Source organism: Dactylosporangium sp. NPDC005572, from assembly GCF_040605515.1.
GTDB lineage: Bacteria > Actinomycetota > Actinomycetes > Mycobacteriales > Micromonosporaceae > Dactylosporangium.
This window is the reverse complement of record NZ_JBEXCY010000063.1, coordinates 1-54,210: the sequence shown is the minus strand read 5'-3', so window position 1 is coordinate 54,210 and position 54,210 is coordinate 1. Positions and strand designations below refer to the sequence as shown.

At 73.5% G+C, this 54,210-nt stretch carries 60 protein-coding genes (1 of these 60 only partly in view); 26 read left to right on the top strand and 34 right to left on the bottom strand.

The features are described from left to right. Positions 1-280: the final stretch of a sigma-70 family RNA polymerase sigma factor gene (locus ABZS66_RS27690; RefSeq protein WP_354762531.1), read on the top strand. It extends 680 nt beyond the left edge of the window; the window shows 280 of its 960 coding nt (coding positions 681-960); its start codon lies beyond the left edge, outside the window; it ends in the stop codon at positions 278-280. Here ABZS66_RS27690 and ABZS66_RS27685 read toward each other — a convergent pair. The 9 genes from ABZS66_RS27685 to ABZS66_RS27645 form a co-directional block, all read right to left on the bottom strand. Next, positions 277-1,443 carry a hypothetical protein gene (locus tag ABZS66_RS27685; protein WP_354762529.1) on the bottom strand — a complete coding sequence of 389 codons (1,167 nt, stop codon included), beginning with the start codon at positions 1,441-1,443 and terminating at the stop codon, positions 277-279. The genes ABZS66_RS27690 and ABZS66_RS27685 overlap by 4 nt on opposite strands. A gap of 2 nt (positions 1,444-1,445) precedes the next feature. Then, positions 1,446-1,970 carry a SigE family RNA polymerase sigma factor gene (locus tag ABZS66_RS27680; protein ID WP_354762527.1) on the bottom strand — a complete coding sequence of 175 codons (525 nt, stop codon included), beginning with the start codon at positions 1,968-1,970 and terminating at the stop codon, positions 1,446-1,448. Between the two features lie 93 nt (positions 1,971-2,063). After that, positions 2,064-2,291, bottom strand: a complete 228-nt coding sequence (locus ABZS66_RS27675; RefSeq protein WP_354762525.1) for a helix-turn-helix transcriptional regulator — start codon at positions 2,289-2,291, stop codon at positions 2,064-2,066. Next, on the bottom strand, positions 2,291-2,884 hold the full coding sequence (locus ABZS66_RS27670; protein WP_354762523.1) for a DUF2975 domain-containing protein: 594 nt from the start codon (positions 2,882-2,884) through the stop codon (positions 2,291-2,293). The genes ABZS66_RS27675 and ABZS66_RS27670 overlap by 1 nt, the downstream gene beginning before the upstream one ends. Positions 2,885-2,949: 65 nt before the next feature. Beyond that, positions 2,950-4,098 carry an MFS transporter gene (locus ABZS66_RS27665; RefSeq protein WP_354762521.1) on the bottom strand — a complete coding sequence of 383 codons (1,149 nt, stop codon included), beginning with the start codon at positions 4,096-4,098 and terminating at the stop codon, positions 2,950-2,952. Positions 4,099-4,227: 129 nt separating this feature from the next. Continuing rightward, on the bottom strand, positions 4,228-4,725 hold the full coding sequence (locus ABZS66_RS27660) for a hypothetical protein (protein ID WP_354762519.1): 498 nt from the start codon (positions 4,723-4,725) through the stop codon (positions 4,228-4,230). After that, positions 4,722-6,143 (bottom strand): ATP-binding protein, encoded by a 1,422-nt coding sequence (locus ABZS66_RS27655; protein ID WP_354762517.1) that lies wholly within the window; start codon positions 6,141-6,143, stop codon positions 4,722-4,724. Before ABZS66_RS27655 ends, ABZS66_RS27660 begins: the two co-directional genes overlap by 4 nt. Positions 6,144-6,262: 119 nt before the next feature. Further along, positions 6,263-6,943: a response regulator transcription factor gene (locus ABZS66_RS27650; protein ID WP_354762515.1), complete on the bottom strand. Its 681-nt coding sequence runs from the start codon at positions 6,941-6,943 to the stop codon at positions 6,263-6,265. An 8-nt stretch (positions 6,944-6,951) separates the two neighbouring features. Continuing rightward, positions 6,952-7,869, bottom strand: coding sequence for a phosphatase PAP2 family protein (locus ABZS66_RS27645; protein ID WP_354762513.1), 918 nt, complete (start codon positions 7,867-7,869; stop codon positions 6,952-6,954). Positions 7,870-7,956: 87 nt separating this feature from the next. Here ABZS66_RS27645 and ABZS66_RS27640 point away from each other — a divergent pair, with 87 nt between their 5' ends. Beyond that, a complete protein-coding gene (locus ABZS66_RS27640; RefSeq protein ID WP_354762511.1) occupies positions 7,957-8,370 on the top strand; it encodes a DUF1801 domain-containing protein in 414 nt (137 codons plus the stop codon). A 226-nt stretch (positions 8,371-8,596) separates the two neighbouring features. Here the strand turns inward: ABZS66_RS27640 and ABZS66_RS27635 are convergent, their stop codons facing one another. The 3 genes from ABZS66_RS27635 to ABZS66_RS27625 all read right to left on the bottom strand — a co-directional run bounded on the left by ABZS66_RS27635 (position 8,597) and on the right by ABZS66_RS27625 (position 9,949). Next, positions 8,597-9,067, bottom strand: a complete 471-nt coding sequence (locus ABZS66_RS27635) for a macro domain-containing protein (RefSeq protein ID WP_354762509.1) — start codon at positions 9,065-9,067, stop codon at positions 8,597-8,599. A gap of 33 nt (positions 9,068-9,100) precedes the next feature. Continuing rightward, positions 9,101-9,589, bottom strand: a complete 489-nt coding sequence (locus ABZS66_RS27630) for a hypothetical protein (RefSeq protein ID WP_354762507.1) — start codon at positions 9,587-9,589, stop codon at positions 9,101-9,103. Between the two features lie 66 nt (positions 9,590-9,655). Further along, positions 9,656-9,949: a metal-sensitive transcriptional regulator gene (locus tag ABZS66_RS27625; protein WP_354762505.1), complete on the bottom strand. Its 294-nt coding sequence runs from the start codon at positions 9,947-9,949 to the stop codon at positions 9,656-9,658. Between the two features lie 158 nt (positions 9,950-10,107). On the opposite strand from ABZS66_RS27625, the gene ABZS66_RS27620 reads away from it, so the two are divergent. Continuing rightward, entirely contained in the window at positions 10,108-11,583 is a 1,476-nt protein-coding gene (locus ABZS66_RS27620; protein ID WP_354762503.1) for an SMI1/KNR4 family protein, read from the top strand. On the opposite strand, the gene ABZS66_RS27615 is transcribed toward ABZS66_RS27620, so the two are convergent. Further along, positions 11,525-12,136 carry a thymidine kinase gene (locus ABZS66_RS27615; protein ID WP_354762501.1) on the bottom strand — a complete coding sequence of 204 codons (612 nt, stop codon included), beginning with the start codon at positions 12,134-12,136 and terminating at the stop codon, positions 11,525-11,527. The genes ABZS66_RS27620 and ABZS66_RS27615 overlap by 59 nt on opposite strands. Before the next feature lie 103 nt (positions 12,137-12,239). On the opposite strand from ABZS66_RS27615, the gene ABZS66_RS27610 reads away from it, so the two are divergent. The 6 genes from ABZS66_RS27610 (at position 12,240) to ABZS66_RS27585 (ending at position 15,865) form a co-directional block, all read left to right on the top strand. Then, complete coding sequence (locus tag ABZS66_RS27610; protein ID WP_354762499.1) at positions 12,240-12,533, top strand: hypothetical protein; 294 nt, start codon at positions 12,240-12,242, stop codon at positions 12,531-12,533. Between the two features lie 43 nt (positions 12,534-12,576). Further along, positions 12,577-13,323 (top strand): hypothetical protein, encoded by a 747-nt coding sequence (locus ABZS66_RS27605; RefSeq protein ID WP_354762498.1) that lies wholly within the window; start codon positions 12,577-12,579, stop codon positions 13,321-13,323. Positions 13,324-13,364: 41 nt separating this feature from the next. Next, complete coding sequence (locus ABZS66_RS27600) at positions 13,365-13,973, top strand: response regulator transcription factor (protein WP_354762496.1); 609 nt, start codon at positions 13,365-13,367, stop codon at positions 13,971-13,973. Positions 13,974-14,009: 36 nt separating this feature from the next. Next, positions 14,010-14,672, top strand: coding sequence for a phosphotransferase (locus tag ABZS66_RS27595; protein WP_354762494.1), 663 nt, complete (start codon positions 14,010-14,012; stop codon positions 14,670-14,672). Between the two features lie 62 nt (positions 14,673-14,734). Continuing rightward, on the top strand, positions 14,735-14,959 hold the full coding sequence (locus ABZS66_RS27590) for a hypothetical protein (RefSeq protein ID WP_354762492.1): 225 nt from the start codon (positions 14,735-14,737) through the stop codon (positions 14,957-14,959). A gap of 42 nt (positions 14,960-15,001) precedes the next feature. Beyond that, on the top strand, positions 15,002-15,865 hold the full coding sequence (locus ABZS66_RS27585; protein ID WP_354762490.1) for a class III extradiol ring-cleavage dioxygenase: 864 nt from the start codon (positions 15,002-15,004) through the stop codon (positions 15,863-15,865). On the opposite strand, the gene ABZS66_RS27580 is transcribed toward ABZS66_RS27585, so the two are convergent. From ABZS66_RS27580 to ABZS66_RS27555, 6 genes are all read right to left on the bottom strand, one after another. After that, positions 15,828-16,499, bottom strand: coding sequence for an MOSC domain-containing protein (locus ABZS66_RS27580; protein ID WP_354762541.1), 672 nt, complete (start codon positions 16,497-16,499; stop codon positions 15,828-15,830). The genes ABZS66_RS27585 and ABZS66_RS27580 overlap by 38 nt on opposite strands. A 73-nt stretch (positions 16,500-16,572) precedes the next feature. Then, positions 16,573-17,352, bottom strand: a complete 780-nt coding sequence (locus ABZS66_RS27575) for a hypothetical protein (RefSeq protein WP_354762488.1) — start codon at positions 17,350-17,352, stop codon at positions 16,573-16,575. A 505-nt stretch (positions 17,353-17,857) separates the two neighbouring features. After that, complete coding sequence (locus ABZS66_RS27570) at positions 17,858-19,228, bottom strand: cation:dicarboxylase symporter family transporter (protein ID WP_354762486.1); 1,371 nt, start codon at positions 19,226-19,228, stop codon at positions 17,858-17,860. A 31-nt stretch (positions 19,229-19,259) separates the two neighbouring features. After that, positions 19,260-20,090 carry a M20/M25/M40 family metallo-hydrolase gene (locus tag ABZS66_RS27565; RefSeq protein WP_354762484.1) on the bottom strand — a complete coding sequence of 277 codons (831 nt, stop codon included), beginning with the start codon at positions 20,088-20,090 and terminating at the stop codon, positions 19,260-19,262. A gap of 225 nt (positions 20,091-20,315) precedes the next feature. Beyond that, positions 20,316-20,822, bottom strand: a complete 507-nt coding sequence (locus ABZS66_RS27560) for a hypothetical protein (RefSeq protein WP_354762482.1) — start codon at positions 20,820-20,822, stop codon at positions 20,316-20,318. 111 nt (positions 20,823-20,933) lie between these two features. Further along, on the bottom strand, positions 20,934-21,479 hold the full coding sequence (locus tag ABZS66_RS27555; protein WP_354762480.1) for a hypothetical protein: 546 nt from the start codon (positions 21,477-21,479) through the stop codon (positions 20,934-20,936). A 92-nt stretch (positions 21,480-21,571) separates the two neighbouring features. Here ABZS66_RS27555 and ABZS66_RS27550 point away from each other — a divergent pair, with 92 nt between their 5' ends. Beyond that, positions 21,572-21,967 (top strand): ankyrin repeat domain-containing protein, encoded by a 396-nt coding sequence (locus tag ABZS66_RS27550; protein ID WP_354762478.1) that lies wholly within the window; start codon positions 21,572-21,574, stop codon positions 21,965-21,967. Then, positions 21,964-22,170 (top strand): RNA-binding S4 domain-containing protein, encoded by a 207-nt coding sequence (locus ABZS66_RS27545; RefSeq protein ID WP_354762476.1) that lies wholly within the window; start codon positions 21,964-21,966, stop codon positions 22,168-22,170. Before ABZS66_RS27550 ends, ABZS66_RS27545 begins: the two co-directional genes overlap by 4 nt. Here ABZS66_RS27545 and ABZS66_RS27540 read toward each other — a convergent pair. The 5 genes from ABZS66_RS27540 to ABZS66_RS27520 form a co-directional block, all read right to left on the bottom strand. Then, the gene (locus ABZS66_RS27540) at positions 22,157-23,113 is read right to left on the bottom strand and encodes an acetylxylan esterase (RefSeq protein ID WP_354762474.1); all 957 of its coding nucleotides are present in this window, start codon (positions 23,111-23,113) and stop codon (positions 22,157-22,159) included. The two genes, ABZS66_RS27545 and ABZS66_RS27540, sit on opposite strands and share 14 nt — an antisense overlap. Before the next feature lie 170 nt (positions 23,114-23,283). Next, positions 23,284-24,078, bottom strand: coding sequence for a hypothetical protein (locus ABZS66_RS27535; protein WP_354762472.1), 795 nt, complete (start codon positions 24,076-24,078; stop codon positions 23,284-23,286). Between the two features lie 67 nt (positions 24,079-24,145). Further along, positions 24,146-25,006 (bottom strand): NADP-dependent oxidoreductase, encoded by an 861-nt coding sequence (locus tag ABZS66_RS27530; protein WP_354762470.1) that lies wholly within the window; start codon positions 25,004-25,006, stop codon positions 24,146-24,148. After that, a complete protein-coding gene (locus ABZS66_RS27525) occupies positions 25,003-25,602 on the bottom strand; it encodes a transcriptional regulator (RefSeq protein WP_354762468.1) in 600 nt (199 codons plus the stop codon). The genes ABZS66_RS27530 and ABZS66_RS27525 overlap by 4 nt, the downstream gene beginning before the upstream one ends. A gap of 40 nt (positions 25,603-25,642) precedes the next feature. Next, complete coding sequence (locus ABZS66_RS27520) at positions 25,643-26,668, bottom strand: LacI family DNA-binding transcriptional regulator (RefSeq protein ID WP_354762466.1); 1,026 nt, start codon at positions 26,666-26,668, stop codon at positions 25,643-25,645. 209 nt (positions 26,669-26,877) lie between these two features. On the opposite strand from ABZS66_RS27520, the gene ABZS66_RS27515 reads away from it, so the two are divergent. Next, positions 26,878-27,204, top strand: coding sequence for a hypothetical protein (locus ABZS66_RS27515; RefSeq protein ID WP_354762464.1), 327 nt, complete (start codon positions 26,878-26,880; stop codon positions 27,202-27,204). Positions 27,205-27,355: 151 nt separating this feature from the next. Beyond that, positions 27,356-29,092: a cytochrome c oxidase subunit I gene (ctaD, locus tag ABZS66_RS27510; protein WP_354762462.1), complete on the top strand. Its 1,737-nt coding sequence runs from the start codon at positions 27,356-27,358 to the stop codon at positions 29,090-29,092. Between the two features lie 735 nt (positions 29,093-29,827). Here ctaD and ABZS66_RS27505 read toward each other — a convergent pair. The 4 genes from ABZS66_RS27505 to ABZS66_RS27490 all read right to left on the bottom strand — a co-directional run bounded on the left by ABZS66_RS27505 (position 29,828) and on the right by ABZS66_RS27490 (position 34,933). Further along, entirely contained in the window at positions 29,828-30,205 is a 378-nt protein-coding gene (locus ABZS66_RS27505; RefSeq protein ID WP_354762460.1) for an STAS domain-containing protein, read from the bottom strand. A gap of 215 nt (positions 30,206-30,420) precedes the next feature. Next, entirely contained in the window at positions 30,421-30,993 is a 573-nt protein-coding gene (locus tag ABZS66_RS27500) for an isochorismatase family protein (RefSeq protein ID WP_354762458.1), read from the bottom strand. Continuing rightward, positions 30,990-32,273: a nicotinate phosphoribosyltransferase gene (locus tag ABZS66_RS27495; RefSeq protein ID WP_354762456.1), complete on the bottom strand. Its 1,284-nt coding sequence runs from the start codon at positions 32,271-32,273 to the stop codon at positions 30,990-30,992. The genes ABZS66_RS27500 and ABZS66_RS27495 overlap by 4 nt, the downstream gene beginning before the upstream one ends. A 35-nt stretch (positions 32,274-32,308) precedes the next feature. Then, complete coding sequence (locus tag ABZS66_RS27490) at positions 32,309-34,933, bottom strand: LuxR C-terminal-related transcriptional regulator (RefSeq protein ID WP_354762454.1); 2,625 nt, start codon at positions 34,931-34,933, stop codon at positions 32,309-32,311. A gap of 193 nt (positions 34,934-35,126) precedes the next feature. Between ABZS66_RS27490 and ABZS66_RS27485 the strand changes: the two genes are divergently transcribed. From ABZS66_RS27485 to rdgB, 12 genes are all read left to right on the top strand, one after another. Beyond that, complete coding sequence (locus ABZS66_RS27485; RefSeq protein ID WP_354762452.1) at positions 35,127-36,614, top strand: hypothetical protein; 1,488 nt, start codon at positions 35,127-35,129, stop codon at positions 36,612-36,614. Between the two features lie 15 nt (positions 36,615-36,629). Then, entirely contained in the window at positions 36,630-36,926 is a 297-nt protein-coding gene (gene clpS, locus ABZS66_RS27480; protein ID WP_238012050.1) for an ATP-dependent Clp protease adapter ClpS, read from the top strand. After that, the gene (locus tag ABZS66_RS27475; protein ID WP_354762539.1) at positions 36,902-37,423 is read left to right on the top strand and encodes a DUF2017 domain-containing protein; all 522 of its coding nucleotides are present in this window, start codon (positions 36,902-36,904) and stop codon (positions 37,421-37,423) included. Before clpS ends, ABZS66_RS27475 begins: the two co-directional genes overlap by 25 nt. A 131-nt stretch (positions 37,424-37,554) precedes the next feature. After that, entirely contained in the window at positions 37,555-38,046 is a 492-nt protein-coding gene (locus tag ABZS66_RS27470; RefSeq protein ID WP_354762449.1) for a M67 family metallopeptidase, read from the top strand. Between the two features lie 63 nt (positions 38,047-38,109). Next, complete coding sequence (locus ABZS66_RS27465) at positions 38,110-38,421, top strand: MoaD family protein (protein ID WP_354762447.1); 312 nt, start codon at positions 38,110-38,112, stop codon at positions 38,419-38,421. A 5-nt stretch (positions 38,422-38,426) separates the two neighbouring features. After that, positions 38,427-39,377, top strand: coding sequence for a cysteine synthase (locus ABZS66_RS27460; protein WP_354762445.1), 951 nt, complete (start codon positions 38,427-38,429; stop codon positions 39,375-39,377). 356 nt (positions 39,378-39,733) lie between these two features. After that, complete coding sequence (locus tag ABZS66_RS27455; RefSeq protein WP_238012055.1) at positions 39,734-40,486, top strand: MBL fold metallo-hydrolase; 753 nt, start codon at positions 39,734-39,736, stop codon at positions 40,484-40,486. Positions 40,487-40,553: 67 nt separating this feature from the next. Next, a complete protein-coding gene (locus ABZS66_RS27450) occupies positions 40,554-41,702 on the top strand; it encodes a glycosyltransferase family 1 protein (RefSeq protein ID WP_354762442.1) in 1,149 nt (382 codons plus the stop codon). Further along, on the top strand, positions 41,699-42,844 hold the full coding sequence (locus ABZS66_RS27445; RefSeq protein WP_354762440.1) for a glycosyltransferase: 1,146 nt from the start codon (positions 41,699-41,701) through the stop codon (positions 42,842-42,844). The genes ABZS66_RS27450 and ABZS66_RS27445 overlap by 4 nt, the downstream gene beginning before the upstream one ends. A 79-nt stretch (positions 42,845-42,923) precedes the next feature. Beyond that, positions 42,924-43,745, top strand: coding sequence for an SGNH/GDSL hydrolase family protein (locus ABZS66_RS27440; RefSeq protein ID WP_354762438.1), 822 nt, complete (start codon positions 42,924-42,926; stop codon positions 43,743-43,745). A gap of 33 nt (positions 43,746-43,778) precedes the next feature. Then, positions 43,779-44,507: a ribonuclease PH gene (gene rph, locus ABZS66_RS27435; RefSeq protein ID WP_354762436.1), complete on the top strand. Its 729-nt coding sequence runs from the start codon at positions 43,779-43,781 to the stop codon at positions 44,505-44,507. Next, a complete protein-coding gene (gene rdgB, locus ABZS66_RS27430; protein WP_354762434.1) occupies positions 44,504-45,100 on the top strand; it encodes an RdgB/HAM1 family non-canonical purine NTP pyrophosphatase in 597 nt (198 codons plus the stop codon). Before rph ends, rdgB begins: the two co-directional genes overlap by 4 nt. Before the next feature lie 348 nt (positions 45,101-45,448). On the opposite strand, the gene hutH is transcribed toward rdgB, so the two are convergent. The 6 genes from hutH to ABZS66_RS27400 are packed head-to-tail and all read right to left on the bottom strand — an operon-like array spanning position 45,449 to position 53,231. Then, a complete protein-coding gene (gene hutH, locus ABZS66_RS27425; protein ID WP_354762432.1) occupies positions 45,449-46,969 on the bottom strand; it encodes a histidine ammonia-lyase in 1,521 nt (506 codons plus the stop codon). Beyond that, entirely contained in the window at positions 46,966-48,135 is a 1,170-nt protein-coding gene (hutI, locus tag ABZS66_RS27420) for an imidazolonepropionase (RefSeq protein WP_354762430.1), read from the bottom strand. Before hutI ends, hutH begins: the two co-directional genes overlap by 4 nt. A gap of 49 nt (positions 48,136-48,184) precedes the next feature. Next, the gene (locus tag ABZS66_RS27415) at positions 48,185-49,510 is read right to left on the bottom strand and encodes a formimidoylglutamate deiminase (protein ID WP_354762428.1); all 1,326 of its coding nucleotides are present in this window, start codon (positions 49,508-49,510) and stop codon (positions 48,185-48,187) included. Next, positions 49,501-50,706, bottom strand: a complete 1,206-nt coding sequence (locus tag ABZS66_RS27410; protein WP_354762537.1) for an allantoate amidohydrolase — start codon at positions 50,704-50,706, stop codon at positions 49,501-49,503. The genes ABZS66_RS27415 and ABZS66_RS27410 overlap by 10 nt, the downstream gene beginning before the upstream one ends. Further along, the gene (gene hutU / locus ABZS66_RS27405; protein WP_354762426.1) at positions 50,706-52,355 is read right to left on the bottom strand and encodes a urocanate hydratase; all 1,650 of its coding nucleotides are present in this window, start codon (positions 52,353-52,355) and stop codon (positions 50,706-50,708) included. The genes ABZS66_RS27410 and hutU overlap by 1 nt, the downstream gene beginning before the upstream one ends. Positions 52,356-52,367: 12 nt before the next feature. After that, complete coding sequence (locus ABZS66_RS27400; protein ID WP_238012065.1) at positions 52,368-53,231, bottom strand: MurR/RpiR family transcriptional regulator; 864 nt, start codon at positions 53,229-53,231, stop codon at positions 52,368-52,370. A 95-nt stretch (positions 53,232-53,326) separates the two neighbouring features. Here ABZS66_RS27400 and ABZS66_RS27395 point away from each other — a divergent pair, with 95 nt between their 5' ends. Next, on the top strand, positions 53,327-54,130 hold the full coding sequence (locus ABZS66_RS27395) for an MOSC N-terminal beta barrel domain-containing protein (protein ID WP_354762423.1): 804 nt from the start codon (positions 53,327-53,329) through the stop codon (positions 54,128-54,130). Positions 54,131-54,210: the final 80 nt, after the last annotated feature.

The window sequence follows — 54,210 nt, the reverse complement described above, 5'->3', positions numbered from 1 at the left end:
GTCGATGCCGCCCCTGCCGCACTGGTACCGCGGGCTGCCCGCCGTGCGCGACTTCGCGGTACGCCTGCCGCTCTCCACCTGTGGCAGCTGGCGGCACCGGCCGGCCGAGGCCAACGGCCAGCCGGCGATCGCCTGCTACCTGTGGGACGAGGCCGCGCGGGCGCACACGCCGTGGTCGATCAACGTCCTGACGCTCCGCGACGACCGCATCGCCGAGATCACGTCGTTCCTCGACCCCGCCCTGTTCGCCCGCTTCGGCCTCCCTCCGGCGGTGTCCTAGCCGCACGTCCACACGATCGGGACCGGCTGGGTCCGGACGTCGCCGTCGCCGCTGACCTGCCCGGCGACCGTGCGGCCGTCGTCGCTCAGCGTGTACGCGTGCACGCTTATGCGCCCGCTGAAGCCGGGCGGCGGCGGCAGCTCGACGGTCTGGTCGCCGGCGTGCAGCGTCGTCGACCCCAGCATCCAGCCGTCGCGGTTGACCGTGGAGAAGAGGCCGTCGAGGCTGGTGACCGTGCCGTCGCGCAGGTTCCACCGCGGCCCGGCGATGTACCGCACCCCTGGCTCGTCACGGGCCGCCCAGCCGGTCACCCAGCCGTCGCGGATGCTCGTCGCGATGAAGGTGTTGGCGGGCTTCCCGCGGACGTCCGGCGCCGGGAGCCGCTCGAGCCGGCCGTCGGGCCGCCACAGCACGGCGACCTCCTGGCCGAGCTTCGGTGCGACCTGACCGACGACCGTGCCGTCCTCGTCGATACCGGTCGCGATCCCGGACCAGCCCGCGCCGGGCAGCGCCAGCATCGTCGGCTGGGCGGTCGGCGACGCCCACAGCGCCGGGCGGTCGCCGACCGACCCGGCGATCGTCCGCGCCTCGTTGATCGCGGACGCCGTGGTGTCGGTGCCGGCCAGCCGGGTGAACTTCCCGCCCTCGTAGGCGTACGCGACCGTCCGCTCGCCGCTGAAGCTGTCCCCGACCGCGACGCCGGTCGACGTCACGTCGCTGAACGTGCCGTCCTCGCCCGGCATGGGCGCGAGCTGCGGCTGCCGGTCGACCCAGATCACCGTGGCCGGGCCGGTTCCCGGGTAGCTGCGGCCGACGAGGTACCGCCCGGTCGGGTCGCCCCCGGAGACCACCGCCTTCGGGCCGTGCCCGGCCGGGGTGGTGAGCTGCTCCGGCACGCAGGCCATGGCCTTGCGCGGCGGTGGCTGCTCGGACGTCGCCGCCGGCAGCACCGGGGCCGGGTCCTGCCGCGCCGGGCGGGCCACCGCCCAGCTCGCGGCCACCACGACCAGGACCGCGGCCGCGGCCGCCGTCGCCCCGGCCAGCCGGGCCCGGCGGTGGTGCCGCTCCCCGTCGGCGACGGCCCGCCGCACGTCGACCGTCGACGGGCCGGGCTCGCCGTCGAGCACCCGGAAGAGCGTCGTTCCGTACCGTTCGTCGTCCATCCTCAACGCCCCTTCCCTGGAAACGCGTCCGCGTTCATGTCGCCCAGCACCCGCCGGATCGCGGCCAGGCCGCGCGAGGTCTGGCTCTTCACGGTGCCCGGCGAGCAGTCGAGCGCCGCCGCGACGTCCTCGACCGGCATGTCGCACAGGAACCGCAGGATGAGTACCGCCTGCTGGCGGGGCGGCACCCGGGTGAGCGCGGCCCGCACGACCACGGCCTCGGCGACCCGGTCGTCGACCGCCCCGAGCGGGTCGGCCCGGTCGGGCGTCTGCGGCACCAGCCCGACCCGCGCCCACGGCCGCCGCTTCTCGTCGACGAACGCGCGCACGAGCATCGTCCGCACGTACTGGTCGACGTGCTCGACGTCGCGGATCCGCTTCCACCGCACGTACAACTTGGTGATCGTCTGCTGCACGAGGTCGTCCGCATGATGGTCGTCCCCGCACAGCACGTACGCGAGCCTGCGCAACGCGGGCAACCGCCCGGTCACGTACTCGACGTACTGCTCCTGTGCCTCGGTCCGCATCGGGATGATGTCCTTTCCGCCCGGCGTCCCGACTGAAACGGGCGCAGCCCTCCGGGAGGTTGCACGCCGGGCGGCCTTCGCCGCCGGTGACCGCTACGAGCGCGGGGTCACCGTGAACAGGTCGCCCGGCTGGCACTGCAGGACGTCGCACAACGCGGTGAGGGTGCTGAAGCGCACCGCCCGGGCGCGGCCGTTCTTGAGCACCGAGAGGTTGGCGAGCGTCAGGCCGACCCGGTCCGCGAGCTCGGTGAGCGTGATGCCGCGCTCGGCCAGGAGCTCGTCCAGGTGTACCTCGACCCGGTGCTCGTCCTCCGGCGGCATCAGACGACGCCGTCGAGCTCGGCGCGCAGCGCCTGGCCCCGCCGCACGACCTCGGCGATCGCGAGCATCCCGAAGCCGGCCAGGAACCACACCGCGGTCGAGCCCAGGTCCAGGCTGGCGTCCGGGCCGCCGGTCTTGACCGTGCCGGCGAGGGCGAACCGGCCGGCGAGCTCGACCATGGCCGAGACGGGGCCGCCGACGACGAGCAGCCAGCCGAGCACCCGCAGCCGGCGGACGGTGCCGGCGGTGAACGGGTCGTCGTGGCGGGCCCGGGCGACCAGCCGCCACAGCAGCACGAGCATGGTGGTGGTCAGCGCGTACCCCGGCAGGGTGGCCATGGTGGCGAGGGCGCTCTGGGCCACCGTCGGGTGCTCGACGCGCAGGTAGACGCTCGCGTCGGGGTCGACGGCCACGCCGGGCCGCGCCCCGGTCAGCGCGTCGGCGCGTAGCACGTCGCCACTGGCCACCCCGACGTCGAACGGCTGGCCGGTCAGGGTCGCGATCCCGCTGGCCAGCCCCACGGCGACACTCAGCCCGACGGCGAGGAGGAGCAGGACGTGCAGCTCTCGTAGCCAGTCCGCGCGGACCTTCATATCCGCCTCCTTATCGATTACCGATATATTGATATTCGATAAGTTAGGCCCCGCTGTCAAGAGGGTCACCGTCTGGTGGCGGCCATCAGTCCGAGGGCCGCCAGGGTGAGCACCGCGCCGGTCAGGGCCAGGGACTGGGCGCCCCACACCGGGAGCATCAGGCCGCCGACGAGCGAGCCCGCCGCGATGCCCACATTGAAGGCCGTGCTCACGCCCGCCGACGCGATGTCGGTGCTGCCCGGGGCCACCTGGAGCATGCGGTGCTGCACGGCGGTGGCGAAGGACGCGTAGGCCGCGCCGATGACTGCCAGCCCGAGCACCGCGACCGCGGGCCGGGCGCCCAGCTGGGCCAGGCTCAGCAGGGCCAGCGTGCCGGCGCCCAGCGGCACCAGCAGCGAGCCGATCGGGTGGCCGTCCAGCGTGCGGGCCACCGCGACCGTGCCGGCCACGCCGGCGGCACCGGAGACGAACAGCAGCGGGGCGAGCGCGGCGGTGCCGAAGCCGCTCACGTCGAGCAGGAACGGCGTCACGTACGTGTTCAGGGTCAGGAAGCCCGTGATGCCGATTGCCGTCACGGCCAGCAGGACGGTGAGGTGGCGGCGGCTGGGCGCGGTGCCGCGGGCGGCGCCGCCATCGTCCGGGTGGTAGTCCGGGATCAGCGCGGCCGCCGCGGCCGCGGTCAGCAGGGCGAGGCCCGCCACCACCCCGAACGCGGTCCGCCAGCCGGCCTGCTGGCCGATCCAGGTGGCCAGCGGCACCCCGAGGACCGGGGCGAGCGCGGCGCCGGTCGAGAACAGCGCGACCACCCGGCCCCGGACGGCGACCGGGAACAGGCCGGACACCGCCGGCGAGACGACCGACCAGAAGAGCGCCTGGGCGAGCGCGGTGGCGAGCCGGGAGCCGGCCAGCACCGCGTAGCTCGGCGCGGCCGCGCCGACGGCGTTCGCGGCGGCGAACAGCACGAGCGTGCCGCTCAGCAGCTGCCGGCGGGGCACGCTGCGGGTCAGCCGGGTCAGCGGTACCGACGCCAGGACGACGACGACGGCGTACCCGCTGACCAGCGCCCCGATCTCCGAGCGCGACCGGCCGAGGTCGGGCGCCATCACGGTCAGCAGGCCGATCGGCAGCAGCTCGGTGGTGACGAAGGCGAACGCGGCCAGCGCGAGCACGCCGAGCGTCGCCCACGCACGGCGTGGGGGGACTGTCGTCGTCATGACCCGGCTGTTCCGCGGCGAGGGAGGAGTGGGGACATCGCGTTGGCAGCTTCGCACAGGTGGATCGAGAAACGAATCGATCATGTCGTACCGGATGCTGCGCGCGCCGGCGGTACCGCCCCGGCACCGTCAGCCGGGCCGCGGGCACCGCTCCGGCCCCCGGGAGCGTCCCGGGCCGGTCAGGGTCACCGTGAACCGGGGCCGGGCCGCCGGGTCGGCGCTCACGGCGTCGACCACCGTGCAGGCGATCTGGCCGGCCGCCGTGGCGGACAGCGCGACCGGGTCGCCGGCCACGGCCACGGTCGCGGCCAGCTCGCCGGCCTGCACCGCGACCGGCCCGAGGCCCGGTGGTACCTCCGTGGTGTAACCGTCGGCGCGCTCGTCCCCGGTCGGGCCGGCCAGCAGCAGTTCCAGGGTCTGGGTGGGCCTGGTGTGCGGGTCGGCCCGGCGCAGCACCGGCGTCAGCGTGCCGTCCTTCACGAGGTACAGCCGGACCCAGCCGCCCGCGGCGCGCGGCGCCGGCCCGCCGGTGATGACGCCGCTGGGCCGCACGCCGCAGCCCGCCGGCAGCAGCACGGCCAGCACGGCCAGCACGGCCAGCGCGGCGACCGCCGCGGCCCGCCTCATCGCGCGTTCCGCGGCAGCCGCAGGGTGAAGACCGCGCCGCCGCCGGGCGCGTTGCCGGCGACCAGCGTGCCGCCGTGCAGGCGGGCGTTCTCCCAGGCGATGGCCAGGCCGAGGCCGCTGCCCGCGGACCGCGCGCGGGCGGTGTCGGCCTTGTAGAAGCGGTCGAACACGCGCGGCAGCACCTCCGGCGCGAGGCCCGGGCCGTGGTCGGCGACCTCCAGCGTCAGCTCGTCCGGCTCGGCGCGCAGCCGCACCGCGACCGGCTCGGCGCCGTGGCGCAGGGCGTTGCCGACGAGGTTGGCCAGGATGACGTCGAGCCGGCGCGGGTCGAGCCGGGCGTGGACGCCGTCCGGCAGGTCGGTCTCGATGTGATCGGACCAGCCGCGGGCCCGCAGCGTGGCGGTGACCGCCGCGGCCACGTCCACCGCGTCGAGGGCGAGCGCCGCGGTACCCGAGTCGAAGCGGCTGACCTCGATGAGGTCGTCGACCAGCCGGGTGAGGCTCTGCGTCTCCTGGCTGACCAGCCGGGCCGCCTTGCCGGCGTCGCCGGTCAGCTGCGGCGCCTCCTCGTCGAGCACGTCGGTGACGGCCGCCATCGCGGCGAGCGGCGTGCGCAGCTCGTGCGAGACGTCGGCGACGAACCGGCGGGCGTCGGCCTCCATCCGGCGCAGGTCGCCGACGTGCTGTTCGAGGGTCTCGGCGGTCGTGTTGAAGGTCCGGGCGAGGTCGGCCAGCTCGTCCGAGCCGCGCACGGTGAGCCGGGTGGTGAGGTCGCCCTCGCCGAGCCGGCGCGCGGCGGTGCCGAGCTCCCGCACCGGGCGCAGCACCCCGCGGGCCGCGAGCAGCGCCAGCAGGACCGCCAGGGCCACCGAGAAGCCGCCGGTCAGCCAGGCCATGGTGGCCAGCCGGGCGATGCTGCGCTGCTCGGCCAGCAGGCTGTGGACCTGGTAGATCTCCAGCCCGGTCGGCTCGACAGCCGCGTCGGGCCGGGCGACGGTCAGCTGGGTGCCGATCACCAGGCCGGGCCGCCCCTCCCAGCTGACCCGCTGCCACGCGACCCGGCCGTCACCCACGTGCGAGCGCAGCCCCTCCGGCAGCACGTCGAGCGTGATGCCACCGGCCGACGTGCGGCCCTGGTACACGACGATCGTGGTGTCGTCGCGGTCCGACAGCAGGGCGGCGACCTCGTCCAGCTCGGCCTGCCCCGCGGGCAGCCCGCGGGTGGCGAACAGGTTGGTGATCCGGTCGGTCAGCGACAGTACCGCGGCGTCCTGCGCCTGCTGGAGGATGACGGTCCGCGCCTGCACATAGCCGCCGCCGGCCACGACGGCGGTGGTGACGGCGCCGAGCGCGGCGAAGGCGAGCAGGAGCCGGACCCGCAGCCCGCCTTTCGCGGCGGCCCGCACCGCGGCTCTCACGGTTCGCTCGTCACGGTTGGCTCGTCACGGTTGGCTCGTCACGGTTGGCTCGTCACGGTTCGCTCGTCACGGTTCGCCTTCACGGTTCGCCTTCACGGTTCGCCTTCACGGTTCGCTCTTCACAGCGGGCCGAAGCGGTATCCGAAACCGCGCACGGTCTGCACGAACACCGGGTTCGCCGGCTCGTCCTCGATCTTGGCCCGCAGCCGCTGCACGCAGGCGTCGACGAGCCGCGAGTCGCCGAGGTACCCGTGCTCCCACACGGACTCGAGCAACTGCTGCCGGCTGAACACCCGCCCGGGCGCCGCGGACAGCTCCAGCAGCAGCCGCAGCTCGGTCGGCGCCAGCCCGACCGGCACGTCCCCCTTGCCGACCACGAGCGAGCCCCGGTCGATGGTGAGGTCGCCGTACCGCTCCGCCGCCTCCACCGCCCGCCCGCCGCCCCCGCGCCGCAGCACTGCCCGGATGCGCGCCTCCAGCACCCGGGCCTGCACGGGCTTCACCACGTAGTCGTCGGCCCCCGCCTCCAGCCCGGCGACCACGTCCATGTCGTCGTTGCGCGCGGTCAGCATGATGATCGGCAGGTCGCCGCCGGCCCGGATCCGCCGCGTGACCTCGAACCCGTCCATCCCCGGCAACATGAGGTCGAGCACGACGACGTCGGCGGCCGAGCTGCGCAGCCGCTCGAGCCCGAGCTCCCCGCTCTCGACCGCGTCGACGGTGTGACCCTGCCGGCTCAACGCCAGCCGCAGTCCCTCACGGACCGTCTGGTGATCCTCGATCAACAGGACTCGGGGCATGCCACCTACTATCGCTCGCCCACACCGGCAGCCACGCGCGCCCCGACCGCTCCAGCCGCCGGGCGTCCAGGCCGCGAGAGGCACACCAGCACCACGACCACCAGCACCACGACACCACTGGCGGCCCCGACCGCCACCGGCCACCCCCCGAGCGCTCCAGGCAGCACGGCACCGCCCCGACCGGCCGCCGCGGCACCGACGACGAGCCCACCTCCGACTCCACCGATCCCGACCACCGCCCCAACCACCCCACGGTCCCCGGCCACCCCACGGTCCCCGGCCACTCCGGGAGCCGCGACCCCTCCGCCGAGCTCGACGAGCGCGGCCGCGCAGCAGTACACCGCCGCGACCAGCAGAACGCTTCCCACGACGTCGCTGAGCCGGTGCCACCCAGCGACCATGGTGGCCCCGGCGACGACCGACACGCCGGCCGCCCCCGGCACCGCGACCAGCCACCGCCCCCGCGGCGGCACGACGAGCAGCCCGGCCGCCAGCACCGCCATCACGGCCGCGACGTGCCCGCTGGGAAAGCTGTTGTGCGTGATGGACCCGCTGACCCCGAGATCGGGCCGCGGCAGCACCGCCTTCGCCGCCCACGCCGCCCCGAGCGCGACCACGACCACGCCGAGCCCCGCACCGGCGGCGGCCGCCCGCCCGGCCAGGACCCCGCCGAGCAGCAGGACTCCGAGCACGCCGGCGAGCAGCACCGGATTCCCGGCGAGCCCGAGCACCCACCGCGCCGGCCCGAGCAGCGCGGTCTCCTGCTCGTACCCGCCCCAGTTCCCGGTCCGCGGCAGCAGCCAGAGGTCGAGCCGCTGCCCGGCACGGGTGCCGACCAGCACGAGGTACACCACCCAGCCCGCCACCGACATCCCGGCCCCGGCGACAACCAGCCGCCGCGCCGCCCCCGGCAACCCCCGATCCATCAGCCCGATGCTCGGCCCCGGATGTCCCCGGCGCGTCCGCGCAATGTCATGGTTGTGTCACAGGCCTCCCGTGGTACGCATGGGTGCATGGATTACGTCGTGGATCCGCGCGTCGACGCGTACATCGACGCCCTCCCGGAGTGGCAGCGGGTCGTCTGCCGCGAGGTGCGCGACCTCGCCCACGCCGCCGACCCGGAGGTCGTCGAGACCATCAAGCGCACCGTCCAGCCCTACTTCGTGCTGAACGGCAACATCTGCGCCCTGCTGGCGGCGAAGACCCACGTGAACGTCTTCCTCTACGACGGCGGCATCGTCCCCGACCCGCAGGGCATCGTCACCGGCGGCCACGACAACCAGACGGCCCGCACGGTGGCCGTATACGAGGGCGCCCAGGTCCCGGCGGAGCCGTTGCTGGCCATGTTCCGCCAGATCGTCGCCGACAACCGGGCGGGCGGCTGGCGCAAGATCAAACAACGCCGCGCCGAGCCCGAGACCACCTGACCGCGCGGTCACGACAGCACGCCAGCGCCGGCTGCACAACTGGCGCCGGGCTGCGGCGGGTCCGGATTCCGCCGCGCGCCGCCCCGCGAAAGCCCGGTTCACCGGTAGCCGGACCTCCGCGGGGCGACGCCAGACGAAACCCAGATGGCCGCCGTCCTCACCACCCACCTCGAGGCACACGAAATCTGGACTTCGCCGCGCGCCGACCGCAGTCATGAACCAGGCCCTAGTCGAAGTCGTAGACAGTGACCGGGACCCCCCGATCGGAGAGCTGCTCGGTGATCAGCGGCTCGATGCGCTCCCAGCGCCCGCCGGCCAGCCCGCATCCGATCCGCGGCATGTGCACCGACGCGCGTAACGCCTCGGCCTCCGGAGCCAGCCGGCCCAGGCAGGTCGCCACCGCCTCGTAGCGGATCGGCGGGCCCGCCGATCCGGTCTTCATGCCGTGCTGGCCGATCATGTTGGCCACCCAGATGTCCCGGCGCACCTGGACCACGCGGACCGCGCCCAGGCCGAAGTCGTTGCCGGCCCGGTGGCGGTGCCAGTCACGGTAGTCGCGCTCCGGCTCGGGCCAGCGGCGGGAGATCGCCAGGACGAAGCCCTTGCCCCAGCCGCCCAGGTCGTTGCAGACGTGAGCGATGATCTTCGGGCCGGCCGCCTGGGGGTTGGTCGCGTCCCCCCGCACATACGAAATCACGCCCGCAGCATCGCACCGGGGTACGACAAAATCTCACGCCGACGGCAGGACCACCGCGAACGGGCGCGGGAAGCCCACCCCGGACAGCCGGTGGGTGCGCAGGTCGGCGACCGGGACCTCGACCACGCGGCCCGGGCCCGGGTTGTAGCAGGACAGCACGCCGTCCGTGTGGCCGACGATGAGCACCCAGTGGCGGGGCACGACCCGGCCGACCAGCAGCGGCACCGGCCAGCCCGACTCGACCGCGGCGATCACGTCGGCAAGGTCGGGGCGGAAGCGGTGCCAGCGGTACCGGGTGTCCAGCGCCGCGGCGTGGCGGTTGATCACCGCGGCCACGCCCCACGGGGTCGTGCCCAGCTTGCGGGGCCAGAGCACGTTGGCCGCCCGGTGGATGCGGTGCTGCTCCTCGGCCGGGTCGGCCAGCGCGGACAAATAGGACGGGTCGAGCGTGGCGGAGGCCACCATCGCCACCGTGGGACCGCAGGTGAAGCCGTCCGTCTGCCGGATCCGGTGCAGGTCCATGCGGCCTTTATCGCACATCGCCGTCCGTGCCGGAAGACGGCGCCGCCGGAGGGCAGGGCGAAGCTGTCAGCCGCGGCGCAGCAGCCGGCCCACGGCCGCCATCATCTCGGCCGTCATCTCGTCGGCCTTGCCGTCCTCCGCGCCGTGCCGCATGCAGTGGCGGGCGTGGTCGTCGAGCAGCCCGAGGGCCACCTTGTCGAGGGCGGCCTGGATCGCGCTGATCTGGGTCAGCACGTCGATGCAGTACCGGTCCTCCTCGACCATCTTCTCCACCCCGCGCACCTGTCCCTCGATACGCTTGAGGCGGCTCTGGAGCTGGTCCTTCGTGGCGGTGTACCCGCGCGGCACGGCGGTCGTCATGCCCACCAGCATACCTTCGGCACGGTAAACCCCCAGGGGGTATGAAGCGCCCGTACCTGTGGGAATGCGCCTGGTGGTTGATCGGTGGCTTGCTGCCGCAGCCCGGTCGCGTCCCCCAGTTCGCGCGGGAGCCCGCGGCCGCGTAGAGTCCGCCGACCGTGGACGAGCTCGAAGCCGCGCTGCGCGACCTGGCCGCCGCCTTCGCTGCGGGCCTGACCGTCGCCGGCACGGAGCGCCTCGAGGTGACCCGCCGCTCGATGTCGGGCCGGTCCTACGACGCGACCGGCGCCGGTGCCCTCCTCGGCCGCTGGGGCCTCGACCTCGGCGAGCGCCGGTCGCGGGTGCAGGCCCTGGCCGGCGACCGGACGCTCGCGGTGGAGCTGACCGGCAGCCCCGGCGGCGAGTGCGTGGTCCGGTGGACCGCGGACCTCCCGTCGCTGCCGGCACGGATCGTGTTCGACGAGGACTACCGCTTCCCCGGCCACCCCGCGCGCGGCATGCCCAGCCCGGCGGCACCGAAGGTCACCGGCCGGCCGACTGACCCGGCGGTCCTCGCTGAGGTCAGCGATCTGGTCGCCGCGTTCGTCGCGCTGGGCCGCCGCGGCGCCGACCGGCTCGCCCCCGGCGTGGGGGAGGTCGAGCTGCGGGCCGCCGAGGAGCGGATCGGCCTGCGCCTGCCGGAGGACCTCCGGGCGCTCTACGGCACGGCCGGCGCAGACCCCGCCGAGTCCGGCCTGCTCGGCGAGTACTCCCTGGCCCCGCTGGCGAAGGTCGTCGAGTGGCACACCCGGGGCGGTTACCCCGGCCCGCTCGGCGGCGCCTTCATGACCGACCCGGTCGTGTTCGAGACCCACCCGCACGGGCGCGTCCGGCGGCTGTCCCGCAACGACTGGTGGGTGACGATCGGGCCCGACCTCGGCATGAACCACGCCGCCGTCGACCTCGACCCGGCGCCGCTGGGCACCTACGGCCAGGTCCTGCGGTTCGGGCGGGACGTCCACGGCCCGATGGAGTACGTCGCCCCGTCGGTCACGCACCTCCTGCGGGCCGCCGTCGCTGCCGGCCGGCAGCGGGCCCGGCGCGCCGCGGCGACGCCGTACCGGTGGGACGGAGGCCGGGTCCGGGACACGGCGGCGATCCAGCGGGTGACGGTCGACGACGCCGGCCTCGCCGGTCTCGCTCGGTTCCGCAACCTCCGCTCGGTCACGGTCCGCCGGGCCGGCGAGGTCGACCTGGCGCTGCCGCCGGGCCTGCCGGTCGAGGAGGTGGCCGTCCGGGCGGAGCGCTTCGAGCCAGGCCGGCTCGCCGGGACGCCGTCGCTGCGGTACATCACCCTCGGCGAGAACCGCGAAGCGGTCCGGATCGCCGGTCTTGCCCGGCTGCCGGAGCTGCTGCGGCTGGACCTCTCCGCGGCCGTGGTCGCCGACACCGAGGCGCTCGCGCGGTTCCCGGCGCTGAAGGTGCTCGTCCTGAGCGCGGTGCAGTGGGGCGAGCTGCTGGCCACCGGCTGGACGCCCGGCCGACTCGCCGCGGCCGGGTGCGGGGCGGCGGACGTCGCCGGGTCCGTCGGGTGGCTCAACCGGATGCGCGGGCCTGGGTGGCCACCCGCGGGGTGGCGGGAGCCGCGGGTGTGATCCCGGGGAGCACGACGCAGGTGCGGCAGCGGGCCTCGTAGGTGTAGGTGCCGTCGTCGGGCAGGGCCGTCGACGGGGCCAGCTCGCGCAGGAACGGCTCGCCGTGCTCCAGGACCTGGGTGTACACGGCGGTGAAGCCGCGGCACCGGTCGCAGACCGCGCGACGGTACGTGACGCTGGCCGGGCCGAGCTCCAGCAGCGCGCGCACCGGCGCGAACAGCTCCCCGCGGTGATCGAGGTCGATGCCGGCCGCGACCACGCGGGTGCCCCGGCCGAGCAGCACGCGCACGACCTCCATGTCGGCGAGCGCGAACATGTGCACCTCGTCGATGCCGACCACGTCGAGCTCCTCGTCGAGGGCGGTGGCCAGCGACGTGGTCTTGACCGTGGCGAGGGCGGCGCCGCTGCGCGACACGACCCCGGCGTCGCGCACGTGCCGGGCGCTCTGGAACACGCGGTGACGCGCGTCGGTGTACCGCAGCGGCGATAGCAGGCTCACCAGCTCCAGCGACTTGCCGCTCTTCATCGGGCCCAGGATGACGGTCAGATCCACGGGCGACACGCTACCGGTTCGCCGCCGCCCGTTCAGCCGTGTGACATCTCACGATGGAGGTCGCCCGGTTGCGACCTTGGCCCGGAGGCGGCATGTTGGAGTCATGTCCGTCGTTCGGCCACGCAGCCCCCTGCGCCGTGGCATCCGGCGGATCGGGCTCGCGATCTGCGCCCTGATCCTCGGCGCCGGGTTCACGCCCGCGCTGCCGTCCACAGTGGAGCCCGCACCGGCCCGGATCGCGTTCAGCCGCCAGTCCACTGTGGATCCGCCAGCCGCGGATCCGCCGGTCGCGGAGGTCCCGCCGCGGCCGCTCCTCGTGCGGCACGAGCGGCTCATCCCCGGCGGGCGCCCGGTCGGCGCCGTCGCCGGTCGCGCACCACCCGGCACCTCGGCGTAGTCGACGAGTCCCCCTCCGGTTCGACCCTCGAAGGTGCGCTGCCATGGACTTCTCCCAGGGAATGGGCCAGGCGCTGGCCATCTGGCTGGCGCTGCTCGCCGCCGTCCTGATCACGTTCCTCATCCTGACCCTCCTGTCCCGCCGCGGCAGCGGCGGCCCGTCCTGGTGGGCGCGGCTGCGCAGGGCCGTGCGCGACCCCGAGGCGGCGAAGGAGCGCCAGGCCAGGGCCGAGCGGAGCGCCGCCGCGATCGCCGAGCTGGAGCGGTACACCGAGGAGATCGCCGTCGCCGCCGGCCGCGCGACGGTGATGGCCGAGCGGCGCCGCGGCGAGTGGGAGGCGGCCCAGCGCACCCAGGAGGCGGCCTGGCGGGCCTTCGAGGAGACCGAGACGGGCGTGCGCCGGCTGCGCCAGGCCAACGCGTTCCCGCTGGTCGAGGACGACCCGGCGATCCGGCGGCGGCACCTGGTGCGGATCGTCAACCAGGCGCACGAGCGCCGCGAGATCTCGGCGGTCCAGCTCGCCGACGCCCTCATGGGCCGGCACGGGTGGGACCCGGCCGCCCACCCGTTCGAGCAGGAGCTCACGCTGCGCAAGATGATCCGCGACCGGAAGTTCCAGGCGTACCAGGAGGCGTCGGAGATCGAGCGGCTGGCCGCCAAGGCCGCCGACCTCGCGATGGCCGCCAAGCGCAGCCTCGACGACGAGGCGTTCGACGCGCAGCTGCGGCTGCGCCGGGCGACCCGGCCGGAGGTGCCGGCCCCGTCGCTGCGCACGGTCCCGGTCCGGTAGCCGGGCGTCGAAAAACGTGTCGGCATGAAAGCATGCCTACCGTGACCATCCGACTCCTCATCGCTGACGACCAGGCCCTCGTGCGCGGGGCCCTCGCGGCGCTGCTCGACCTGGAGCCCGACCTCGCGGTCGTGGCCGAGGTCGGCCGCGGTGACGAGGTCGTGGCCGCGGCGAAGGAGGCGCGGCCCGACGTGGCGCTGCTCGACGTCGAGATGCCCGGAATGGACGGCATCGCCGCCGCCGCGGCGCTGCGCAAGGCGATGCCCGGCTGCAGGGTGCTCATGGTGACCACGTTCGGCCGCCCCGGCTACCTGCGCCGGGCCATGGCGGCCGGCGCCTCCGGCTTCGTGGTGAAGGACACGCCGGCCCGCCAGCTCGCCGACGCGGTCCGGCGGATCGCGTCCGGGCTGCGCGTCGTCGACCCGGCGCTCGCCGCCGAGACCCTCGCGAGCGGCGAGAGCCCGCTGACCCCGCGCGAGGCCGACGCGCTGCGGTCCGCGCGCACCGGCGGCACCGTGGCCGACATCGCCGGTCAGCTGGGCCTGTCCGAGGGCACGGTGCGCAACCATCTGTCCTCGGCGATCGGCAAGACGGGGGCCCGGACCAGGGCCGAGGCGGTCCGCCTGGCGGACGAGAACGGCTGGCTCTAGATGTCACAGCCTCGATCTCAGACGTACAGTCACGGCATGACCGCACTGCTGGCCAGCGGGCGCGACGCTGACGTCTACGCGCTCGACGAGCGGCGGGTGCTGCGGCGGTATCGCAAGGGCGGCGACGTGGCGGCCGAGGCGGCCGTGATGCGCTACGTCGCCGACCACGGCTTCCCGGTGCCGCGGATCTACGAGGCGTCCGGCGCCGACCTCGTGCTGGAACGGCTCGACGGCCCGACGATGCTCGAGGCCCTCGCCGACGGCACGATGCACCTGCGCGACGGCGGGGTCGTGCTGGCCGACCTGCTCGACCGGCTGCACAAGATCCGGGCGCGCACCGCGACCGACCCGGGCACCCGCATCCTGCACCTCGACCTGCACCCCGAGAACGTGGTGCTGACCGAGGGCGGCCCGGTCGTCATCGACTGGCGCAACACCACCGAGGGCCCGCCCGAGCTCGACGTGGCGATGACCGCGCTCATCGTGGCGCAGGTGGCGGTCGACCCCGGGCACCCGTTCACCGGGCAGGCCGAGGCGTTCCTCGACGTGCTGCTCGGCTGCACCCGGGACAACCCGCTGTCGCAGCTGGAGGCGGCCGTGCGCCGCCGGGCGGCGGATCCGAGCCTGACCGGCGACGAGCAGGCACATCTCCACGAGGCAAAACTGCTGGTCACGACGTTTGCGCGGGCCCATCACTAGGCAGCGCTGATAACCCGATCGGGGCGGGGCGAGGGGCCACGGGCTCGGTCACGCTTTGTGCCATGGAAGAACTCTTCGTTCGCCAGGTGGACATCGGGATCGCCGACATGGACATCGCCGTCGACGACCAGCTGACCACCACCCGCGTGGTGATCGAGCGTGCCACCGCCACCGACCGCAAGGGCGGCGCCGACCGGGAACTCCTGCTCGTCTACGGCGCGGCCGAGACGAAGGCCGTCGCCGAGGCGCTGCACCGTGCCTCCGAGATGGCGATGGAGGAGTCGTAGGCAACACTTGTTGAAGTCTCAACTACTGGCTACATTGGGTGCATGAGTGCGCTGCCCCTGCTGGACCGTCACCTCGACCACGCCGTCCCGGCCAGCCGGGCGCAGCGCACCTGGACCCCGTCCGACGGGCCGCTGCCGAGCATCTACCTCAGCCACGGCGCGCCGCCGCTGCTGGAGGACGCCGCCTGGATGCGCCAGTTGTCCGACTGGTCGCTCGCGCTGCCCAAGCCCACCGCGATCCTCATCGTCAGCGCGCACTGGGAGTCGGCGCCGCTGAGCGTCTCCGGCACGGCGGCGGGGACGCCGCTGGTGTACGACTTCGGCGGCTTCGCCCCGCACTTCTACCGCCTCCAGTACGCCACCCCGGACGCCTCCGCCCTGGCCAAGCGCGTCGCCGGCCTCATGCCCGACACCGAGCCGGTGCACGAGCACCGCCACCGCGGCCTGGACCACGGCGCGTGGGTGCCGCTCATGGTGATGTACCCGCTGGGCGACGTGCCGGTGCTCCAGCTGAGCCTGCCGACGCACGACCCCGACCGGCTGCTCGACCTGGGCCGCCGCCTGCGCCCGCTGCGCGAGGAGGGCGTGCTCGTCGTCGGCTCCGGCTTCATGACCCACGGCCTGCCGTTCCTGACCCGCGAGCACTGGCTCGGCGCCGGCACCCCGCCCGGCTGGTCGGCCGACTTCGACGCGTGGGCCGGCGAGGCCCTTGCCCGCGGCGACGTCGACACCCTCGCCCGGTTCGCGACGGAGGCGCCGGGCATGCCGTTCGCCCACCCGACGGTGGAGCACTACACGCCGCTGTTCGTGACGCTCGGCGCGGCCGACCGCCCCGACGCGCCGGTGACGACGGTCATCGACGGCTACTTCATGGGGCTGGCGAAGCGCTCGATCCAGGCGGCCTGAGCCGGGCCCGGACCTTCTCCTTCGTCGGCTCGGGCAGCGCGCCGGCGGCCAGCAGCCGGGGCAGCAGGTCCGGCTCGAGCGTGAGCGCGCGGAACGCGACGCCGACCGTCACGTCGTGCGCCGGGCTGTGCACCACCTCGACCGGGTCGCCGGCCCGGATGGTCCCGGGCCGGACGATCCGCAGGTACGCACCCGGCGCCGCCTGGACCGTGAACCGCTTGATCCAGGCGGGCTCGCCCAGCCAGCCGGCGAACGTGCGGCACGGGATCCGCGGCGCGGAGACCTCCAGCACCACCTCGTCGCCGATCCGCCAGCGCTCGCCGATCAGCGCGTCGGTCACCGCGAGGCCCTGGGTGGTGAGGTTCTCGCCGAAGACGCCGCCGGTCAGCTCCCGGCCGAGCTCCGCGGCCCAGCGGTCGAGGTCCTCCCGCGCGTACGCGTAGACGGCCTGGTCCGGCCCGCCGTGGTGCTTGACGTCGCTGATCGAGTCGCCCCGCAGGCCGGTCGGCGTGGTGCCGCGCGGCCCCGGCGCGGCGACCTCGACCGGCCCGGTGACGGGCCGCTTGTCGATGCTCGTGGTGGGGAAGTCGGAGTGCGCGGTCGGCACCGGCGACCCGACGTTGACGGACAGCAGGTAGGCCACGCCTCGACCGTAGCCGCTGCGGCCCGCCAGGGTGAGGGCCGATCCGATGCTCGCGGCCCGCTGCTCAGGCACCGGTCAGCGCCAGGTCGGCGCCGGCCCGGAGGCCCGGCCCGCCCACGGTGGTCGGCTCGCGGCCGGGCCCGGCGTGGACGACGCGGGCGCTGGCGAGGTACCGGATGCTGACATTCTCCGCGAAATGCCGCCCGTTGAGCAGCCCGGCCGCGGCGAGCACGGTGCCGACGTCGACGCCCCGGAATCGATGCCCTTCGTGGCCTTCGCGGTAGTGGACCGCGACCTCGCCGCTGAGATGTGCGGCGTAGATCACGCGTACCCCGAGCGCCATCCGCAGCCCGACGAGCTCGTCCCCGGCCCCGCCGGCCGGCAGCTCGAGCGTGCACGACTCGACCGTCTCCGCGCCCCACCCGTGGGCATAGTCGAGCCTGCCCCCGGCCGGGAGTTCGACGGTGTACCGCAGGTGCTCCGCCGGGCTGATCCCGTCGACCGGCGACCACAGGCTGGCCGCGGTGCACGCGAGCTGCGCGGCGCCCGCGCCGCCGAGGCGCACCGAGACCGGCTCGGACCCGACCCCGGTGACGGAGGCGCTGGCGACCCGCAGCGTCGTGGTGACGGGTTCCCACCCGTGCGACCGGTGGAGGAACCCGTCGAGCTGCACGAGCTCGGGCGCCCGCCCGAGACAGGCGGCGACGGCGTCGACGAGCCCCGGCCCGTCGAGCCCGAACGCGTCCCGCTCGGCGGCGCTGACGGGGTGCCGATCGCACCCGGTGGCGTTGACGCTGGACGACCCGTAGCAGGTCCCAGCCACGATGGACAGCGCGACACCCATGGCCAACCCCACCTCCGGGACGCCCCGTAACGTTCCGCAACCAAGCGTCCCACCCGCGTGGCCCGCCGCCGCGGAATTCGGCGAAACCGCACCCCTCCGCCGACCCGCACACCCGCCGAGCCCCGGCCCGCCCATGATCATGGGAAGAGTCTGGCTGTGATAGCGACCAGAAGTTTCCCTTGATCATGGGGAGGCTCGGCCAACCGAGCCGGGCCGGCAGGGACGGGCGGTGACGGGCGAGGCCGGCCGGGTTCGGGGAGCGGCGGTCACCCGCGGTGGGCGCGCGGGTCAAGGGTGGTGGCGGCGCATCGTAGGTGGGCCGGCTTCAGGAACGCCTGGTTGCCGCAGCCGGGAGCCAGGCTCGGGGGCGCGTGGTCGCGGCGGCCCGGGAGCCGAGGTCAGGAGTCCGTGGTCGCGGCAGTCGGGGAGCCGGGGTCAGGGGTGTGGGTTGTAGCGGCCGGGGGCCGGGCTCAGGTGGTTGGTCGCGGCGGCTGGGGAGCCGGGGTTACGGGTGCCGGGTCGTGTCGGCCGGGGAGCCGGGGTCCCGGTGCCGGGCCGGCGCCTCGTCCACGGAGGGCCCGTCGGACGGGGGCTGGTCGGGCGCCGGCTCGGACGGGTCGAGCATGGTGGCCTCGTCGAAGGGGTGCTCGCCGTCCAGGACCGCGTGGGCGCGGCTCCGGTCCAGCTCGCCCGACCAGGCGCCGACCAGCAGCGTGGCCACGGAGTTGCCGGCGAAGTTCGTCAGCGCCCGCGCCTCGGACATGAAGCGGTCGATGCCCACGATCAGGCCCACGCCGTCGGCCAGGGACGGGCGGTGGGCCTGCAGGCCGCCCGCCAGGGTCGCCAGGCCGGCGCCGGCCACGCCCGCGGCGCCCTTCGAGGCCACGATCATGAACAGCAGCAGGGAGACCTGCTGGGAGACCGACAGGGGCTGGTTCAGGGCGTCGGCGATGAAGAGCGACGCCATCGTCAGGTAGATGGCCGTGCCGTCGAGGTTGAAGGAGTACCCGGTCGGGACCGTGATGCCGACCACCGCCTTCGAGACCCCCGCGTGCTCCATCTTCGCGATCAGGCGGGGCAGCGCCGACTCCGACGACGAGGTGGAGAGGATGAGCAGGAACTCGCGCCCGAGGTACCGCAGCAGCTTGAAGATGCTCAGGCCGGTCACGAACCGCAGCAGCAGGCCCAGCACGACCAGGACGAAGATCAGGCAGGTCGCGTAGAAGCCGGCCATGATCTGCGCCAGGCCGGCCAGCGCCTTCCAACCGGTCGCGCCCACGACGGCGGCGATCGCGCCGAACGCGCCCAGCGGCGCGACCCACATGATCATGGCCAGGACGCGGAAGACCAGGCGTTGCAGGAGCTCGACGGCGTGCAGGACGCGGGCGCCGCCCGGCATGCCCTGCAGCGCGAAGCCGACCAGGAGGGCCACCAGCAGGGTCTGCAGGACCGAGCCGCTCGTGACGGACGAGAACAGCGTCGCCGGGATGATGTGCAGCAGGAAGTCCGTGGTGTTCGCCGGCTCGCCGGTGCCCTTGTACTGCGGCACGCCCGCCAGGTCGAGGCCCGCGCCCGGGTGGATCAGGTTGCCGACCACCAGGCCGACGGCCAGGGCGACGGTCGACATGACCAGGAAGTACCCCAGCGCCAGCCCGCCGACCCGGCCCACCCGCGCGACCTGCCGGACCGAGCCGATGCCCAGCACGATCGTGCAGAAGATGATCGGGCTGATCATCATCTTGATGAGGTTGACGAAGCCGTCGCCGATCGGCTTGAGCGCCTTCGCGAACTCGGGCCAGAGCAGCCCGACCGCGACGCCGGCGGCGACGGCGACGATCACCGCGAGGTACAGGTACCGGGTCTTGTCGCGTCCCATGGGCAGGACATTGCCCAGGGAGTGATCTGACTCACTTCCCGTAGGCGGCGGCGGTGATCGTGCGGACGGCCGCCTCGACGACCCCGGCCGCGAACGGCAGGTCGAGGGTGTCGATCGTGTCCGTCGGCCGGTGGTAGTGCGGGTTGCGGAAGTCGGCCGTGTCGGTGACCAGCAGCGAGTGCCGCCGCGACTCCCAGTAGGGCACGTGGTCGCTGCGCATCACCAGGTCGCGGGCGACGACCGGCACGATGAACGGGAACACGGGGATCTCCGCGTGCAGCGCGAAGTTGTGCACGAGGTACATCGAGTCGGGCTCGCCCACGAGGGCGATGAAGTCGCCCTGCGACGGCGGGTCGACCAGCTCGGCCAGCTGCGCCGGGAAGCCCTGGCCGGGAGCCGTGTAGCCGATCATCTCGAACACGATCGACTCGGTGCCGGGGGTGATCCCGCGCACGTGCGCGGAGCTGCCGAGGAAGCCGGTCTCCTCGCCGCCGAACAGGCAGAGCCGGACCGTGCGGGCCGGCAGCTCCAGGCCGCGCAGCAGGCGGGCGGCCTCCAGCACCCCGGCCACGCCGCTCGCGTTGTCGTCGGCGCCGGCCCCGTCGGGCGTGGTGTCCCAGTGGGCGCACAGCTCGATCGCGTCGGGGGAGGCGCCGGGGATCTCGGCCACGAGGTTCACGTCGTACAGCTCGGAGCCGTACCGCTCGACCGTCACCGGCAGTCCCGCGTCACGCAGGGTGTCGCTCATGTACCGCAGGGCAGTGGCCACTCCGGGCAGGTCACCGCAGCGCGGCCCGTGGGCCGTCAGCGCGGTGATGTGGCCGGCGAGCCGGTCGGCGGAGACCACCGGGTCAAGATTCACCGGCCCAGGATATGGAACAGCCCCCGAGGTTCCCACATGCGTGGGTCCGGTAGGACGAACACCGGAACAGCCTCGGGGGCCGGGTAGCCGTCGCGTATTCGCCGGGCCGCCGTCCGGGCGGCCGCACGAAGTGCGAGTCCAGAGGACGGCGGCTAGCGGACAACCACCTCACGAGTCCCATTGCTACACAACTTTGGACCACCTCCTTTCCCGTGTACGCCCAACCTAGCCAGCCTCGACGGCCTGCGGCAACGGTTTTTCGGGTGCAACCGGCAGGCGCCGGATGAGGCGGTGGACGATCAGCAGGGGGATGATCCCGAACACGCCGAACGAGATGTCGATCAGCGTCCACCAGAACGGGATCCCGCGCACCGGCCCGGCGAACAGCGCGAGCGGGACGATGCCGACGCAGGCGATCATGCCGAACTCCACGACCCAGATGTTGCGCACCGGATCGCGCCACACACCCCAGAACGCCACGGCGATGACCAGGTGCGCGAAGGCGAGCCAGTCGGTGCCGTACATGATGAACGGGTACTTGTCGTTGGTCTCCGTGATGCCCTGCTCCACCCGGGCGATCCAGTCGACCAGGGCGGCCGGGGCGGGCGAGCCGTCGAGCAGCGAGTGCAGCCAGCGCACCTCGTGCTCCAGCGGGAACGCGGTCGCGCCGCTGAGCACCAGGCCGACGAGGAACAGGACGAGCCAGACCCGGATCTTGCGCTGCGTGGACATGGCCGGAGCGTAGGCCCCGGGGCGGCCGCGGGGCGGCCCTCGTCACGAGATCTGCACAACAGCGGCGCCGGCTCCCGGGGGGAGGGGAGCCGGCGCCGTACCAGGGGAAGGTCAGTAGCCGCCGTTGCCCGCGTCGGTGGTGACGGTCTGGGCCTTCTTGCCCTCGGGGGTGAAGGCGAACCAGGTGCCGCCGACGCCCTGGCCCTTGGTGTCGCCGGGCTTGGCGTCACCGGCGAAGCGGTACGCGGGCCAGCCGTTGATCGTCAGCTGGAGCGAGCCGTCGGTCCGGGTGATCTTGCCGATCAGCTTCTGGTCGACGCCTTCGATCTTCATGTTCTCGACGTACGGGACGGCCGGCCACTTCTTGAGGCACTCGCCCTCGCAGTTCGACTTCGACGGCTTCGGGGTGTCCTTCTCGAAGCGGTACAGCGTCCACCCCTTCCAGTCCGTCACCACCTTGCCGAGGGTGTCGTTCTGGGCGACCTTGAGGCCCACGACGTTGGTCGCGGGGGCCGAGCTGGCGGCGGCGGGCGCCTCGCTCTGCGCGGCCGCGGCCGGCTGGTCGTTGTTCTGCTTGGTCAGGTCGATGGCGCCGCAGGCGCTGAGCGACAGGGCGGCGGCCGCGGCCACCGCGAGGGTCAGGACGAACTTGCGCATCTCAATCTCTCCTTCGATCGCAGCTTCGTCCTGAGACACGGCCCGCGGAGGAGCCGGGTTCGGTCAACTGACCGACAGCTAGGCTTCGAACCGTGAGTGAACCGATCGACCCGGACGTCCTGGCGTTCGCGCACCGGATGTTCGACCTGGCCCGGGCCGGCGCCACCGAGGAGCTGGCGGCCAGCGTCGACGCCGGGCTGCCGGTGAACCTGACCGACGCCAAGGGTGACTCGCTGCTGATGCTCGCGGCGTACCACGACCACCCCGCCACGGTGGCCGCGCTGCTCGGCCGGGGCGCCGACGCCGACCGGGTCAACGACCGGGGTCAGACCGCGCTGAGCGCGGCCGTGTTCCGCCGGTCGGCCGAGTCGGTCACGGCGCTGCTCGACGCGGGCGCCGACCCGCTCGCGGGCGGCCCGTCGGCGCTCGACACGGCCCGGTTCTTCGACCTGCCCGCGATGCTGGAGCTGCTGGAGCGTGCCCGGTGAGAGACGTGACCATCCGCGGCGACATGATCCGCCTCGGGCAGTTCCTCAAGCTCGCCGACGTGCTGGAGTCGGGCGGGGAGAGCAAGGAGCTCATCCTGGACGGCGAGGTGTCGGTCAACGGTGAGGTCGACACGCGCCGCGGTCGTCAGCTGCACCGCGGCGACGTCGTCGAGGTCCTGGGGCAGACGCTCAGAGTGCGTTAGCGAACTCGACCGAGCGCTGGGAGAAGTGGCCCTGGCCGCCGTCGTGGCCGTCCCACTCGTAGAGCTGCATCTCCTTGCGGCCGGGGATGGCGTTGTACGCCGCGAAGACGGTCGACGGCGGGCAGGTGAGGTCCATGAGCGCCGCCGAGACGAGCGCCGGCGCCGTGATCCGCTTCGCGAAGTGCACGCCGTCGACGTAGTCCACGGTCGCCAGGGCGGCCCCGGCCCGCGCCGGGTTGAGCCGCACGAACCGCGCGAACTCGGCGTAGGGGTCGTTGTCGGTGATGGTGACGGCGCGCCGGATGTCGCACAGGAACGGCACCCCGGAGATCACCCCGCTGACCGCGTCGCCGCAGAGGCCGCCGGCCGCCAGGGCCAGGCCGCCGCCCTGGCTGATCCCGGTGACCAGCACCTTCGATGCGAACGGCAGGGCCAGGGCGGTCTCGACGGCACGGACGGCGTCGGTGACGAGCCGGCGGTAGTAGAACGTGCGCGGGTCGAGCACGCCGCGGGTGAGGAACCCGGGCGCCTGCGGGCCGGAGCCGTCCGGGTCGGGCGTGTCGCCGGCCCGCCAGCGGCCGCCCTGCCCGCGGGTGTCCATGACCAGGCTGGCGTAGCCGGCCGCCGACCACAGCAGGAAGTCGTGGGGGTAGCCGCGGCCGCCGCCGTAGCCGATGAACTCGACCATGACCGGGAGCGGGCCCTCGACGTTGCGCGGCCGGATGAGCCACGCCTTCACCGGCTGCCCGCCGTACCCGCTGAACGTCACGTCGATCGTGTGGAGGGAGCGCAGGCCGGCGTCCACCTCGGTCAGCACCGCCGGCGTGGCGCGGGTGCGCGCCTCGTCCAGCGTCGTCGCCCAGAACTCGTCGAAGTCGGCGGGTTCGTTCGATGCCGAACGATAGGTCCGCAGCCGGTCGAGGGGAAGATCGAAGAGGGCCATGGGGCGACCCTATTACCAGGAAGTTCCCAGCGCGATTACGGGTCCGCCCCAGGTCGGGACGTCATCGTAGTTGTTGTGACCGGCGCCGGAATGCCGGAAGCCTCCCTGGATGGTCCACCGGCGCACGGTCACGCCAAAGCTTCACTCAACACGTTGCCGAGCTGGGGTGGTCAGCGGGGGGCAACGGTAATGCGGTCGAGGTCGGGACACCATCTGCCGGGGGTGTTCCCGGCCTCGATCGTGTTGTTCCGGCCGTTGCCCGGTCGCAGCGTCACCGTCACGGTCGCGACCCGGTCCCAGCCGCCGCTCGGCGCGAACGTGACCAGGTGCCAGTCGCCGTGGCCCGCGCGGACGTAGCAGCGCCGCGAGTCGACGGACAGGTATGCGATCGTCACCGTGACCTCGGCGTCCCGCGCCGCGTCGACACCGGCGAACGACAGCACCCGGCCGTTGCCCACACCGGTGACGGCCCGCCCGCCGGACGCACCCGTGACCTCGCGGACCGTCATGCCGGACCGGCCGTTGCCCGCCGCCTCCGCCTCATAGGAGCGAGATGCGGGAGTCGTACCCGTGGTGCCGGGCGACGCCGACGCGGGCGGCACGGACGGCGCCGCACTCGACGGCGGCGCGCCGGAGCTCACCGGGTCGGACGGGCCGGCGCTCACCACCGGGCTCGCGCCGGCACTGGCCGCCGGGCTCGCCGTGGCGCCGGTGTGCGCCGGGCTCGCCGACCCGGGCATCACGACCGGCGCCGGCAGCCCGTTCAGCGTCGGCACCACCGGCCCCGCCGCGTCGCCCGACGTGAACCGGGTGGTGTCGGGCGCGCCGGTCAGCAGCCCGCGCAGCCCCACGACGACGACCGCGACGACGATGAGCACGACCAGGAACGCGATCCGCGGCTGCCGGTACGCATCGGCCCGGCGCCGCCCGGTGTAGTCGTCCGGGACGTCGAGGCCATCGGTCATGCCGGGCACCGTATCGCTTCTGGATCACCCTGCGCGACGCGAAGCCCGTGTCGATTTTCCGCGGGCGCTACGGCGTCAGGACCACCTTGCCCCGGACCAGGCCGGACTCGATCAGGCGGTGCGCGTCGGCGACCTCGGCGAGCGGCAGTTCGCGGTGCAGGTTGACCCGCAGCCGGCCCTGGTCGGCCAGGTCGGCCAGCCAGCGCAGGTCGCCCGCGTCGGGCCGGGGCGCGAGGAACCGGCCGCCCCGCTCGGCGATCCGCTCGCCGCCGAAGGCGGTGGAGACGGCCCGGGCCGGGTCCTTCACCTCCTCGACCGCGGACTCCGTCGCCGCGCCGCCGCGTAGGTCCAGGGCCACGTCGACCGGCTCGGGCACCTGCTGTACCGGCTCGGCGCCCAGCTCCCGCAGGAACTCGTGGTCGGCCTCGGCGGCGGTGCCCAGCACCCGCTCGGCGCCCAGGGCGCGGGCGATCTGCACCGCGAAGTGCCCGACGCCGCCGGCCGCGTCGTGGACCAGCACCACGTCGCCCTCGCCGGTGCCGGCCGCGCGGAGCGCCTGCAGCGCGGTCAGGCCGGCCAGCGGTATGGCGGCCGCCTCGGCGAAGCTCAGCCCGGCCGGCTTGTGGGCGGCGTCCCGGGCGGCGATCGCGGCTCGCTCGGCGTAGGTGGACCGGGCGCACGCGTAGACCTCGTCGCCCACGACGAACCCGTCCACGTCGGCGCCCGTCGCGACCACCACGCCGGCGACGTCCCAGCCGGGGATGTCGCCGTTGCCGGGGCCGGAGCCGGGCGGGTTGACCCCGGCGGCACGCACCTCCACGAGGATCTGGTCCGGGGCGATCTGCGGGTCGGGGAGGTCGCGGAGGGAGTAGTCGGCGGCGGAGGCGCCGTCGGCGTCACCGGGCTCGGTCACCGTGATGGCCTTCATGCCTCCATGTCTAGCGTCGCGGACACCGGCGTGCAGGCGGTTACGGCCATGCCGATCGAGGTCAGGTGGGTGATCCCGGGAGGGAGGGGGCGAGCGCCCCAGCCCGGGCCGGCCGCCGCGAAGCGGGTGTCCGGGTACGCCGCGGCCGCCGCGAGCAGCGCGTCCACGTCCGCGGTGGCGTCCGTCTGGGCCCAGACGACGGCGGTTCGCGGGGTGCTGCGGCGCACGCCCGCCCGCAGTGCGCGCCACGGCACAGCCGCCCCGAGCTGCACCACGCCGACCCGCCGCTGCGCCAGCGCGGCCGCCAGTGCGTGCAGCGCCAGCGAGTGTGCCTCGCGCGGTGCGCATGCGAGCAGCACGTGGCAGTCGCCGTCGTGCACTTCGGTGGTGCGGTCCAGGCCACGGGTGATGCCCTCGACCATTGCGTGCTCGACGGCGATGTCCAGCGGCTCCAGGCCGTGTGCCACCTGCCGCAGGGCCGGTACGCACACCTCCTCCCACGCGTCGGCGATGCCCCGCTCGGCCATCAGCGCGTGTGCGATGCCGGCGACGGCGGTGGTGTCGAGCGCCCGGGCCGCGTCCAAGAGCCGCTGCATACCCGGTCATTCGTGCGACCGGGCACTCCTGGATGCGGCCTTATGCGCTTTGCCGGCGGACCAGCGTGGTGGGCAGCACCGGCGGCTCGTCCGCCGGCTCGCCGCTCATCAGCGCCAGCAGCTGGCGGGCCGCGGCGGCGCCGATCTCCTCGACCGGCTGCTTGATCGTGGTGAGCGGCGGCTGGGTGAAGGCGGCGAGCGGCAGGTCGTCGAAGCCGACCAGGGCCACGTCCTCCGGCACCCGGCGGCCGGCCTGGCGCAGCGCGTGCAGCGCGCCGACGGCCATGAGGTCGGAGGCGCAGAACACCGCGTCGAGGTTGGGCCGGTGGTCGAGCAGCCGGGTCATGGCGTGGATGCCGGCCGGGCGGGTGAAGTCGCCGTAGGCGATCGGGCCGGGCTCCAGGCCGGCCCGCTCGAGCCCCTCGCGGAAGCCGGCCAGCCGGTCGACGCCGGCCGAGACGTCCGGCGGGCCGGCGATCGTGACGATCCGGCGGCGGCCGGTGCGCGCCAGGTGCTCGACGGCCTGGCGGGCGCCGCCCCGGTTGTCGGCGTCGACGTAGGCGAGGGCGCTGGTCTGCAGCGGCCGGCCGATCAGGGTCACCGGCACGCCGAGGGCGGGGAGCGTGACGACGAGCGGGTGGCTGCTGCGGCAGTAGATCAGCAGCACGCCGTCGATGTGGCCGCTGCTGAGGTACCGCTGCAGTGACGCCGGTCGTTCTCCGGCGGCGAGCAGCATGGGCATGTCCCGCTCGGCGAAGGCGGCACTGGCGCCCGCGAGCACACGGGAGTAAAACGGATCGGCGAAGAGTCGTGCGTTGGGCTCGCACACGACGGCGGCGACCGAGCGGGGGCGGCGGTCGACGGCGCGGGCGGCGCGCTGGCGCACGTAGCCGAGCCGGTCCACAGCGTCGCGGACCTGCTGGCGGGCGGTCGGCGAGACGCGGGCGGAGCCGTTGAGCACGCGGGAAGCGGTGGCGGAAGAAACACCGGCGAGGGCGGCGACGTGGGCGAGCGTGGGGTGTTCGGCGGGCTCAGGCAGTACCTCTGGAGCGGCGGTAATCGACATCGCGACCTCCTCAGATAGCAAGTCGTCGATTTTGGGAGCGCTTCCACAGGCAGCGTCATACACCGTTTCCGCGCTGTCAACACGAGATTGCCGAGAGGTTTCACCACCGGGGTTCCGACTGTAAATTTCAGGGCCGCCGATGCCCGGCGCTTCGGACCCGGGCGCCGCAGCCACTGGTGTGACCAGCGTGGATCTCCTAGCCTGCTCGCATGCGTGACTGGATTTCCGTCATCGTCGCGGTGCTCGGCGTACTCCTCGTGCTGGCCGGCTCCGCCCTCATCGTGATGCGCGCACTGGCGGTCGAGCGTCCGGCCCCGGCCGTGCCTCCGGCCGACGAGTCCCCCACGGCCGATGTGCAGGTCGTGGCCCCCACCCCCGCACCCGTCCGCGCCCGGCTGGTGGACGCGGTCAAGAACCCCTCACCGGCCGACCGGCTGATCTTCTGGGGCATCATTCTGTTGGTGCTGGCGGCGATCGCAGCCGGTGCGATCTCGTTCAGCCTCGGCGCGTCCGGCGGTGCGCCCACCGTGCCGTAGTGCGTCCCGGCGGGTGGCGCCCGAGATCGTCCGCCCCCAGCGAATTCGCCCAGACAGGGGAGACTATTCTGCCTCCGGGGTGGCGTGTTGATCGCGCGGCGCCTCACGGAGCTGGCTCGCCAGCGGGTTCAACAGCCTCAGGAGGCCTTTCGTGACCACCGTTGCGCCAAAGCCGATCGTCACCAGGCCTTGGCCGGTGCACCAGCCGGTCAAGGGCTCGGCGTTCGCTCGGCTGTTGCGGACCACGGACGCCAAGCAGATCGGCTTGATGTACCTGATCACGTCGTTCGTGTTCTTCATGATCGGCGGCTTCATGGCGCTGCTCATGCGCGCCGAGCTGGCCCGGCCGGGTCTGCAGTTCCTGTCGCCGGAGCAGTACAACCAGCTGTTCACCATGCACGGCACGATCATGCTGCTGTTCTTCGCGACGCCGATCGTCTTCGCGTTCGCGAACTACATCACGCCGCTGCAGATCGGCGCGCCCGACGTCTCGTTCCCCCGGCTGAACTCGTTCGCCTACTGGCTCTACGCGTTCGGTGGCTCGATCACCCTGGTCGGGTTCATCACGCCGGGCGGCGCCGCGGACTTCGGCTGGTTCGCCTACGCGCCGCTGAACAGCATCATCAACTCGCCCGGCGTGGGCGCCGACCTGTGGATCGTCGGCCTGGTCCTCTCCGGCCTGGGCACCATCCTCGGCGCCGTCAACATGATCACCACGATCCTGACCCTGCGCGCACCCGGCATGACCATGTTCCGGATGCCGATGTTCACCTGGAACATCCTGGTCACGAGCGTCCTGGTGATCATGGTCTTCCCGATCCTGGCCGCCGCCCTGCTGGCGCTGGAGGCCGACCGCCGGCTGGGTGCCCACGTCTACGACGCCGGCACCGGCGGCGCGATGCTCTGGCAGCACCTGTTCTGGTTCTTCGGCCACCCCGAGGTGTACATCGTGGCGCTGCCGTTCTTCGGCATCATCACGGAGGTCATCCCGGTCTTCAGCCGCAAGCCGGTCTTCGGCTACAAGGGCCTCGTCGGCGCCACGATCGCGATCGGCGCCCTGTCGATGAGCGTGTGGGCCCACCACATGTTCGCGACCGGCCAGGTCCTCATGCCGTTCTTCTCCTTCCTGAGCTTCGTCATCGCCGTGCCGACCGGCATGAAGTTCTTCAACTGGATCGGCACGATGTGGCGCGGCCAGATCACCTTCGAGACACCGATGCTCTTCGCGATCGGCTTCCTGGTGACCTTCCTCTTCGGCGGCCTTTCGGGCGTGCTGCTGGCCAGCCCGCCGATCGACTTCCACGTCTCGGACACGTACTTCGTGGTGGCCCACTTCCACTACGTGCTCTTCGGCACCATCGTGTTCGCGGTGTACGCCGGCATCTACTTCTGGTTCCCGAAGATGACCGGCCGGATGCTCGACGACCGCCTGGGCAAGGTCCACTTCTGGCTCACCACGATCGGCTTCCACACCACGTTCCTGGTGCAGCACTGGCTGGGCACGCAGGGCATGCCCCGCCGGTACGCCGACTACCTGGCGTCCGACGGCTTCACCACGCTGAACACGATCTCCACGATCGGCTCGTTCATCACCGGCCTGTCGACCCTGCCGTTCATCTGGAACGTGTGGAAGTCGTACAAGACCGGCCGCGTCGTCGAGGTCAACGACCCGTGGGGCCACGGCATGTCGCTGGAGTGGGCCACGAGCTGCCCGCCCCCGCTGCGCAACTTCGACAGCATGCCGCGCATCCGCTCCGAGCGCCCGGCGTTCGACGCCCGCTACCCGGCACACGCACCCGGCCACTCCCTGGAGGCCCCACCGCCCGGCGGCGCCCGCCCGCTGAGCCACGAGGCCGACGGCGGCGCCACGTACGAGGAACAGCACTAGGGTTTTCCGCTCAACCGCCCCCGGCGCCGCAAGGGCCCGGGGGCGGTTCGCGTCTGAGCCGCCGCAAGGGCTCGGGGGCGGTCCGCGTCTGCGCCGCCGCGAAGGCCGGGGGCGGTCCGCGTCTGCGCCGCCGGGGGCGGCCGTCTCCGCTACAGCAGACCGCGCTCCGGCCGCCCGGGGTCGCCGACGCGGGCCCCGAGCTGCCCTTGCCTGGGGCCGGCGATTCCGCAGGCCCCGAGCTGGCCGTGCCTCGGGCCGGTAGCTCCGTCGGCCCGCCTGCGCCGCGCATTCCCCTTCGGTCCACTACTTCCGCGCGTGCCACCGTTCGGCCCGGCAGAAGCTTTGTTTCACGCGTGTTACGTGCCGAGGGTCTCCTGGGGCACCTGGATAGCGTTTGATCCTGTTGGTGGCTCTCCTGAGCCCCCTCTCGGGGCGCCCCGAGCCCTCGGACCCCGCCGGAGCCTGCGTGCGAGGTGCAGCCGTTCCGTCGGACCGGCCGGCACGCGAAGGCCGGGCGAATTGTCCCGTTCATCCCGGAAGCCGCGACCCGTCTGCCCCTCGTGGGTGGCGTGGTCCATGATCGAGGGAAACTTCTGGTTGCTATGACAGCCAGATGCTTCCCTTGATCATGGGAGCCCCGCGATGCACGGGAAGTGCGCAGACCCGGGGGTTCACTCGCCCGGGGTCACGGACGTGGCCGGCCCCGAGCGAGTCGACAGCAGATGTCGGGCCGGATCAGGCCGGCGTGGTTACTCCGCGCTCACGCGGCTGGGGGAGCCGGCCGGAGACGGTGCCGGGCGGAATCGGCACGTCCAGGATGTCGCTCACACCCACGACAGCGAACAGCCGCGCGATGAACGGGTTCGGGCGGCGGATGTCGAGCTTTACGCCCATGCTGTGGCAGATGCGCTTGGCAACGACCAGGGTGCCGATGCCGGTGGAGTCGAGGAACGTGACCCCCGCAAGGTCGATGACCAGGAGGTCGATGCTTCCGTCGAGCACTGAGCTCACTGCTGTGCGGAGCTCTTGAGCGGTCTCATAGTCGATTTCGCCGCTCAGTGTCAGCACTGCCTCGCGCTGATCCGAAGGGCGAGTCTCGATCGACAACTTCACGTGACCCTCCTGGTGCTGAGCCGTCCACCATGGACGACCCTTCGAGGTCCCGCAAGCGTAGCGAAGTCTTGCCATTTTCGCCACGCTCCGTGTAGGTGCTCCTTACGGTATGACGTGAGAAGTCCTCACATCGGACAGCAGAACCAGCCTGCCCGCATGACGGTACACGTCGCTTGTTACACGGCAAGTCCGTCCACGTGCCATCCGCCGGTTGGTCAACTCCCCGCCACGATCGGTTCACCCACCAGGTTCACCCCGGCCTCCCGCAGGGTGACCAGGGCCTTCTCGGTCGTGGCCGGCGCGACGCCCGCGGTCAGGTCGAGCAACACGGTTGTAACGAACCCCTCACGTACCGCATCCAAGGCGGTCGCCCGCACGCAGTGGTCCGTCGCGATGCCGACCACGTCGACCGACGTCACGTTGCGTGCGCGCAGCCAGTCGGCGAGGCCGACGCCGTCCGAGGCGCCCTCGAAGCCGGAGTAGGCCGCCGCGAACGCGCCCTTCTCAAAGACCGCCTCGACCCGGGACGTGTCCAGGGAGGGGTGGAACTCGATGCCGCCCGTGCCGACCACGCAGTGGGACGGCCAGGTGTCGACGTAGTCGGGCGACGCGGCGAAGTGGGCGCCCGGGTCGACGTGGTGGTCCTGGGTGGCGACGACGTGGTCCCACGGGCCGCCCGCGATGGCGGCCGAGATCGACGCGGCCACCGCCGCGCCGCCGGCGACGGGCAGCGAGCCGCCCTCGCAGAAGTCGTTCTGCACGTCGACGACGATCAACGCACGGGTCATGCGGAGCCTCCGAGCATGGTGACGGGGACGGCGGGGTCGCCGGCGGAGAGCTTCAGGCCCTCCCACGGGATCGAGATCAGGCACTGGCGCAGGTGCTCGCGCGAGGCCGGCAGCTCCGGGAGGTCGTCGACCGCGGCGCCGGCGCGGATGAACGGGCGCTGCAGCAGGCGGTCGTGCGGCTGCGCCGGCGGCGAGCCCAGCGAGACGACGATCTCCTCGGTGGCGGTGCCGGTCGGCTTGTGCCGCCGGACGGCGGTCTTGCGGCCGCCGACCGTGCCCTTGTTCTCCGAGCGCTTCACGACGGGGCGGCCGTCGACCTCGACCAGCTTGTACACCAGGCCGGCAGTCGGCGCGCCCGAGCCGATGACGACCGCGGTGCCGGCGCCGTAGGCGTCGACGGGCTCGGCGGCCAGGGCGGCGATCGCGTACTCGTCCAGGTCGCCGGACACGACGATCTGCGTGTCGGTCGCGCCGAGGGAGTCGAGCAGCGCCCGCGACTCCGAGGCCAGCACCGACAGGTCGCCCGAGTCGATGCGCACCGCGCGCAGGTCGGGGCCGGCGACGGCGATCGCGTTGCGGATGCCCTGCGCGATGTCGTAGGTGTCGACGAGCAGCGTGGTCTGCTTGCCCAGGGTCGCCACCTGCGAGCCGAACGCGGCCTGCTCCGAGTCGTGCAGCAGGGTGAACGCGTGCGCGGCGGTGCCGGTGGTCGGGATGCCGTAGCGGCGGCCCGCCTCCAGGTTGGAGGTGAACGCGAAGCCGGCCAGGTAGGCGGCCCGGGCGGCGGCCACCGCGGCCTCCTCGTGGGTGCGGCGCGAGCCCATCTCGATGACGGCGCGCCCGCGGGCCGCGGTCACCATGCGGGCGGCGGCGGCCGCGATCGCGCTGTCGTGGTTGAGCACCGACAGCACCAGCGTCTCCAGGACCACGCACTCGGCGAACGTGCCGCTGACGGTCAGGATCGGCGAGCCGGGGAAGAACAATTCGCCCTCGGCGTAGCCGTCGACGTCGCCGGAGAAGCGGTACGCCGCCAGCCACTCCGCGGTGGCGTCGTCGACGATCCGCCGCTCCCGCAGGAACGCGACGTCCTCCGGCGTGAACCGGAAGTCGGCGATGAGCGACAGCAGCCGGCCGGTGCCGGCGACCACGCCGTAGCGGCGCCCGGTCGGCAGGCGGCGGGCGAACACCTCGAACACGCAGCGGCGGTCCGCGGTGCCGTCGCGCAGGGCCGCCGACAGCATCGTCAGCTCGTAGTGGTCGGTCAGCAGCGAGCTTGTCACGGACCAACCCTATGCGACGGCGAATAGGACGCCGATCACTCTTCGGGCGGCAGCGACCGGAGCGCGGCGGCCAGCTCGGCGCGGCCGGTCACGCCGAGCTTGGCGTAGACCCGCATGAGGTGGTTGTCGACGGTCCGGGAGGAGAGGTACAGCTGGTCGGCGATCTCCTTCGACGGCACGCCGGCGGCGGCGAGCCGGGCGATCTGCCGCTCCCGGCCGGTGAGCATCGGCTGCGGTACCACCAGCGCCGGAGTGACCGCGAGCTGACACTCGGCCCGCAGTTCGGCCAGCCGCTGCGCCGCCCGCGGGGTCTGCGGCGACCGGATGCCGCGCAGCAGCGTGACGGCGCCGGCCGCGGCCTCGGCGGCGAAGAGGTTCAGCTCCATCTCGGCCAGCTCCTCGGTGACCGCGAGCAGGCTCCCGCCGTCCTCCTCGGCCATCGCGCGGACGTGCCACGCCAGCGCCGGGGCGAGCCGGCCCTCGACGGTCTGGGCGAGCGCGTCGATCCGGTCGTGGACCTCGGCCGCGAAGCCGAGGCGCCCGAGGTGGTAGAGCGCGAACATCTCGTGGGCGGCGAAGCCGTCGTTGCGGTTGCGCGCCGCCAGCCGGCGCAGCACCTCGGCGGCCGTGCTCACGTCACCGGAGGCCACCGCGACCCACGCCCGGGCCTCCTCGAGCCAGGGGTACAACACCTCCATGGACCGGTAATGCGCCCGCTCCGCCTCGGCGAAGGCGGCCGCGGCCGACGCGGCGTCGCCGCACAGTGCGGCGATGTGCGCCCGCTCGGCGTGGGCCAGGGCGACGAAGATCCGGCCGGTGGCGAGGGCGGCGCTGGCCTGGCTGGCCGCGCGGGCCGCCTCCTGCAGCCGGCCGCGCAGGCGCGCCGCCTGGGCCCGCACGATCTGGAGGTAGCCGGAGCCGAGCAGGAAGTTGCCGGCGTCGGCCATGCCCGCGAACTCGGCGGCGACGATCGCGTCGACGGCGTCGAGGTCGGCGGCGAGGATCATGGCGGTGCCGCGGGCCAGCTCGATGCCGAGCTGGATGTAGGGCACCTCGCCGCGCCACTGGGCGGCGTCGGCGTCGAGCGCCGCCATCGCCCGGACCGTCTGCACCGGCGTGCCCCGCATCGCCTGGAGGTGGCCCATGTTGCTGCGGGCGAGGGCGCGCGGGCCGGGCGCGCTGGCCGGGCCGTCGAGGACGGTGCGGGCCAGGGTCAGCGCCTGGCCGTAGTCGCCGCGGTGCAGCCGCATGGTCGACTCGACGGCCAGGGCGAGCGAGCGCTCCCGCAGGTCGGTGAGCTTCTGGGCCTGCCGGTCGAGCTCGTCGACGGTGGTCGGGTCGCCGAGGCCCCACTGCGCGGTGATGTGCCGGATCGCCAGCCAGCGGCTGCGCTGCGCCTCGTCGCCGATCTGGTCCTCGTTCTGGTCGAGGATCAGCGCCCCCTCGTCGGGGCAGTTGGCGAACATGAGGATCGTCGCGAGCGTCTCGGCGGCGTCGAACCCGCCGCCCGCCGCCACCGCGGCCTTGCCCAGCCGCATCGCGAGGGCCATGTCGTAGGTGGCGAAGGCGAGCCGGCAGGCGTTGAGCAGCTGCACCGGGTCGCGGGCCGTGTCGCTGTCGAGCCGCCAGACCGCCACCCGCAGTAGGTCGTCGCGGCGCCGCGCCCCGCTCTCCTCGACGAGGCCGGCGAGCTGGTCGAGCAGCCGCCGGAAGCGGGTGACCGGGCAGCGGCGGCGGACGACCTCGCCGTACAGCGGATGGGCCAGCCGCACCGTGGTCCGCCGGTCCTCGACGACGACCCGGATGAGCTGGCGCTCCTCGGCCGTCTCGACGGTGGCCAGGTCGGTGGCGTTGACCAGCAGGGGCAGGCCGATCGGCTCGCCGAACGCGACCAGCTCCAGCACCGCCCGCTCCTGCGCGGTCAGCTTGCCGATGCGCGCGTCGACCACCTCGGTCAGCGTCGGCGCCAGGTCGACCTTGCCGGTCCAGCGCTGCATGCCGTAGCTCTCGATGATCTCGCCGGCCGCGTGCGCGGCGATCACCAGCTCGCGCAGCAGCAGCGCGTTGCCCTGGGAGAGCTGCCAGAGCCGGTCGACCGACGCGGAGTCCACCGGGCCGCCGAGCACCTGCTGGAGCAGGTCCGACGTCTCCTGGAGGGTCAGCGGGCCGAGCTCGATCCGCTCGACCAGGTCGTCCTTCCACAGCGCGCTGATCGGGTCGTGCACCGGCTCGCCGGTGCGGACGGTGCCGATCACGGTCGCGTTCTCGGACCGGGCCACGTAGTACACGAGCGCCGCGGACAGTGGATCGAGGAGGTGGGCGTCGTCGATCGCCACGACGATCGGCCGGCCGGCGGCCTGCCGGTGCAGCGCGTCGACGGCCCACCGCAGCAGCCCCGCGGGTGAGCCGCCCGCCGGCTGGTCGGGCGGCAGCACCTGGGCCAGCCCGCCGAGCGGCAGCCCCGCCGTGGCAGCGTTGGCGGTGGCCGTCCAGACCGCCAGTCTGTCCTGGTCAAGGGCCTGGACGCCCTCCCGCAGCAATCGGCTCTTGCCGATGCCGGGAGGTCCGCCGAGAATCAGACCACGACCGGTGGTGCCGGAGGCGGACTCCGCAACCCGGCTCAGTTCTGCGTTTCGTCCGACGAAGCTCCAGGGGGGCACCGTCGCAGCATATCGATATGTTGGTTACTCGGCGTACCCGCGGACGCACGAACTTGAGTAGTGCGATCGGATCCAGTTGAGTACCGGAAACCCTGCCTCGGTAAGTGGCTGTTCACGTAGCGTTCCGATGCTGCTCGCAAAGTCGTCCAGACTGCCTGCGGCGGTACATCCCGGACGCGCAAGGAGGTCGCACATGGGGTCTGGAGTCATGCAGGCGCCGTTGATCGATCTAGCCGTCGCGACGACCGCCGGGGGTCCCGTGTCCGCGATGCCGGTTCGCGGCAGCCGGAGCCATCGGCCGCCGTCCGCCCCGACCCACTCCTACGCCGTGATCGCCGGCTCGGCCCGCAGCGGGAAGTCCGCCCTGGTCGACGCCCTGATCGGCCGTACCGAGCCCGACCGTGCCGCCACGGGGGAGGCCTGGACCGTGTTCCGGCACGGCGAGCACCCCGACCTCCGGGCGTTCGTTCCCGGCCACCGCGAGCCGCGCCCGGCCACGGCGCCGAAGGGCGGCCCGCAGCGGCCGGCCCGGCGGATCGAGATCAGCCACCCGGCGAGCCTGCTCCAGCGGGTCGCGCTCGTCGACACGCCCGGCAGCGGGGGTCTGGACCCGGCCCGGGCGGAGATCGTCCTCGACGCGGCCGAGCACGGGCTGGGCCTGCTCTTCGTGATCGACGCGGCCGCGCCGCTGTCGCGCGCCGACCTCGACCTGCTGGCCGCCGCGGCCGAGCGGGTCGAGCGGATCGGGTTCGTCCTCACCCACATCGACCAGCACGACCTGTGGCCGGAGATGCTCGCCGCCGACCGGGCGCTGCTCACCTCGCGCGGCCCGAAGCTGGCCACCGCGCCCTGGTTCCCCGTGTCGCTCGACCCCGGGGCCGTGTTCGGCGTCGCCGAGCTGCGCCACCTGCTGGAGACCTGGGCCGACCAGCACGGCGTGGCCGAGGTCAGGGTCGGCGGGGTCACCGCGGCCACCGTCTCGGTCGCCGGCGACGGCTGGCAGGAGCGGCTCGACCGGGAGATCCGCCAGCGCGGCCTCGCCGCGGCCGAGCGGGTCTCGATCGACCTGGCCACCATCCACGTGCGCTGCGTGCAGGAGCTCGGCTCGGGCAAGGGCTGCCCGGAGCTGCCCCACGTGCTCGACCGTGAGCTGCACGCGCTCTCCTTGCGCACTACCCGCCAACTGCACGCCGACACCCGCGAGCTGATCGGCGCCGTGTTCGGCGAGCTGCTCGACGTGCCGCCCGACGAGACCGTGCTGCGCCGGATCGCGACCGCCGCCCGGCGGGCCGTCGACACCCTGCGCGACGACGACCGCGAGCGCGACAGGGCGCTGCTGGTGACCACCACGTCGGCCGTCGCCGCGCTGACCGGGGCCGCCGCCGTCGACAGCCTGTCCGCGGTCGGCGGGGCCGACTGGACCGACACGCCCGACCGCGTGCTCGCGGCGATCGGGATCGGCCTCAACGCCAGCTGCTTCGCGATGTGGCAGCCGAAGACGGCCCAGGGCGGGCCGCCGAAGCTGCCGGACAAGAAGGACTGCCGCCGCTGGCTGCAGCACGCCCTGCGTGAGCTGGAGGTCGAGGTCGGCCACGAGCTCGCCGAACGGTACACCGAGCTGCGTCAGGCGCTCGCCATCATCGCCGGGGACGCGGTCGACCATGGCGTGCTGCTCGCTTGATGGCACCATGTTGGTATGGCGGCGCCGCAGGTCCTACCGATCGAAGAGACCCATGTCGAGGTTGATGAGGTGCCCCAGGCCGACCGTCCGTGGGTGACCGTGGTCTGGAACGATCCCGTCAACCTGATGAGCTACGTGACGTGGGTCCTGCAGAAGCTCTTCGGGTACAGCAAGGAGAAGGCCGAACGTCTCATGCTCGACGTGCATCACAAGGGCAAGGCGATCGTCTCCAGCGGACCGCGTGAGCGGATGGAGTACGACGCGTCCCGGTTGCAGGCCTACGGCCTCTGGGCGACGGTGGACCGGTCGTGACCATGTTCGTGCGCGCGGGCAAGGCGTGCGTGGCCCGGTTCGGCCCCGCCGAGGCGGCCGTTCTCAACGAGGTCATGCTCGAGGTCATCACCCTGCTGTCCGAGGGCTTCGACCGCGCCGACCCGGTCATCGACCGCCTCTTCCCGGACGTGTACCGCGACGACCCCGGCGCCTCCGCCGACCTGCGCCGCTACACGGAGGACGATCTCCGCTCGGCGAAGCTGGAGCAGGCGGCGATGCTGCTGGACGCCCTCCCGGTCGAGGGCGGCGAGGTGGCCCTCGACGAGGAGCAGGCCGAGGCGTGGCTGCGGGCGCTCACCGACGTGCGGCTCACGCTGGGCCTGCGGCTCGGGATCACCGACGACGACGTCGACGTCGAAGCCGAGCTCGACGACGCCATCCTGCGTGATCCGACCTCACCCCGCGTGGGGCAACTGTCCGTTTACCAGTACTTGACGTACCTCCAGGAGTCCCTGGTCGGCGCGCTCATGGCGTGAGCGGTCCGGAGCGAAGCGGAGGGGCCGCTCACCATGGGCTCTGCGAGGTTCTCGCGCAGCCGGAGCGAAGCGGAGGCTGCGTGAGGGCCGTCACGGGCGGGTTGCGCCCGGGTTTCGGTAGGCTGTCGGGCGTGCTGACCATCGACGCCGCGATCCTCGACGCGATCGTCGCGCACGCCCGCCGGGACCACCCCGACGAGGCGTGCGGCATCGTCGCGGGTCCGGCCGGCTCCGACCGGCCGGAGCGGCACGTGCCGATGGAGAACGCCGCCCGGTCGATGACCTTCTACGAGTTCGACTCGAAGGAGCAGCTCCGGCTCTGGCGCGAGATGGACGACGCCGACGAGGAGCCGGTGGTCGTCTACCACTCCCACACGGCGACCGAGGCCTACCCGTCGCGGACCGACGTGTCCTTCGCGGGCGAGCCCAACGCGCACTACCTGCTGGTCTCGACCCGCGATCCGGTGACGACGGAGATCCGGTCGTTCCGCATCGTGGACGGAGCCGTCACCGAGGAGCCGGTTCAGGTAGTTAATGCTGTCGTGGACCCCAACGCCGTCCAGACGTACCTCTTCGGGCAGAGCCCGACGACCGTCGACTACGAGTGTCGCGCCGGCAGCTGACCAGCCGCCACGCGCACCGTCCCGTCCAGTCGTCGACCAGTCCGCATCCAAGAGGAGCACACCATGGCCATCGAGGTTCGCATCCCCACCATCCTGCGCAGCTACACCGGCGGCGCGAAGACCGTCGAGGGCGCCGGTGACACCATCGCCGACCTGCTCGCCGACCTCGACTCCCGGCACGCCGGGATCAGGGACCGGCTCATCACCGGCGAGGGCGGCCTGCACCGCTTCGTCAACGTCTACATCAACGACGAGGACGTCCGGTTCCTCGGCGCGCTCGACGCGAAGCTCAACGACGGCGACTCGGTGACGATCCTGCCCGCCGTCGCGGGCGGCGCGTTCGCCTTCGCCGCCGCGCACGCACTGCGGGGCTGACCGCCGTGGCGCGCTACGAGTCCCTGCTCGATGCGTGCGGAAACACGCCGCTCGTCGGGCTGCCGCGGCTCTCGCCCAGTCCCGACGTGCGGCTGTGGGCGAAGCTCGAGGACCGCAACCCCACGGGGAGCGTCAAGGACCGTGTCGCGCTCTGGATGGTGAAGGCGGCCGAGGAAGCCGGCCGCCTTCGCCCCGGTGACACCATCATCGAGCCGACCAGCGGCAACACCGGCATCGCGCTCGCGATGGTGGCGAAGCTGCGCGGCTACCGGCTGGTGTGCGTCATGCCGGAGAATGTCTCGTCCGAGCGGACGGCGATCCTGCGCATGTACGGCGCGGAGATCATCTTCTCGCCGGCCGCCGGCGGCTCGAACCGGGCCGTCGCGGTGGCCAAGGAGATCGCCGCGGAGCATCCCGACTGGGTGATGCTGTTCCAGTACGGCAACGAGGCCAACGCGCGGGCCCACTACGAGTCGACCGGCCCGGAGATCCTGCGTGACCTGCCGACGATCACCCACTTCGTGGCCGGACTGGGCACCACCGGCACGCTGATGGGCGTCGGGCGGTACCTGCGGGAGAAGGTCGAGCAGGTCGAGATCGTGGCCGCCGAGCCGCGCTACGGCGAGCTGGTCTACGGCCTGCGCAACCTGGACGAGGGCTACGTGCCCGAGCTGTACGACGCCACCGTCCTCACCCGCCGGTTCTCGGTCGGCACCCGCGACTCCGTGCTGCGCACCCGCCAGCTCGTCGAGGTCGAGGGCATGTTCGTCGGCTTCTCGACCGGCGCGGTGCTGCACGCCGCGCTCGCCGTGGCCCACCAGGCGCTCAAGGCGGGCCAGAAGGCCGACGTGGTCTTCCTGGTCGCCGACGGCGGGTGGAAGTACCTCTCGACCGGCGCGTACGGCGGCACGCTCGCGGAGGCCGAGACGGCCCTCGACGGCCAGCTGTGGGCGTAGCCGCCTAGCGGCACACGACGGGGCCGGCCTCGGGCGCCCGTTTGCGCAGCCGACGGGCCGCCCGGGACACGTCCACGCCCGCGTCCGCCCCCTCCGGCCGGGACTCACAGCGTGCAACGAGCGCGGTTGTCCAGCGTGACGCCAGCCTGTCACGTTGGCGACATCTGCCGTCCGATCGTTCAGACTTGCCTGCAAGTCCGGCGTAGGCTGCGCACGGTGACGGACCTTGCGCGAGGGGCCTTTCCAGGCCGAGCACTGTCCGTACGTCCACTGGATCTATCCTCACCTGGCCGGGATGATCCACTTGTCGGCACGAAGATCAGCACGAAGACAGGAGACGGCGGGTTGAGCGCAGCATGAGGCTCACGGTGCTCGGCTGCGCCGGCAGCTTCCCGGGGCCGGAGGCGCCCTGTTCCGCCTACCTCGTCGAGGCGGACGGCTTCCGTCTGCTCGTCGACTTCGGGCCGGGCTCGATGACGACGCTGCAGCGCTTCTCCGGGCTCTACGACGTCGACGCGATCCTGCTGTCGCACCTGCACTGCGACCACATGCTCGACGCGTGCTCGTACGTGGTGGCCCGCCGCTACGCCCCCGAGGGCCCGTACCCGCCGCTGCCGGTCTACGCGCCGGTCGCCGCGCCGGAGCGGATCGCCGCGGCCTACGGCGGGGAGAACGAGCCGATGTCGATCAACGACGTCTACACGTTCTACGCCTTACAGCCGGGCAGCTTCCCGATCGGCCCGTTCCACGTGACCGTCGACCGGGTGAACCACCCGATCGAGACCTACGGGGTCCGCATCGAGCACGAGGGCCGCGTCCTGGCGTACTCGGCCGACACCGCCCCCTGCGAGGCCCTCATCCGGCTGGCCCAGGGCGCCGACGCCTTCCTGTGCGAGGCGAGCTACCTCGACGGCGTGGACAACCCGCCCGACCTGCACCTGACCGGCCGCGAGGCGGCCGAGCACGCGACCAAGGCCGGCGTCGGCCGGCTGCTGCTCACCCACCTGGTCCCGGCCTGGGGGAGCGAGGCGCTCACGGTCGAGGCGGCTTCGGCAGCCTTCGATGGACCGATCGAGGTCGTCCGACCTGGCGCAAGGTACGACATTTAGGCACCCGTTTGCCATCTGGTCAGCAAATAGTGGCCGCACGCATCAACTTCGACCTCATGGTCATGGCATGCGGATCGCGATCGTCACCGAATCGTTCCCGCCCGATGTGAACGGCGTCGCCCACTCCGTCGTGCGGGTGGCCGAACACCTCGTCGCGCGTGGCCACGAGCCGCTCGTGATCGCCCCCCAGCCTTCTTCCGGGGCGCGGTCGCTCACCGGCGTCTTCCCGTATCAGATCATCCGGGTGCCCTCGGTGGCCACGCCGGGCTACGGGAGCTTCCGGCTGGGCCTGCCCAGCCGGCGCCTCGCGGCCGCGTTACGGTCCCACGGCACCGACCTGGTGCACCTGGCCAGCCCGTTCGTGCTGGGCGCCCGGGGGATGACCGTGGCGGCCTCGCTGGGGCTGCCGACCGTCGCCGTCTACCAGACGGACGTGCCGGCCTACGCCCGGCTCTACTACCACTCGAACCTCGGCGAGCAGGCCGCGTGGCGCTGGCTGCGGCACATCCACAACGCCGCCGACCGGACCCTGGCGCCGTCGACCGCCGCGGCGACCGCCCTGCACCGCAACGGCATCGAGCGCGTGTGGCTCTGGCGCCGCGGGGTCGACGCCTCCCGCTTCGACCCCGCGCACCGCAGCGCCGCCCTCCGCCGGGCGGTCGCCGCGCGGGGCCAGGTCATCGTCGGATACGTCGGCCGCCTCGCCGTCGAGAAACGGGTCGACCTGCTCGCCCCGGTCAGCCGCATCCCCGGCGTCCGGGTGGTCGTCGTCGGCGACGGCCCCGCTCGCGCCTCGCTCGAGCGGTCGATGCCCGACGCGGTCTTCCTCGGCGAGCGGCGCGGTGACCAGCTGGCCCGCATCTTCGCCAGCCTGGACCTGTTCGTGCACACCGGCCCGTTCGAGACCTTCGGCCAGACCGTCCAGGAGGCCCTCGCGAGCGGCGTACCGGTGGTCGCCCCCGCCCAGGGCGGCCCGCTCGACCTGGTCGACGACGGCCGCACCGGCCTGCTGATCCCGCCGTGCGACGCCGACGCGCTGGTCGAGGCGGTCGCCGCGCTGGCCGGCGACGAGGAGCGGCGGCTGGCGATGGGCGTCGCGGCGCGCGTCGCGGTGGCGACGCGCACCTGGTCGGCGGTCGGCGACCAGCTGATCCGCCACTACGCGGAGGTGCACTCCGGGGGCCTGCCCGCCCGCACGCTGCCGGTGCCCGCATGACCGATCGAATAGTTCGGCTGGCGAACTTCGTCATGCCGCGCTCCGGCGGCCTGCGCACCGCACTGCGCGCACTCGGCGAGGGCTACCTGGCCGCCGGTCACGAGCCGGTGCTCATCGTGCCCGGCGAGCGGTACTCCGACGAGCAGACCTCGCAGGGCCGGGTGATCACGCTGCCCGGCCCGGTCGTCCCCTTCACCGGCGGGTACCGCGTGCTCATCCACCGCCGCCGGCTGGCCGCGCTGCTCGACGAGCTCGCGCCGGACCGCCTGGAGGTCTCCGACCGGTTCACGCTGCGCTGGACCGGCCGCTGGGCCCGCGAGCGGGGCATCCCGTCGGTGATGGTGTCCCACGAGAGCCTGGCCGGGCTGCTGACCTTCGCCGGCCGCCTCGGCTCGGTGTGGGCCGACCACCTCAACACCCGCAGCTTCGGCGCCTACGACACCGTCCTGTGCACCACGTCCTGGGCCGCCGCCGAGTTCCGCCGCATCGGCGCCGAGAACCTGGTCCAGGTGCCGCTCGGCGTCGACCTCGACCTGTTCAACCCCGGCCGCTACGACGCGGCCCTGCGCGACCGCTACGCGCGCCCCGGGCAGACGCTGCTCGTCCACTGCGGCCGGCTCTCGCAGGAGAAGCGCCCCGAGCGCTCCATCGACGCCCTGGTGGCCCTGCGCGCGCAGGGTGTCGACGCGGTGCTGGTGGTCGCCGGCGACGGCCCGCTCCGCGCCCGGCTCCAGGAGCAGGCCCACGGCCACGCCGTGCACTTCATGGAGTTCGTCACCGAGCGCACCGCCGTCGCCGCCCTGCTGGCGACCGCCGACGTGGTGATCGCGCCCGGCCCGATCGAGACGTTCGGCCTGGCGGCGCTGGAGGCGCTGGCCTGCGGCACGCCGGTCGTGGTGGACGCGGCGTCCGCGCTCCCCGAGGTGATCGGTCAGGCCGGCGCCGCGGTGCGTGACGATTTTGCGGGAGGTGTACTGCAGGTGCTCACGCGTCCCACCCCGGCCCGCCGCGCCGCGGCCCGGGCGCGGGCCGAGGAGTTCTCGTGGCCCGCGGCGGTCTCCGGCTTCCTGACCGTCCACAACAGCCCGCCCGCGGTGGCGCCGGCGCCCTTGGACGCCCCGTCGGCGGTGACCGTGCCATGACCGGTCCGGAGCGGAGCGGAGGGGCCGGTCATCCGGGGCTCGGCAGGAAGGCATGCGGCCGGAGCGGAGCGGAGGACGCATGACCGTGTTCGCGGCCCTGGGGGACTCGACCACGGCGGGCTTCGGCGACCGGATGCCCGACGGCACGTGGCGGGGATGGGCCCCGATCCTGGCCGAATCGGTGGGCGCCCGGCTGCACAACTTCGCGACCAGCGGCGCCCGCGCGCACGACGTGGAGCACCACCAGCTGCCCCGCGCCGTGGCGCTCCAGCCGGACGTCGCCGCGGTCATCATCGGTACCAACGACACGCTCCGCGACCCGTTCGACGCGCAGCGGCTGTCCGGCCACCTCGAGCGCACGGTCGCCACCCTGCGGGCCGGCGGCGCCGAGGTGCTGACCATCCGGCTGCCCGACCCGGGCAAGATGTTCGGCCTGCCCGGGCCGCTCGCCCGCCCGCTGGCCCGCCGCATGGCCGAGCTCAACGCCGTCGCCGACCTGGTCGCCGCCCGGTACGACACGGTCCACTTCGACGCCGCGGGCGACGCCCGCTCGTACGACCGCCGCATGTGGAGCGTCGACCGCCTGCACCCGAGCGAGCGCGGCCACCGCTTCCTGGCCTGCTCGTTCTACGACCTGCTGCTCCAGCGCGGCTCGGTCTTCGCCCGCTCCGGCGAGCGCCCGGACCCGGACCCGAGCAGCCCGCCCCCGTCCCGCGCCGCGATGGTCCTGTGGATGGCCACCGCCGGCACCCGCTGGATGATCCGCCGCTCGACCGACCTCCTTCCGGGCCTGCTCCGCCTCGCCTGGTCGGAGTGGCGCCACGGCTCCCCGATGGCGCCGGCCGACCTGCTCGACCTGCAGCTGCCCGACGCCGACACCGTCTCCGGCAAGGTGGCCTGACCCCCGTCCCCCGGCCTTGACTAGGGTGGTGGCATGGCTCGACCCGATGGACGCGCGTCCGACCAACTCCGGCCCGTTTCGATCACCCGCCAGTGGAGCATGCACCCGGAGGGGTCCGTGCTCATCGAGTTCGGCGCCACGCGGGTCCTGTGCACCGCGAGCGTCACCGAGGGCGTCCCGCGCTGGCGGAAGGGCTCCGGCCTGGGCTGGCTCACCGCGGAGTACGCGATGCTGCCCCGCGCCACGACCACCCGCAGCGACCGCGAGAGCGTCAAGGGCAAGATCGGCGGCCGCACGCACGAGATCTCCCGGCTGATCGGCCGCAGCCTGCGCGCCTGCATCGACCTGAAGGCCCTCGGCGAGAACTCGATCGTCCTCGACTGCGACGTCCTGCAGGCCGACGGCGGCACCCGCACGGCCGCGATCACCGGCGCCTACGTGGCCCTCCACGACGCCGTGGCCTGGCTCGCCACCCATCGCAAGCTCGCCGGCAAGCCCGCCGAGGTCCTCCACCGCTCGGTAGCGGCCGTCAGCGTCGGCGTCATCGGCGGCGAGCCCCGCCTGGACCTGTGCTACGAGGAGGACGTGATCGCCGACGTCGACATGAACGTCGTCTGCACCGGCCACGGCGACTTCGTCGAGGTCCAGGGCACCGGCGAGCAGGGCGTCTTCTCCCGCGCCGAGCTCGACACCCTCGTCGACCTGGGCGCCCTGGGCTGCGCCGAGCTCGCCGCCCTCCAGCAGAAGGCGATCACCGGATGAGGCTCCTGCTGGCCACCCGCAACAAGAAGAAGCTCGTCGAACTGCGCCGCGTCCTGGAGGAGGCCGCCAGCGACGTCGAGCTCGTCGGCCTGGACGACGTGGACGAGTACCCGGAGTCCCCCGAGACCGGCCTCACCTTCGAGGAGAACGCCCTGCTGAAGGCCCGCGAGGCCGTCCAGTTCACGGGCCTGCCGAGCATCGCCGACGACTCCGGCCTGGCGGTCGACGCCCTGAACGGCATGCCGGGCGTCTTCTCGGCCCGCTGGTCCGGCCTGCCGAGCGGCACCCCCGGCCGCGACGAGGCCAACCTGAACCTGGTCCTGGCCCAGGTCGCCGACGTCCCCGACGAGCACCTGGGCGCCGCGTTCATCTGCGCCGCGGCCCTGGTCTGGCCCGACGGCCGCGAGGTCGTCGTCCGCGGCGACATGCCCGGCCACCTGGTCCGCACCCCGCGCGGCGACGGCGGCTTCGGCTACGACCCGATCTTCGTCGCGGACGGCCACGACCGCACGACGGCCGAACTCTCCCCGTCCGAGAAGGACGCCATCAGCCACCGCGGCAAGGCCTTCCGAGCCCTGGCCGAACAGCTGTAACTCCTGTTACTCCTGTCGACGCCCCACGTCACCGTGGCCGGCCACGACACTCACGCGCTCGTCATCGCCGCGCGGCACCACGTCGGTGCCGCGCGGCTTCCGTCTCCGGCCGGCGCTCCGCGTCATCAGCTCCCGGCCCTCCGGCCGAATCCCTGATCAGGCGAGCGCCGGGGCCTCCGCGCCGGGGCCTCTACGCCGGCTCCCTGATCAGGCGAGCGCCCGGGCCTTGGCGCCGGGCCTTGGCGCCGGGCCTTGGCGCCGGGCCTTCGCGCCGGGCCTTCGCGCCGGGCCTTCGCGCCGGGCCTTCGCGCCGGGCCTTCGCGCCGGACCTTCGCGCCGGGCCCCTGATCAGGCGAGCGGGCCGGCCTGGCGCTCGATCTCGGCTCTCAGGTCGCGGGACCAGACCAGCGCGCGGGCCGACTCCAGCACCGGCGCGAGGAACACGTCCGGGCCCGGCCCACCCGCGAACCGCTCGACCGTCGCCACCGCGAGCCGCCCAGCGGGTGAGGGCTCGAGCGGCGCGCGGAGCTGGATGCCCCGGACGGCGGACAGCAGCTCGACGGCCAGGATGCTGCACAGGTTGTCGAGGACGGTCCGCAGCTTGCGCGTCGCGGCCCACCCCATCGAGACGTGGTCCTCCTGCATGCCCGACGTCGGGAGCGAGTCGACGCTGGCCGGCGCGGCCAGCCGCCGGTTCTCCGCCACGATGCCCGCCGCCGTGTACTGCGCGATCATCAGCCCCGAGTTCACCCCCGCGTCCGGCGTGAGGAACGGCGGCAGGTCCCGCGAGCGGCACACGTCCAGCAGCCGGTCGACCCGCCGCTCCGCGATCGCGCCGACCTCGGCGGCCGCGATCGCCAGGTAGTCGGCGGCGAACCCGAGCGGCGCCCCGTGGAAGTTCCCGGTCGACTCCACCCGCCCGTCCGGCAGGACCACCGGGTTGTCCACGACCGAGCGCAGCTCCCGCCCCGCCACGGTCGTGGCGAACTCGAGCGTGTCACGCGCGGCCCCCGCCACCTGCGGCGCGCACCGCATCGAGTACGCGTCCTGGACCGCGTGCACCAGGTCGTCGCGGTGCGAGTCCATGATCGGCGAGTTCTGCAGCAGCCGGTGGATGTTCGCCGCCGACGCCGCCTGCCCCGGATGCGGCCGGATCGTGTGCAGCTCCGGCAGGAACGGCCGGTACGACCCGAGCATCGCCTCGATCGACAGCGCCGCCGTCACGTCGGCCATCGTGAACAGGTGTGCGGCGTCCTCGATGGCCATGAGCAGCATGCCCAGCATGCCGTCGGTGCCGTTGATGAGCGCCAGCCCCTCCTTCGATGACAGCTCGATCGGCTGCACGCCCGCGCCGAGCGCGCTGAGCCGCGTGCCGTCCTTCGCCAGCACCCAGCCCTCGCCGATGAGCACGAGCGCGCAGTGGGCCAGCGGCGCGAGGTCGCCCGAGGCGCCGAGCGAGCCGTGCTCGGGGACCCACGGGGTGATGTCGGCGTTGAGCAGGTCGACCAGCGCCCGGGCGACGTCGGGGCGCACCCCGGACCGGCCCATCGCCAGCGACCGGACCCGCAGCAGCATCATCGCCCGGACCACCTCGCGGGGCATGGGCGCGCCGATGCCGGCGGCGTGCGACCGGATCAGCGCGTGCTGCAGCTCGGCCCGGCGCTCCGGGGCGATGAACGTGTTGGCCAGCGCCCCGAACCCGGTCGACACCCCGTACACGGGCCGCCCGTCCCGCTCGATGGCGTCGACGATGGACCGGCTCGCGCGCATCGCGTCGAGCGCGTCCGGCGCGAGGGTCACCCGCGCGTTGCCCCGGGCGACCGCGATGAGGTCGGCGGGACTGATGCCAGAGGCGGTGATGGTGATCAAACCAGCTCCCCATTGAGCACGACGGTGGTCGTCAGCGGTACGCCGGGCCGGTAGGCCAGGTGCAGATGGGACGGCGCGTCGAGCACGACCAGGTCGGCCCGCGCCCCGACGGTGAGGTGCCCGATGTCGTCGCGCCGCAGGGCGGCCGCCCCGCCGCGCGTGGCCGCCAGCAGGGCCTCGGCCGGCGTCATCGCCATCTCCCGGACGGCGAGCGCGATGCAGAACGGCATCGAGGTCGTGTACGACGAGCCCGGGTTGCAGTCGGTGGCGAGCGCGACCGTGGCGCCCGCGTCGAGCAGCGCCCGCGCCGGCGGATACGGCGACCGGGTGGAGAACTCGGCCCCGGGCAGCAGGGTCGCGACGGTCGACGAGCCGGCGAGCGCGTCGATGTCGGCGCGGCTCAGGTGGGTGCAGTGGTCGGCCGAGGCCGCGTTCAGCTCGACGGCGAGCCGCACCCCCGGCCCCTCCGTCAGCTGGTTGGCGTGGATGCGCACCCCGAGCCCGGCGTCGGCGCCGACGGTGAGGATCGCCCGCGAGTGGTCGGCGTCGAACGCACCCCGCTCGCAGAACACGTCGATCCACCGGGCGCCGGCCGCCCGGGCCGCCGTCAGCATCGGCCCGCAGACCAGGCTCACGTAGTCGTCGGTCCGGTCCGCGTACTCACCCGGCACCACGTGCGCACCCAGGAACGTCGTCTCGGCGGTGAACTCCCGGGCGACCCGCAACGAGCGGGCCTCGTCGGCGACGGTCAGCCCATACCCCGACTTGATCTCCATCGTGGTCGTGCCCTGTCGCAGTGCCTCGCCCCGCAGGCGCGCGACCGTCGTGCGCAGCTGCTCGTCGCTCGCCGCCCGGGTGGCGCCGACGGTCGTGCGGATGCCCCCGCCCGTATACGGCTGGCCGGCCATCCGCGCCGCGAACTCCGCCGCCCGGTCGCCGGCGAACACCAGGTGGGCGTGGCTGTCGACGAACCCGGGCAACACCGCGCCACCCCCGGCGTCGACCCGCGCGTCGGCCGCCGGAGCGTCCGCGGCCCGGCCGATCCACTCCACCCGCCGCTCGTCGACGACCAGCGCCGCGCCGCGCCGGATGCCGAGCGGCCCCTCGCCCCAGGCCGGGTTGCCGGTGACCAGCTCACCGATGTTGGTGATGAGCAGCGACCTCATCGGACCGCCTCCACCGCGGCGCGCGTGAGGTTGGTGTTGCGCGGCGTCGTCATCGGATCGCCTCCGCCAGGGCACGCCCGATGTCGGGCAGTGCGGTGTGGACGCCGTCGCGGACCACGGCGCGCCCGTCGGCCACGACATGCCGGACGTCGGCGGCGGCCGCGACGAACGCGATCGCGCCCAGCTCGGCGCCCGCGGTGCGCCGCGAGTCGAGGGCCACCGTCACGAGGTCGGCCCGGGCCCCGGGGGTGATGCTGCCGGCGTCGGGCCAGCCGAGCGACGCGTGGCCGCCCAGGGTCGCCGCGTCGAGCAGGTCCACCCCGGTGAAGTGCCCGCGGTGCTCGGTGTGCAGCCGCTCGTGCATCTCGACGCCCCGCGCCTCCTCGAACAGGTCGATCACCGCGTGGCTGTCGCTGCCGAGGCTGAGCGGGCTGCCCGCGTCGACGAGTGCCCGGGCATGTCCGATCCCGTCGGCGAGGTCCCGCTCGGTCGTCGGGCAGAAGCACACCCCGGTGCCCGTGTCGCCCAGCTCGCTGCGATCGGTGTCGGTGAGATGCGTGGCGTGCACGGCCGTCACCCGCTCTCCGAGCAGGCCGCGGTCGGCGAGCAGCTCCGTCGGCGTGCAGCCGTGCCGGGCCTGGCAGGCCTCGTTCTCCGCGCGCTGCTCGGACAGGTGCAGGTGGGTCGGCAGGCCCTCGGTCCGCGTCGCGAACACGCCCAGCACGTCCGCCGGAACCGCCCGCACGCTGTGCGCCGCCGCCCCGACCCGGGCGTGCGGCCCGGCCTTGAGCCGCTCGAAGCGGTCCGACCAGGCGTCGAGGGAGCCGTCGCCGAAGCGCAGCTGCACACCCTCGAGCGGCTTGCCGTCGACGCTCGCCGTCAGGTACAGCGTGTCGAGCAGCGTGATCCGGATCCCCGCGTCGGCGGCCGCCGCGAGCAGCGCCTGACCCATGGCGTTCGGGTCGTCATACGGCCGGCCGCCCGGCCCGTGGTGCAGGTAGTGGAACTCGCCCACGCAGGTGACGCCCGCGAGCGCCATCTCGGCGTACACCGCCCGGGCCAGCGCGTAGTAGGAATCGGGGTCGAGGGCGGACGCGACGGAGTACATCTGCTGCCGCCACGTCCAGAACGTGCCCCGGCCGTGCTGCGTGCGCCCGCGGAGGGCCCGGTGGAAGGCGTGCGAGTGGGCGTTGGCGAGGCCGGGCAGGGTCAGCCCGGGCAGCCGGACCGCGCCCCCGGCCGCGCCCGCCGGGGTGTCCGGCGTCACCGCGGTGAACCGGCCGCCGGCGATCTCCACCAGCACGTCGTCGGCGACGCCGGTGGGCAGCCAGGCGTGCGCGCAGTGGTAGCGCGTCACGGGCGGGTTCACTGACATAGCCGCCCCAGCAGGTCGGTGAGCCGCTCCACCCCGACGGCGCAGTCGGCGGCGGACGCGGACTCCTGCGGGGCGTGGGACACGCCGGTGGGGTTCCGCACGAACAGCATCGCGGTGTCGACGTGGCCCGCGAGCACGCCGGCGTCGTGCCCGGCCCCGGTCGGCAGCACCGGGGCGCCGAGCTCCTTGGCGGCCAGGCGGCTGACGTCACCGGCGAACGCGACCTCGCCGGTCACCGACTCGGCCGCCATCGCCACCCGAGTGCCGTCGAGCCGGGCCCGCTCCTCGGCGCGCTGGTGGATGGTCTCGACGAGCCGCTCCAGCGTCATCTCGTCGGCGGCCCGGGCGTCGAGCCAGGCCGAGGCCCGCGCCGCGATCGCGTTGGTGGCATTGGGCGCCACGTTGACCCGGCCGACCGTGGCGTGCGCCCCGTGCGCCCGGGCGGCCTCGTCGGCGGCGAGGACGGTGTGGGCGAGCGTCAGCATCGGGTCGTGCCGGTCGGACATGCGGGTGGTGCCGGCGTGGTTGCCCTCGCCGGAGAAGTCGAAGCGGTAGCGCCCGTGCGGCCAGATCGCGCTGGCGACGCCGACCGGCGCGCCGACGTGGTCGAGCGCCCGGCCCTGCTCGATGTGCAGCTCCACGAACGCCGCCATGCGGTTGAGCCGCTCGTGGTCGGCCCCGAGGCGCTCGGGGTCGAGCCCGGCGCGGCTCATCGCCTCGGCGAGGAACGCGCCGTCGCGGTCGCGCAGCCGCAGCGCCTTCGCCGGGTCCAACGCGCCGGTCATGAGCCGCGAACCCAGGCACGGCACGCCGAACCGGGCGCCCTCCTCCTCGGTGAACACGACCACCGCGAGCGGCCGGGCGGGCGTGACCCCACGCTCGCGGAGCCGGTCGACCGCGAGCAGGCCGGACACCACGCCGAGCGGCCCGTCGTAGCCGCCGCCGTGCGGCACCGAGTCGAGGTGGCTGCCGGTGACGACCGCGCCGTCCCCCTCGGGCTCGCCCCACCAGGCCCACAGGTTGCCGTTGCGGTCGATCTCCACCTCGAGGTCGCGGTCGAGCGCCTCCTCGACGAACCACTCGCGGCACACCAGGTCGGCATCGGTCCACGAGTGCCGCAGGTAGCCCCCGTCGCCTCCGGCCAGCCCGATCGGGGTCAGCGAGCTCCACAGCGCGGTGAACCGCTCGGCGGTCATCATGACTGCTCTCCCATCGGCACCCGCAGGCCGGCCGCGCCGGCGACGTCGGCCGCTTCCTCGTAGCCCGCGTCGACGTGGCGCAGCACGCCCATCGCCGGGTCGTTGGTGAGCACCCGCGCCAGCTTCTGCGCGGCCAGCTCGGTGCCGTCGGCGACCGACACCTGGCCCGCGTGGATCGAGCGCCCGATGCCGACGCCGCCGCCGTGGTGGATCGACACCCACGAAGCGCCGGACGCCGTGTTGACCAGCGCGTTGAGCAGCGGCCAGTCGGCGATCGCGTCGGAGCCGTCGCGCATCGCCTCGGTCTCCCGATACGGCGACGCGACGGAGCCGGTGTCGAGGTGGTCGCGGCCGATGACGATCGGCGCCTCCAGCGTGCCGTCGGCGACCATCTCGTTGAACCGCAGGCCGGCCTTGTCGCGCTCGCCCTGGCCGAGCCAGCAGATCCGGGCCGGCAGGCCCTGGAATGCGACCCGCTCGCGGGCCATCGTGATCCAGCGGTGCAGCGACTCGTTCTCCGGGAAGAGGTCGAGGATCGCCTGGTCGGTGGCGGCGATGTCGGCCGGGTTGCCGGAGAGGGCGGCCCAGCGGAACGGCCCCTTGCCCTGGCAGAACAGCGGCCGGATGTAGGCCGGGACGAAGCCGGGGAACGCGAACGCCCGGTCGAAGCCGCCGAGCTGAGCCTCGCCGCGGATCGAGTTGCCGTAGTCGAACACCTCGGCGCCGCGGTCGAGGAAGCCGACCATCGCCTCGACGTGGCGGGCCATCGAGTGGCGGGCCCGCTCCGTGAACTCCTCCGGCTTCTGCGCCGCGTATGCGGCCGCGTCCTCGGGCTCGACGCCGCTCGGCACGTAGGAGAGCGGGTCGTGCGCGGAGGTCTGGTCGGTCACGATGTCGACCGGCACGCCCATCCGCAGCAGCTCCGGCACGAGCAGCGCGGCGTTGCCGACGACGCCGACCGACAGCGGCTTGCGGGCGGTCTGCGCCTCGACGGCACGCCGGACCCCGTCGTCCAGCGAGTCGGCGACGACGTCGAGGTATCGCGTGGCGACGCGGCGCTCCAGCCGGCTCCGGTCGACGTCGATGATCAGGCACACGCCGCCGTTCATGGTGACCGCCAGCGGCTGGGCGCCGCCCATGCCGCCACAGCCGGCCGTCAGGGTGAGGGTGCCGGCGAGCGTGCCGCCGAACCGCTTCTCAGCCACCGCGGCGAACGTCTCGTAGGTGCCCTGCAGGATGCCCTGCGTGCCGATGTAGATCCACGAGCCCGCGGTCATCTGCCCGTACATCGTGAGGCCCAGGGCCTCCAACCGGCGGAACTCCGGCCAGGTCGCCCAATCGCCCACCAGGTTGGAGTTGGCGATGAGGACCCGCGGCGCCCACTCGTGGGTCTGCAACACTCCGATCGGGCGGCCCGACTGCACGAGCATCGTCTCGTCGGGCGCGAGCGTCGTCAGCGTGCGGACCAGCGCCCGGAACGAGGGCCAGTCGCGGGCGGCCTTGCCGGTCCCGCCGTAGACGACCAGGTCCTGCGGCCGCTCGGCGACGTCCGGGTCGAGGTTGTTCATGAGCATGCGCAGGGCGGCCTCCTGCTGCCAGCCGCGCGCCGTCAACTGGGTGCCGCGAGGGGCACGGACCGTCTCCATGGAACTCCTCGGTTAGGGCAGGAAAACCTGGCGGGTGGCGGCGGATCGCTCGAAGGCCTCGAGTCGCGCCTGGGTCTCGGTCGGGGCGGCGTCGCACATCGCCTGTAACAGCACGGTGACCATCGCCGACGGGGCGGTGTGCAGGTCGAACACCAGCCGCGAGCCCACCGCGGCCGGCAGGACCAGGTCGGACTCGGCAGCGGCGGGGCTCACCGGCGAGTCGGTCACCGTCACCACGCGGAGGCCGGCCGCGCGTGCCTCCCGCAGCGCGTCGACCGCCTCACGCGGATAGCGGGGCAGCACGAACGCCAGCATCGCAACCGCGCCCGCGGCGCGGGCCTGGTCCAGCCGATCCGCGAGCAGGCTGCCCTGCTCCTGCACCAGGCGCACGTCCGGGTGGACCTTCGCCGCGAAGTAGCTGAACGAGCTGGCCAGGGCGGCCGCGGCGCGGATGCCGAAGACGGGCAGCGGGCGGCTCTCGACGAGCAGCCGGCCAGCCTCGGCGAGCGGTGCCGGGTCGCGCAGGGTGTCGGACAGCCGCTGCAGGTTGGCGATCTCGGTGGCGAGCGCCTGCTGGAACTGGTTGCCGGAGCCGGTTTCCGGGTCTTCGTCCACTGTGGATGGATTGTGCTGATATCCGTCGAAGACGACCCGCAGCCGGTCGCGCAGCGCCGGATAGCCGTCGAAGCCGAGCGCCGTCGCGAAGCGGGTGACCGACGGCTGGCTGACGCCGGCCAGGGCGGCGACGTCGCCGCTGGAGAGATAGCCGGCCCGGTTGGCGTGGTCGACCAGGCAGCGCGCGATGCGCCGCTGCGCGGGGGTCAGCCGCTGCCCGTCGAACAGCTCCAGCACCCGCTGGGCCGGCGAGGTCGTCATGGCCCGACTGTATGCCTCCTTTCAGACTTGCGTCAACTGCATGGAGTCATTCAGAATGGTGGCCGGAAGGGGGGACCTCATGGGACGCTCGGGACGTGCGGTTGACCTACCTGGCGACATATCCGATCAAGAGCTGCTACCGGGTCGAGGCCGATACGGCCGAGGTGGAGCCGTGGGGGCTGGCCGGAGACCGGCGATGGCTCGTCGTCGACGACGACCGCAAGCTCGTCACCCAGCGGGAGTGGCCGCAGCTGGGTCGGGTGCGGCCGGTGCCGACCCCGCGCGGCCTGCTGTTGCGGGCGCACGGCCGGGCCGACCTGGAGGTGCCGTTCCCGTCGGGCACGGTGCGGGACGTCAGGCACTTCAGCCTGTGGATCGCGGCCACACCGGCCGGCGACGAGGTGGATCGCTGGGTGTCGGAGGTGGTCGGGCGCCCGGTGCATCTGGTGCACCTGGATGACCCGACGCGCAGGCCGGTCGACCCGGAGTTCAGCGAGCCGGGCGACCGGGTGAGCTTCGCCGACGGGTTCCCGCTGCTGCTGACCAACGCGGCCTCGCTGGACGCGGTCAACGACTGGCTCGCCGAGGGCGGCGACGAGCCGGTGCCGATGACGCGCTTCCGGCCGAATGTCGTGGTGAGCGGCGCGCCGGCGTGGGCGGAGGACAGCTGGGTCGGCCGGCGGATCGTCATCGGCGACGTGGCGTTCCGAGTGCCGAAGGCGTGCAGCCGGTGCGTGCTGACGACCGTCGACCCGGAGACGGGCGAGAAGGGCCACCAGCCCTTGCGGGTGCTCGGGCAGCGCCGGCGGTTCCCATCCGGGCTGCTGTTCGGCGTCAATCTGATCCCCGACATGCGGGGCAAGGTCGCCATCGGCGACGAGGTGCTGGTCCTGGACTAGGCCCAACGCCGTTCAGTTAGGGCTCTTGCTGGTTGGTCAAGGGGTGTGTTGATCGGGCAGTGAGAAGCGGAGTTCCGGTA

Bases quoted from the DNA above. Each gene is read 5' to 3' on its own strand.
- ABZS66_RS27590 (WP_354762492.1), top strand. From the start codon at position 14,735: ATGGAAGAACTCTTCGTTCGCCAGGTGGACATCGGGATCGCCGACATG.
- ABZS66_RS27410 (WP_354762537.1), bottom strand. From the start codon at position 50,706: ATGACCGCCGAGCGGTTCACCGCGCTGTGGAGCTCGCTGACCCCGATC.
- ABZS66_RS27665 (WP_354762521.1), bottom strand. From the start codon at position 4,098: ATGACGACGACAGTCCCCCCACGCCGTGCGTGGGCGACGCTCGGCGTG.
- ABZS66_RS27535 (WP_354762472.1), bottom strand. From the start codon at position 24,078: ATGACCGATGGCCTCGACGTCCCGGACGACTACACCGGGCGGCGCCGG.
- ABZS66_RS27515 (WP_354762464.1), top strand. From the start codon at position 26,878: ATGCGTGACTGGATTTCCGTCATCGTCGCGGTGCTCGGCGTACTCCTC.
- ABZS66_RS27540 (WP_354762474.1), bottom strand. From the start codon at position 23,113: ATGGCCCTCTTCGATCTTCCCCTCGACCGGCTGCGGACCTATCGTTCG.
- ABZS66_RS27455 (WP_238012055.1), top strand. From the start codon at position 39,734: ATGAGGCTCACGGTGCTCGGCTGCGCCGGCAGCTTCCCGGGGCCGGAG.
- ABZS66_RS27575 (WP_354762488.1), bottom strand. From the start codon at position 17,352: ATGGGTGTCGCGCTGTCCATCGTGGCTGGGACCTGCTACGGGTCGTCC.
- ABZS66_RS27610 (WP_354762499.1), top strand. From the start codon at position 12,240: ATGTCCGTCGTTCGGCCACGCAGCCCCCTGCGCCGTGGCATCCGGCGG.
- ABZS66_RS27595 (WP_354762494.1), top strand. From the start codon at position 14,010: ATGACCGCACTGCTGGCCAGCGGGCGCGACGCTGACGTCTACGCGCTC.
- ABZS66_RS27585 (WP_354762490.1), top strand. From the start codon at position 15,002: ATGAGTGCGCTGCCCCTGCTGGACCGTCACCTCGACCACGCCGTCCCG.
- ABZS66_RS27640 (WP_354762511.1), top strand. From the start codon at position 7,957: ATGGATTACGTCGTGGATCCGCGCGTCGACGCGTACATCGACGCCCTC.
- ABZS66_RS27605 (WP_354762498.1), top strand. From the start codon at position 12,577: ATGGACTTCTCCCAGGGAATGGGCCAGGCGCTGGCCATCTGGCTGGCG.
- ABZS66_RS27660 (WP_354762519.1), bottom strand. From the start codon at position 4,725: ATGAGGCGGGCCGCGGCGGTCGCCGCGCTGGCCGTGCTGGCCGTGCTG.
- rph (WP_354762436.1), top strand. From the start codon at position 43,779: ATGGCTCGACCCGATGGACGCGCGTCCGACCAACTCCGGCCCGTTTCG.
- ABZS66_RS27440 (WP_354762438.1), top strand. From the start codon at position 42,924: ATGACCGTGTTCGCGGCCCTGGGGGACTCGACCACGGCGGGCTTCGGC.
- ABZS66_RS27645 (WP_354762513.1), bottom strand. From the start codon at position 7,869: ATGGATCGGGGGTTGCCGGGGGCGGCGCGGCGGCTGGTTGTCGCCGGG.
- hutI (WP_354762430.1), bottom strand. From the start codon at position 48,135: ATGAGGTCGCTGCTCATCACCAACATCGGTGAGCTGGTCACCGGCAAC.
- ABZS66_RS27485 (WP_354762452.1), top strand. From the start codon at position 35,127: ATGGGGTCTGGAGTCATGCAGGCGCCGTTGATCGATCTAGCCGTCGCG.
- ABZS66_RS27670 (WP_354762523.1), bottom strand. From the start codon at position 2,884: ATGAAGGTCCGCGCGGACTGGCTACGAGAGCTGCACGTCCTGCTCCTC.
- ABZS66_RS27450 (WP_354762442.1), top strand. From the start codon at position 40,554: ATGCGGATCGCGATCGTCACCGAATCGTTCCCGCCCGATGTGAACGGC.
- ABZS66_RS27525 (WP_354762468.1), bottom strand. From the start codon at position 25,602: ATGCAGCGGCTCTTGGACGCGGCCCGGGCGCTCGACACCACCGCCGTC.
- ABZS66_RS27560 (WP_354762482.1), bottom strand. From the start codon at position 20,822: ATGTCCACGCAGCGCAAGATCCGGGTCTGGCTCGTCCTGTTCCTCGTC.
- hutU (WP_354762426.1), bottom strand. From the start codon at position 52,355: ATGGAGACGGTCCGTGCCCCTCGCGGCACCCAGTTGACGGCGCGCGGC.
- ABZS66_RS27520 (WP_354762466.1), bottom strand. From the start codon at position 26,668: ATGTCGATTACCGCCGCTCCAGAGGTACTGCCTGAGCCCGCCGAACAC.
- ABZS66_RS27465 (WP_354762447.1), top strand. From the start codon at position 38,110: ATGGCCATCGAGGTTCGCATCCCCACCATCCTGCGCAGCTACACCGGC.
- ABZS66_RS27415 (WP_354762428.1), bottom strand. From the start codon at position 49,510: ATGTCAGTGAACCCGCCCGTGACGCGCTACCACTGCGCGCACGCCTGG.
- ABZS66_RS27680 (WP_354762527.1), bottom strand. From the start codon at position 1,970: ATGCGGACCGAGGCACAGGAGCAGTACGTCGAGTACGTGACCGGGCGG.
- ABZS66_RS27675 (WP_354762525.1), bottom strand. From the start codon at position 2,291: ATGCCGCCGGAGGACGAGCACCGGGTCGAGGTACACCTGGACGAGCTC.
- ABZS66_RS27445 (WP_354762440.1), top strand. From the start codon at position 41,699: ATGACCGATCGAATAGTTCGGCTGGCGAACTTCGTCATGCCGCGCTCC.
- ABZS66_RS27530 (WP_354762470.1), bottom strand. From the start codon at position 25,006: ATGAAGGCCATCACGGTGACCGAGCCCGGTGACGCCGACGGCGCCTCC.
- ABZS66_RS27685 (WP_354762529.1), bottom strand. From the start codon at position 1,443: ATGGACGACGAACGGTACGGAACGACGCTCTTCCGGGTGCTCGACGGC.
- ABZS66_RS27625 (WP_354762505.1), bottom strand. From the start codon at position 9,949: ATGACGACCGCCGTGCCGCGCGGGTACACCGCCACGAAGGACCAGCTC.
- ABZS66_RS27400 (WP_238012065.1), bottom strand. From the start codon at position 53,231: ATGACGACCTCGCCGGCCCAGCGGGTGCTGGAGCTGTTCGACGGGCAG.
- ABZS66_RS27650 (WP_354762515.1), bottom strand. From the start codon at position 6,943: ATGCCCCGAGTCCTGTTGATCGAGGATCACCAGACGGTCCGTGAGGGA.
- clpS (WP_238012050.1), top strand. From the start codon at position 36,630: ATGGCGGCGCCGCAGGTCCTACCGATCGAAGAGACCCATGTCGAGGTT.
- ABZS66_RS27555 (WP_354762480.1), bottom strand. From the start codon at position 21,479: ATGCGCAAGTTCGTCCTGACCCTCGCGGTGGCCGCGGCCGCCGCCCTG.
- ABZS66_RS27570 (WP_354762486.1), bottom strand. From the start codon at position 19,228: ATGGGACGCGACAAGACCCGGTACCTGTACCTCGCGGTGATCGTCGCC.
- ABZS66_RS27500 (WP_354762458.1), bottom strand. From the start codon at position 30,993: ATGACCCGTGCGTTGATCGTCGTCGACGTGCAGAACGACTTCTGCGAG.
- rdgB (WP_354762434.1), top strand. From the start codon at position 44,504: ATGAGGCTCCTGCTGGCCACCCGCAACAAGAAGAAGCTCGTCGAACTG.
- ABZS66_RS27630 (WP_354762507.1), bottom strand. From the start codon at position 9,589: ATGGACCTGCACCGGATCCGGCAGACGGACGGCTTCACCTGCGGTCCC.